This is a genomic window from Enterobacter sp. K510 (assembly GCF_055804875.1).
Window position 1 is genome coordinate 401954 of record NZ_JBNRLQ010000001.1, and the last position, 57671, is coordinate 459624.

General features: G+C 54.0%; 53 protein-coding genes, 1 tRNA gene and 1 riboswitch (2 of these 55 running past the window's edge). Of the genes, 26 read left to right on the forward strand and 28 right to left on the reverse strand.

The annotated features are described in order from the left end of the window. A protein-coding gene (locus ACQUTD_RS01835) for an NAD(P)H-dependent oxidoreductase (RefSeq protein WP_473274581.1) crosses the window boundary here: on the forward strand, positions 1-464 show its 3' portion. It extends 118 nt beyond the left edge of the window; 464 of the gene's 582 nt are visible here — the last part of the coding sequence; its start codon lies beyond the left edge, outside the window; its stop codon occupies positions 462-464. A gap of 31 nt (positions 465-495) precedes the next feature. Next, complete coding sequence (locus tag ACQUTD_RS01840) at positions 496-810, forward strand: putative quinol monooxygenase (RefSeq protein WP_072569751.1); 315 nt, start codon at positions 496-498, stop codon at positions 808-810. Between the two features lie 42 nt (positions 811-852). Here the strand turns inward: ACQUTD_RS01840 and ACQUTD_RS01845 are convergent, their stop codons facing one another. The 3 genes from ACQUTD_RS01845 to ACQUTD_RS01855 form a co-directional block, all read right to left on the reverse strand. Further along, the gene (locus ACQUTD_RS01845; protein WP_318363467.1) at positions 853-2040 is read right to left on the reverse strand and encodes a glycoside hydrolase family 88 protein; all 1188 of its coding nucleotides are present in this window, start codon (positions 2038-2040) and stop codon (positions 853-855) included. A 54-nt stretch (positions 2041-2094) separates the two neighbouring features. Beyond that, positions 2095-3363 carry an oligosaccharide MFS transporter gene (locus tag ACQUTD_RS01850; RefSeq protein ID WP_318363466.1) on the reverse strand — a complete coding sequence of 423 codons (1269 nt, stop codon included), beginning with the start codon at positions 3361-3363 and terminating at the stop codon, positions 2095-2097. A 64-nt stretch (positions 3364-3427) separates the two neighbouring features. After that, positions 3428-5254, reverse strand: coding sequence for a DUF2264 domain-containing protein (locus ACQUTD_RS01855; protein WP_473274578.1), 1827 nt, complete (start codon positions 5252-5254; stop codon positions 3428-3430). A 166-nt stretch (positions 5255-5420) separates the two neighbouring features. Here ACQUTD_RS01855 and ACQUTD_RS01860 point away from each other — a divergent pair, with 166 nt between their 5' ends. Together ACQUTD_RS01860 and ACQUTD_RS01865 are read left to right on the forward strand one after the other, a co-directional pair. Further along, the gene (locus ACQUTD_RS01860; RefSeq protein WP_072569747.1) at positions 5421-6305 is read left to right on the forward strand and encodes a helix-turn-helix transcriptional regulator; all 885 of its coding nucleotides are present in this window, start codon (positions 5421-5423) and stop codon (positions 6303-6305) included. Positions 6306-6474: 169 nt separating this feature from the next. Continuing rightward, complete coding sequence (locus ACQUTD_RS01865) at positions 6475-7326, forward strand: glycosyltransferase (protein ID WP_473274576.1); 852 nt, start codon at positions 6475-6477, stop codon at positions 7324-7326. Positions 7327-7367: 41 nt separating this feature from the next. Here the strand turns inward: ACQUTD_RS01865 and parE are convergent, their stop codons facing one another. The 5 genes from parE to nudF are packed head-to-tail and all read right to left on the reverse strand — an operon-like array spanning position 7368 to position 11780. Further along, entirely contained in the window at positions 7368-9260 is a 1893-nt protein-coding gene (parE, locus tag ACQUTD_RS01870) for a DNA topoisomerase IV subunit B (RefSeq protein ID WP_072569745.1), read from the reverse strand. Between the two features lie 41 nt (positions 9261-9301). Then, positions 9302-9877: an esterase YqiA gene (gene yqiA, locus ACQUTD_RS01875; protein ID WP_072569744.1), complete on the reverse strand. Its 576-nt coding sequence runs from the start codon at positions 9875-9877 to the stop codon at positions 9302-9304. After that, positions 9877-10704, reverse strand: a complete 828-nt coding sequence (gene cpdA, locus ACQUTD_RS01880; protein WP_072569743.1) for a 3',5'-cyclic-AMP phosphodiesterase — start codon at positions 10702-10704, stop codon at positions 9877-9879. Before cpdA ends, yqiA begins: the two co-directional genes overlap by 1 nt. Positions 10705-10728: 24 nt before the next feature. Further along, positions 10729-11151 (reverse strand): DUF1249 family protein, encoded by a 423-nt coding sequence (locus tag ACQUTD_RS01885; RefSeq protein ID WP_072569742.1) that lies wholly within the window; start codon positions 11149-11151, stop codon positions 10729-10731. Then, positions 11148-11780 carry an ADP-ribose diphosphatase gene (nudF, locus tag ACQUTD_RS01890; protein WP_072569741.1) on the reverse strand — a complete coding sequence of 211 codons (633 nt, stop codon included), beginning with the start codon at positions 11778-11780 and terminating at the stop codon, positions 11148-11150. Before nudF ends, ACQUTD_RS01885 begins: the two co-directional genes overlap by 4 nt. A gap of 205 nt (positions 11781-11985) precedes the next feature. On the opposite strand from nudF, the gene tolC reads away from it, so the two are divergent. The 3 genes from tolC (at position 11986) to ACQUTD_RS01905 (ending at position 15455) form a co-directional block, all read left to right on the forward strand. Continuing rightward, on the forward strand, positions 11986-13461 hold the full coding sequence (tolC, locus tag ACQUTD_RS01895; RefSeq protein ID WP_072569740.1) for an outer membrane channel protein TolC: 1476 nt from the start codon (positions 11986-11988) through the stop codon (positions 13459-13461). Positions 13462-13620: 159 nt separating this feature from the next. After that, positions 13621-14289, forward strand: a complete 669-nt coding sequence (locus ACQUTD_RS01900; RefSeq protein ID WP_072569739.1) for a DUF1190 family protein — start codon at positions 13621-13623, stop codon at positions 14287-14289. 5 nt (positions 14290-14294) lie between these two features. Further along, a complete protein-coding gene (locus tag ACQUTD_RS01905; protein WP_318363463.1) occupies positions 14295-15455 on the forward strand; it encodes a glutathionylspermidine synthase family protein in 1161 nt (386 codons plus the stop codon). 38 nt (positions 15456-15493) lie between these two features. On the opposite strand, the gene ygiD is transcribed toward ACQUTD_RS01905, so the two are convergent. Continuing rightward, complete coding sequence (gene ygiD, locus ACQUTD_RS01910; RefSeq protein ID WP_072569737.1) at positions 15494-16282, reverse strand: 4,5-DOPA-extradiol-dioxygenase; 789 nt, start codon at positions 16280-16282, stop codon at positions 15494-15496. Between the two features lie 196 nt (positions 16283-16478). Between ygiD and zupT the strand changes: the two genes are divergently transcribed. Next, complete coding sequence (gene zupT / locus ACQUTD_RS01915) at positions 16479-17255, forward strand: zinc transporter ZupT (RefSeq protein WP_318363462.1); 777 nt, start codon at positions 16479-16481, stop codon at positions 17253-17255. Here zupT and ACQUTD_RS01920 read toward each other — a convergent pair. After that, positions 17252-17452: a hypothetical protein gene (locus ACQUTD_RS01920; RefSeq protein ID WP_473274570.1), complete on the reverse strand. Its 201-nt coding sequence runs from the start codon at positions 17450-17452 to the stop codon at positions 17252-17254. The two genes, zupT and ACQUTD_RS01920, sit on opposite strands and share 4 nt — an antisense overlap. A 351-nt stretch (positions 17453-17803) precedes the next feature. Between ACQUTD_RS01920 and ACQUTD_RS01925 the strand changes: the two genes are divergently transcribed. The 3 genes from ACQUTD_RS01925 to dsbI are packed head-to-tail and all read left to right on the forward strand — an operon-like array spanning position 17804 to position 20984. Then, the gene (locus tag ACQUTD_RS01925; protein ID WP_473274569.1) at positions 17804-19597 is read left to right on the forward strand and encodes an aryl-sulfate sulfotransferase; all 1794 of its coding nucleotides are present in this window, start codon (positions 17804-17806) and stop codon (positions 19595-19597) included. Between the two features lie 35 nt (positions 19598-19632). Then, positions 19633-20301 carry a DsbA family protein gene (locus ACQUTD_RS01930; protein WP_473274567.1) on the forward strand — a complete coding sequence of 223 codons (669 nt, stop codon included), beginning with the start codon at positions 19633-19635 and terminating at the stop codon, positions 20299-20301. A gap of 5 nt (positions 20302-20306) precedes the next feature. Further along, positions 20307-20984 (forward strand): protein-disulfide oxidoreductase DsbI, encoded by a 678-nt coding sequence (gene dsbI, locus ACQUTD_RS01935; RefSeq protein ID WP_318375606.1) that lies wholly within the window; start codon positions 20307-20309, stop codon positions 20982-20984. A gap of 70 nt (positions 20985-21054) precedes the next feature. Here the strand turns inward: dsbI and ribB are convergent, their stop codons facing one another. Next, the gene (gene ribB, locus ACQUTD_RS01940; RefSeq protein ID WP_072569731.1) at positions 21055-21708 is read right to left on the reverse strand and encodes a 3,4-dihydroxy-2-butanone-4-phosphate synthase; all 654 of its coding nucleotides are present in this window, start codon (positions 21706-21708) and stop codon (positions 21055-21057) included. A gap of 104 nt (positions 21709-21812) precedes the next feature. Beyond that, positions 21813-21964: riboswitch (FMN riboswitch) on the reverse strand. 120 nt (positions 21965-22084) lie between these two features. On the opposite strand from ribB, the gene ubiK reads away from it, so the two are divergent. Next, positions 22085-22402, forward strand: coding sequence for a ubiquinone biosynthesis accessory factor UbiK (gene ubiK, locus ACQUTD_RS01945; protein ID WP_072569730.1), 318 nt, complete (start codon positions 22085-22087; stop codon positions 22400-22402). 42 nt (positions 22403-22444) lie between these two features. On the opposite strand, the gene hldE is transcribed toward ubiK, so the two are convergent. Genes hldE through ACQUTD_RS01960 form a run of 3 tightly spaced genes read right to left on the reverse strand, consistent with a single transcriptional unit; the run spans position 22445 to position 28087 of the window. Next, positions 22445-23875 (reverse strand): bifunctional D-glycero-beta-D-manno-heptose-7-phosphate kinase/D-glycero-beta-D-manno-heptose 1-phosphate adenylyltransferase HldE, encoded by a 1431-nt coding sequence (hldE, locus tag ACQUTD_RS01950; RefSeq protein ID WP_473274564.1) that lies wholly within the window; start codon positions 23873-23875, stop codon positions 22445-22447. 54 nt (positions 23876-23929) lie between these two features. After that, positions 23930-26764, reverse strand: coding sequence for a bifunctional [glutamate--ammonia ligase]-adenylyl-L-tyrosine phosphorylase/[glutamate--ammonia-ligase] adenylyltransferase (gene glnE, locus ACQUTD_RS01955; RefSeq protein ID WP_473274562.1), 2835 nt, complete (start codon positions 26762-26764; stop codon positions 23930-23932). Positions 26765-26785: 21 nt separating this feature from the next. Next, on the reverse strand, positions 26786-28087 hold the full coding sequence (locus ACQUTD_RS01960; protein ID WP_473274561.1) for a CYTH domain-containing protein: 1302 nt from the start codon (positions 28085-28087) through the stop codon (positions 26786-26788). A 238-nt stretch (positions 28088-28325) separates the two neighbouring features. Between ACQUTD_RS01960 and ACQUTD_RS01965 the strand changes: the two genes are divergently transcribed. Then, positions 28326-28946: a TIGR04211 family SH3 domain-containing protein gene (locus tag ACQUTD_RS01965; RefSeq protein ID WP_072569727.1), complete on the forward strand. Its 621-nt coding sequence runs from the start codon at positions 28326-28328 to the stop codon at positions 28944-28946. A 65-nt stretch (positions 28947-29011) separates the two neighbouring features. Further along, positions 29012-30259 carry a multifunctional CCA addition/repair protein gene (locus ACQUTD_RS01970; RefSeq protein ID WP_473274558.1) on the forward strand — a complete coding sequence of 416 codons (1248 nt, stop codon included), beginning with the start codon at positions 29012-29014 and terminating at the stop codon, positions 30257-30259. Between the two features lie 43 nt (positions 30260-30302). Here the strand turns inward: ACQUTD_RS01970 and ACQUTD_RS01975 are convergent, their stop codons facing one another. The 3 genes from ACQUTD_RS01975 to folB form a co-directional block, all read right to left on the reverse strand. Beyond that, the gene (locus tag ACQUTD_RS01975) at positions 30303-32420 is read right to left on the reverse strand and encodes a glycosyl hydrolase family 18 protein (RefSeq protein WP_473274557.1); all 2118 of its coding nucleotides are present in this window, start codon (positions 32418-32420) and stop codon (positions 30303-30305) included. 188 nt (positions 32421-32608) lie between these two features. Then, positions 32609-33427, reverse strand: a complete 819-nt coding sequence (gene bacA / locus ACQUTD_RS01980) for an undecaprenyl-diphosphate phosphatase (protein WP_072569724.1) — start codon at positions 33425-33427, stop codon at positions 32609-32611. A gap of 106 nt (positions 33428-33533) precedes the next feature. Continuing rightward, positions 33534-33902 (reverse strand): bifunctional dihydroneopterin aldolase/7,8-dihydroneopterin epimerase, encoded by a 369-nt coding sequence (folB, locus tag ACQUTD_RS01985; RefSeq protein ID WP_318363452.1) that lies wholly within the window; start codon positions 33900-33902, stop codon positions 33534-33536. Between the two features lie 107 nt (positions 33903-34009). Between folB and plsY the strand changes: the two genes are divergently transcribed. Continuing rightward, positions 34010-34633: a glycerol-3-phosphate 1-O-acyltransferase PlsY gene (gene plsY / locus ACQUTD_RS01990; RefSeq protein ID WP_072569722.1), complete on the forward strand. Its 624-nt coding sequence runs from the start codon at positions 34010-34012 to the stop codon at positions 34631-34633. 36 nt (positions 34634-34669) lie between these two features. On the opposite strand, the gene tsaD is transcribed toward plsY, so the two are convergent. Then, positions 34670-35683, reverse strand: coding sequence for a tRNA (adenosine(37)-N6)-threonylcarbamoyltransferase complex transferase subunit TsaD (tsaD, locus tag ACQUTD_RS01995; RefSeq protein WP_318374169.1), 1014 nt, complete (start codon positions 35681-35683; stop codon positions 34670-34672). A gap of 238 nt (positions 35684-35921) precedes the next feature. On the opposite strand from tsaD, the gene rpsU reads away from it, so the two are divergent. The 3 genes from rpsU (at position 35922) to rpoD (ending at position 40019) form a co-directional block, all read left to right on the forward strand. After that, positions 35922-36137 carry a 30S ribosomal protein S21 gene (rpsU, locus tag ACQUTD_RS02000; protein WP_001144069.1) on the forward strand — a complete coding sequence of 72 codons (216 nt, stop codon included), beginning with the start codon at positions 35922-35924 and terminating at the stop codon, positions 36135-36137. Between the two features lie 136 nt (positions 36138-36273). Continuing rightward, on the forward strand, positions 36274-38019 hold the full coding sequence (gene dnaG / locus ACQUTD_RS02005) for a DNA primase (RefSeq protein WP_473274545.1): 1746 nt from the start codon (positions 36274-36276) through the stop codon (positions 38017-38019). Between the two features lie 158 nt (positions 38020-38177). Beyond that, the gene (rpoD, locus tag ACQUTD_RS02010) at positions 38178-40019 is read left to right on the forward strand and encodes an RNA polymerase sigma factor RpoD (protein ID WP_318373824.1); all 1842 of its coding nucleotides are present in this window, start codon (positions 38178-38180) and stop codon (positions 40017-40019) included. A 53-nt stretch (positions 40020-40072) separates the two neighbouring features. Here rpoD and mug read toward each other — a convergent pair whose 3' ends face one another. Beyond that, the gene (gene mug, locus ACQUTD_RS02015) at positions 40073-40579 is read right to left on the reverse strand and encodes a G/U mismatch-specific DNA glycosylase (RefSeq protein ID WP_318373777.1); all 507 of its coding nucleotides are present in this window, start codon (positions 40577-40579) and stop codon (positions 40073-40075) included. Positions 40580-40704: 125 nt separating this feature from the next. Between mug and ACQUTD_RS02020 the strand changes: the two genes are divergently transcribed. From ACQUTD_RS02020 to ACQUTD_RS02035, 4 genes are all read left to right on the forward strand, one after another. Continuing rightward, a tRNA-Ile gene (locus ACQUTD_RS02020) sits at positions 40705-40780 on the forward strand. A 260-nt stretch (positions 40781-41040) separates the two neighbouring features. Then, positions 41041-41346, forward strand: a complete 306-nt coding sequence (locus tag ACQUTD_RS02025) for a PTS sugar transporter subunit IIB (RefSeq protein WP_473274542.1) — start codon at positions 41041-41043, stop codon at positions 41344-41346. A 9-nt stretch (positions 41347-41355) separates the two neighbouring features. Further along, complete coding sequence (locus tag ACQUTD_RS02030; RefSeq protein ID WP_473274541.1) at positions 41356-42759, forward strand: family 1 glycosylhydrolase; 1404 nt, start codon at positions 41356-41358, stop codon at positions 42757-42759. Continuing rightward, positions 42746-44074, forward strand: coding sequence for a PTS transporter subunit EIIC (locus ACQUTD_RS02035; RefSeq protein WP_473274540.1), 1329 nt, complete (start codon positions 42746-42748; stop codon positions 44072-44074). The genes ACQUTD_RS02030 and ACQUTD_RS02035 overlap by 14 nt, the downstream gene beginning before the upstream one ends. Before the next feature lie 39 nt (positions 44075-44113). Here ACQUTD_RS02035 and ACQUTD_RS02040 read toward each other — a convergent pair whose 3' ends face one another. Continuing rightward, entirely contained in the window at positions 44114-45334 is a 1221-nt protein-coding gene (locus ACQUTD_RS02040) for an alanine racemase (protein WP_473274539.1), read from the reverse strand. A gap of 202 nt (positions 45335-45536) precedes the next feature. Here ACQUTD_RS02040 and ACQUTD_RS02045 point away from each other — a divergent pair, with 202 nt between their 5' ends. Next, a complete protein-coding gene (locus tag ACQUTD_RS02045; protein WP_473274538.1) occupies positions 45537-46991 on the forward strand; it encodes an amidohydrolase family protein in 1455 nt (484 codons plus the stop codon). Further along, a complete protein-coding gene (locus ACQUTD_RS02050) occupies positions 46988-47380 on the forward strand; it encodes a Rid family hydrolase (protein WP_473274537.1) in 393 nt (130 codons plus the stop codon). Before ACQUTD_RS02045 ends, ACQUTD_RS02050 begins: the two co-directional genes overlap by 4 nt. 94 nt (positions 47381-47474) lie before the next feature. On the opposite strand, the gene ACQUTD_RS02055 is transcribed toward ACQUTD_RS02050, so the two are convergent. The 8 genes from ACQUTD_RS02055 to ACQUTD_RS02090 form a co-directional block, all read right to left on the reverse strand. Beyond that, positions 47475-48866: a hypothetical protein gene (locus ACQUTD_RS02055; protein WP_473274535.1), complete on the reverse strand. Its 1392-nt coding sequence runs from the start codon at positions 48864-48866 to the stop codon at positions 47475-47477. Beyond that, positions 48859-49437, reverse strand: coding sequence for a fimbrial protein (locus tag ACQUTD_RS02060; RefSeq protein ID WP_473274533.1), 579 nt, complete (start codon positions 49435-49437; stop codon positions 48859-48861). Before ACQUTD_RS02060 ends, ACQUTD_RS02055 begins: the two co-directional genes overlap by 8 nt. A gap of 74 nt (positions 49438-49511) precedes the next feature. Further along, the gene (locus tag ACQUTD_RS02065; RefSeq protein WP_473274531.1) at positions 49512-50138 is read right to left on the reverse strand and encodes a fimbrial protein; all 627 of its coding nucleotides are present in this window, start codon (positions 50136-50138) and stop codon (positions 49512-49514) included. Between the two features lie 12 nt (positions 50139-50150). Then, on the reverse strand, positions 50151-50732 hold the full coding sequence (locus tag ACQUTD_RS02070) for a hypothetical protein (RefSeq protein WP_473274527.1): 582 nt from the start codon (positions 50730-50732) through the stop codon (positions 50151-50153). 23 nt (positions 50733-50755) lie between these two features. Next, a complete protein-coding gene (locus tag ACQUTD_RS02075) occupies positions 50756-53389 on the reverse strand; it encodes a fimbria/pilus outer membrane usher protein (RefSeq protein ID WP_473274525.1) in 2634 nt (877 codons plus the stop codon). 35 nt (positions 53390-53424) lie between these two features. Further along, complete coding sequence (locus tag ACQUTD_RS02080; RefSeq protein WP_072569672.1) at positions 53425-54132, reverse strand: fimbria/pilus periplasmic chaperone; 708 nt, start codon at positions 54130-54132, stop codon at positions 53425-53427. Between the two features lie 66 nt (positions 54133-54198). After that, the gene (locus tag ACQUTD_RS02085) at positions 54199-54792 is read right to left on the reverse strand and encodes a fimbrial protein (protein ID WP_318363430.1); all 594 of its coding nucleotides are present in this window, start codon (positions 54790-54792) and stop codon (positions 54199-54201) included. 604 nt (positions 54793-55396) lie between these two features. Further along, complete coding sequence (locus ACQUTD_RS02090) at positions 55397-56260, reverse strand: MurR/RpiR family transcriptional regulator (RefSeq protein ID WP_318363429.1); 864 nt, start codon at positions 56258-56260, stop codon at positions 55397-55399. A 210-nt stretch (positions 56261-56470) separates the two neighbouring features. On the opposite strand from ACQUTD_RS02090, the gene lysM reads away from it, so the two are divergent. After that, positions 56471-56914, forward strand: coding sequence for a peptidoglycan-binding protein LysM (gene lysM / locus ACQUTD_RS02095; RefSeq protein ID WP_072569669.1), 444 nt, complete (start codon positions 56471-56473; stop codon positions 56912-56914). 187 nt (positions 56915-57101) lie between these two features. Continuing rightward, positions 57102-57671, forward strand: partial view of a DNA repair protein gene (locus ACQUTD_RS02100; protein ID WP_072569668.1) — the 5' end (the start) only. Its footprint extends 600 nt past the window's final position; only the first 570 of its 1170 coding nucleotides appear in the window; the start codon lies at positions 57102-57104; the stop codon falls past the right edge of the window.

The following is a 57671-nucleotide window of genomic DNA, read 5'->3' on the forward strand; positions in this document are numbered from 1 at the left end:
GCGTCGTGCGTGCCGACAGCGATTACGACATCAAAGCCGAAGTGCAGAACTTCCTGTGGGCCGACACCATCATCTGGCAGATGCCAGGCTGGTGGATGGGCGCGCCCTGGACGGTGAAAAAATATATGGACGATGTGTTCACTGAAGGCCACGGTTCCCTGTACGCCAGCGATGGCCGTACCCGCTCTGACGGCGCGAAGAAATACGGTTCCGGCGGTCTGTTGCAGGGTAAAACTTATATGCTGTCGCTGACCTGGAACGCGCCGCTGGAAGCCTTCACCGATAAAGAGCAGTTCTTCCATGGCGTTGGCGTTGACGGCGTTTACCTGCCGTTCCACAAAGCGAATCAGTTCCTGGGCCTCGATCCGCTGCCGACCTTTATCACCAACGACGTGATCAAAATGCCGGACGTGCCGCGCTATATTGCAGAATATCGCAAGCATCTTGCGGAAATTTTTGCTTAACTGTGAGATGGAATTTAGAAGGAGTTAAACCATGTTAACAGTGATTGCTGAGATTCGTACCCGCCCGGGCCAACACCATCGCCAGGCGGTGCTCGACGAATTCGCGAAGATTATCCCGACCGTACTGAAAGAAGAAGGCTGCCACGGCTATGCGCCGATGGTGGATCACGCTGCTGGCGTGAGCTTCCAGAGCACCAACCCGGATTCCATTATGATGGTGGAACTGTGGGAAACCGTCGCACACCTTGAAGCGCATCTGCAAACTCCGCACATGAAGGCGTGGAGCGAGGCGGTGAAAGGCGACGTGCTGGAAACCCATATTCGCATTCTTGAGCAGGGCGTGTAATACCCCGTCACCCTCTCCCGTCGGGAGAGGGTATAAGGCTAATTACCAGTATAGCTTCCAGCTTTGCGTCACGCGCATCAACGCTTCCACGTAGAAATAATCTCCCCAGCTGCTGCACTCATCCACACCTTTATTGCTGGCAAGATGATAGACGGAGTGTTTCAGCAGACCGTTGCACGCCTCGTCGCTGCCCGCCAGATAATGCTTCGTCAGCGATGACATGATCCCTTCCGCCCACTGCTGATAGCGTGCGCGATCCGGATCGGTCACCGGCAGGTGCTTCACCAGTTCCAGCAATCCGCACACGGCAATGGCCGCAGACGACGAATCCCGCAGCGCATCGGTGCCAAGCAGCGCCAGATCCCAGTGACAGACATAATCTTCCGGCAGACGGTTGAGGAAATAGTTCGCCAGCCGTTTGGAAAGCGCGATCATGTCGCGATCGCCGGTATAGATATAGCTGAGCAGGAAACCGTAAATCCCCCACGCCTGACCGCGCGACCAGCACGAATCATCGGCATAGCCCTGCTGGGTGTTGCCGTAGCGCGGCGCGCCGGTTTCCACATCCATATAGTAGGTGTGGTAGGTGGAGGCATCCGGGCGGATCAGGTAAGTCGCCGACTGCTGAACGTGCGCTTTCGCGGCGTCGGCAAAACGCGGATCGCCGGTCTGCTCCGTCGCCCAGTAGAGCAGCGGCAGGTTCATAGTGCAGTCGATGATCATGCGCCCGGCCTGTGCCGGATCTTTCAGATCGCCCCACGCCTGAATAATTTTCGCCCGGACGTGAAAACGCTCCAGCAGCGCCTCCGCCGCCAGCAGCGAGAAACCGCGCGCATCGCGGTTACCCGTCAGCCGCCATGCCGCCACGCAGGAGAGCGTGTAGAGAAAGCCGAGATCGTGGGTATTGGTATCGTGGCGACCGGCAATACGCGCGCCGAACGAGCGGACGTGCTTTTCCGCCAGCTCACGGAAAACCGCGTCGCCGCTCATTTCCCATGCCAGCCACAGCTGCCCGGTCCAGAAACTGGTGGTCCATTCAACGTTTTCCGTCAGCGGATAGCGCCCGTCCACCGCCGCTTCTGCGGGAAATTTATCACCGAACTCGGTTAAATGACGGCGGATCAGCGTCAGAACATGGTTACGGGCGGAAGCCATCTCGTCGCTAAACGCATGGCGATCCAGCGTCTCCGGGAATGCACGTAACGGTTCTTCAACGATATTATTTAACATATTTCGGTTCCTTTTGACTGACTACCGCGGGATAACATCATCCCGCTTCAGGGATTAACGTGAGGCGTTATTTCCGGCCACATCCAGCGGCGCGTTCGGGCGCATTTTGCTCTGGCAGGCGGACAGCGTGAAAGCAGACACAAGGGTAAAGAACAGGGCAATGGAACCCATGATGATATAGGTCTGCTCGAAGCCGATACGGTCGTACATCAGCCCGGCCGGAGACGACACCACCACATTTCCGACATACAGCATCGCCTGATAACCCAGCAGATACATAGTGGCGTTAACGCGTTTATCGAAATGCTCGGCGATATATTTAAATACCGACACCAGCAGCAGACAGATTTCCAGGCCATAAAGCGGTTTAAGCACGGAAATAAGCAGATGCGAGTCGCAGACGCCGGAAATAATCAGCCGTGCGCCCACCAGCAACCCGACGATCAATAAGCCTTTCTTCGCGCCGACATAATTCACAAACAGCGGGATCACCATATACATGATGAATTCCATGCCGGACTGCACGGTCCCCAGATAACCAAAGATGGCGTTGCCCTGGTGCACATCATCAAAGAAGGTGACGAAATAACGGGAGAACTGCTGCTCGGCGATAAACATCATCCAGGCCACGCCCGCCACATACAGGCAGAAGGCCCAGAATTTGCCGCTTTTCAGCAGCGCATACACATCGGACGGGGCGATTTTTTCTTTGGTCAGCACTTCGCTGGCGTGTGCCGTGCGGGTATCCACTTTCAGGCTGAACAGCACCACCAGCATCACGATGGAAGCCACGCTGCCGAGCATAAAGTTATACGCGGGCGAGAGGTTAAACAGCAGGCCGGAGAAAGATGACGCCACCGCCCAGCCCAGCGATCCCCACATGCGGATCTGGCCGAACTCCATACCGTTCAGGCGGCTGTAGCGATCGGTATAGGACTCGCAGGCCGCCACGCCGGCATACCAGGCAAAGCTTAAATAGATCGCCCCGACAATAATGCCCAGCATGGTGTTGGACATTAACAGCGGCTGGTAAACATAAATAAAGAACGGCGCCATTAATGCCGACATCGCCACGACAAAATAGAGCAGATATTTACTCATGCCGATTTTATCGAGAATGTAGCCGTAAATCGGTTTTAAGATCACCGAAAATATGCCGTTTACCGCGAACACAGTACCAATAACGGTGCCGCTTAAATTCGCTTTTTGTCCGAGCCAGATGGCCAGCAGACCAATACTGGCCGACCAGGTAAAGAAATAAAGAAAGATAAAGCTACTGATCTTGTAATATTCAGACCGGTTGGTGGTTAATATTTTAGCCATACTATCCTCGACGAAAGCATGCAGATACAGAGGTTGAGTGTTATTCCGGGCTGACGCCCGGTATTTATACTTTGATGGTAATTGGGTTTCCCGATAGCGGATGACGCACCACAAGGGCGCTGGCATCACGCTGTACGTCCGGAACGGCGCGGGTAAATTCCTCCTGATGCGCGCCTGCGCGAACCGCGCAACACAGCCAGTGTTCACCCGGTGCCAGCTCGCCCGTCAGCACCGGTATAGCGGCACATTCGGCGAACATCACGCTACTGTTCGGCGGCGTAATAATGCAGTCCGCCTGGCGTGACGCACCGGCGGATAAAGACAGGATGGCGCTGGTGCCATTACGGGCCTGTAACAAGCAGCCGTCAGCCAGCAGTTGTGGATCCGCCTTCATCACCGCGAAGCCCCCTTCGGTACTGTTTAAATGGCGTGCGGTGTTGATATGGTGAATGCGCACATGCCAGTCGCCGCAGGGGATAAGCCAGCTGGCGATCTGCACGTTATGCCAGGGTGACCAGCGCGAAAAAATATGATCGTCTCGCACCACCACCTCGTCGCACTCGCGGCGGCCACGCCAGTAGTTATCCCCTTCCGAGAGCAGCAGCATGGAATCGCAGGCGGCGTGCTTAATGCCGTAGCGCCCGCGTTCAATGGTGAAACCAAAGCGGCTGGAGTAGGCGAATTTGGTGTATTTGGCTTCGGTATTCACATAATTGTTCAGCTCCAGTTGCCCGGAGGTGAGCATGTACACATGCTGTGAATTCTCGCTGTGCACGAGGATCTGCTGCGCATGGGGAATGACACGTTTATTGTCCAGCGCGGGCAACGGCTGCTCTTCCGCCAGCCAGAACGGATGCTCCGCGGGCAGCGCAAGGATGAGGAAGACTTTCAGCGCCCAGTACGGCGATCCCGGTGAGTTATAGTCTTCGCAGAAAGCGAGGTTGGGATACGCAAAACCGAGGGTCAGAATGCCGTCGCGGTCAAAAATCGGCTGTTTCAGCCACCAGCGCAGATGGCGCAGGATAATGCCTTTCACCACGCCCGGCGAGAACACGTCCAGCCCGGCAAACGCCACGCCGCTCCAGAATGCCACCATTGCGAAACGGTAGGTCAGGCTGCGGCCAAAGGGCACGGACTCGCCCCCGGCTGCCGACATATAAATAAAATCCTGCGCAAATTTTGCCGCCCGGTCACGCAGGATCTGCGCGCGGTCGGGATCGTCCTCAGCGTTAAGGGTGGCGTAGATCAGGCCGTAAAAGTGAAACGCCATCGAGATGTAATAATCTTTCGGGCGGCCCGGGCCGTCAGAGTACCAGCCGTCGCCCAGATAATAGGCTTCCATCAGCCCAAAACGGTGCTCAATGGCGGCGCGATCCCAGGGCAGGCCGGCGCGTTTGAATCCCAGCTGCACCATGATGGCGAAATAGTTCCAGTTGCTGTCCGGCATTTGCGCGTCGGTGATCTGGTTCAGCCAGCGGTGCAGGTTTTCCCGCTCGCGGGCGGTGAAACTTTCCAGCAGTTTATCCTGCAATAACGAAAGTCCCAGACCGTAGGCCGCCATCTCCACCAGCCGCTGATCGTAAGGCCCGGTGTCGCCCCAGTATCCGGCGCTCTGCGGATCGGTGCCCTGTTTAATCGCCGTGAGATATTTATCGCTGTACGGCACGGGTTCGCCCCCCGCCATCAGCGGAAAAATGCCCCACAGCGCGCGTGACAATCCCTCCATCATGGCAATATCAGCGCTGTAATGGGCGCAGGTATCCCCTAATGGAAAGCCTGAGCTTCCTGCGGGAAACTGCCGATCCAGCGCGCTGAGCATGGTCATTAATGCATCAACCACCTCCGCGCGGGAAGACAATGTATTTGAGGTTTCTGTAGTCGCCGTCAGCATGGTTCTGCCTCTCACAATCAAGTGGCACAAGCATAGTGAATGGGCGACAGCCAGAAATGTTACCTTTGTCACACCCGCAGAACTCTTTTGAACTGGCTGTTGAAAAAATTTAAAAAAAGGGTTTATAAATGCTTTTTGACCGGTAAAAGTTGAGAATTATTGCACCATGTCCGAAAGGTGGCCGTCGGATCGTCTGGAGTTAATTACCCTTAACGATGCCATAGTGTCGTTCAGCCGCTTGTTTGCCAATACGGTGCGTTACCATCACTGGCATCAATGTCTGGAAGTGCTGTACGTCGAGGAGGGCTACGGCATCGCCATCGTCGATAACCGGCAGTACACCATGCGACCGGGGCGGCTGTTTATTTTCCCGCCCTTCACGCTGCATAAGGTGATGGTCGACGAGCAGGCGCAGGACTGTTATCGCCGCACTATCATTCATGTCGATCAGCATGCAGTGCTCAAGATCCTGCGGGATTTCCCGCAAAACCAGCAGCGCCTGCAAAAGCTGTCGACGCGCGGCGGCCCGGCGCTGGTGGTGGATGCTTCTGCCCAGCATGCCCATATTGATAATCTGTTCAGTCTGTATGCCCGTCTTGCCGCCACCGCCCCGCTGAATGCGGAGCAGGTCGCCTGCCTGCTGCTGACGTTGTTCACTATGCTGCCGGACGATAACGCCGCGCCGTCGGATAACCGGCAGAGCCTGGCGACGCAGGTGATGTTCTGGCTGGAGGAGAACTACCGACAGAAATTCAGCCTCGACACCCTGGCGCAGGAGCTGGGGAAATCGCGCAGCTATCTCTCCCGCCGCTTTCATGTGGAGACGGGGGAGCATCTGCATCAGTATCTGAATACCATCCGCCTGCGCAAAGCCTGTGAAGCGCTTTTGCACAGCCCGCTGAGCGTCAGCGAGGTGGCGGCAGTGGTCGGATTTTCCGATGTCACTTACTTTATCAGCGCCTTCCGGAAGGGTATCGGTGAAACCCCGTTGCAGTACCGGAAAAATCATTCGCCTTCAGGTAAATCCGCAGAGAAAGCCTCCGGCAAATAAGCTTTTTCTTATCGTTTATTCCTTCCCGGTATATTTTACTTTTATATACATTCTGAATAGCTGAAAGACGGAACTCCTCACCGAGGACGATGGTCTGAATAAGCGCTGATACGTTTTCTTATTTCTTTTTGATAGCAGGATCCGGACTTTTCTGTTTCGAAGGATGCCTATGAACAAGGTGCCAAAAAAAATTCATCAAATATACACAAAAGGCTGGTATGCATTACCGGAGAGCATCGTTACTTCTATTGAAAAATTAAAACAGAATAATCCGCACTGGACCTATCACTTTTATGACACCAGCATCATTAAGGATTTTATTCGCCAGCACTATGGCGAAGAGATGCTGAATACCTGGCTTATGATCAACCCTGAATACGGCGCGGCACGGGCGGATTTTTTTCGTTATCTGATGCTGTACGTGGAAGGCGGGGTCTATCTGGATATCAAAAGCGCCTGCTCGCGACCGCTGGATGAGGTTATCCCTGACGACTGTCAGCTATTGCTGTGCAGCTGGCAAAGCACGGCCTGCGGGCGTCGGAAACAGACAGGTCGTCACGAGGAGCTCTCTTTTCTGGAAAACGGTGAGTATCAGCAGTGGAACATCACGGTCTGCGCGCGTTCGCCGTGGATCAAAGGGGTGATCGATGAAGTGGTGTCACGCATAAGGTCTTACAAACCCTGGGTGTATGGCATCGGGCGAATGGGCGTGCTGCGTACCACCGGCCCTGTTCCCTTTTCAATCGCCATCGCCAGAATAAACGCCTGCGCGGGGTTTTATCATATCGAGAATTATCAGGAGTGCGGATTTGTTTATACCAGCGTCGATAAAACGGCGTTAAAACAAATAAAGAAGAGTCAGTATGCGCGACTGAAAACGCCGGTGGTGAAGTTAAGTTCGCAGGACCATAAAAAATATGTGCTGTGGCTGTGGTTCGTTTTTCCTTTCCTGCGCTTAAAGAAGAATATTATTAACGAGACCCGCAATCTGATGATAAAGCTCAGGCTGGCGAAAGCATAAAAAAAAGCGGGGCGATAATTCGCCCCGCTGTTATTTGCTGATTAGCCGTCAAGCTCGGCGAGGTCGCCTTTTTCCTGCAACCAGTTACGGCGATCTTCGGAACGCTTTTTCGCCAGCAGCATATCCATCATCGCCGTCGTGCGCTGATCGTCTTCATCGCTGATGGTCAGCTGCACCAGACGGCGCGTGTTGGGATCAAGCGTGGTTTCGCGCAGCTGCATCGGGTTCATTTCGCCGAGGCCTTTAAAGCGCTGGACGTTCGGTTTGCCCTTCTTGCGCTTCAGCTGTTCCAGCACACCGGCTTTTTCCTCTTCGGTCAGCGCGTAGTACACCTCTTTACCGAGATCGATACGATACAGCGGCGGCAGCGCCACATAGACGTGCCCGTGCTTCACCAGCGTGCGGAAGTGCTTCACGAAAAGCGCGCACAGCAGCGTGGCGATGTGCAGGCCATCGGAATCCGCATCCGCGAGGATACAGATCTTGCCGTAGCGCAGCTGGGTTAAATCTTCGCTGTCCGGATCGATACCGATGGCCACCGAAATGTCGTGCACTTCCTGGGACGCCAGCACTTCATCGGAGGAGACTTCCCAGGTGTTAAGGATTTTACCCTTAAGCGGCATGATCGCCTGATATTCACGATCGCGCGCCTGTTTCGCCGAGCCGCCCGCCGAGTCCCCTTCCACGAGGAAGAGTTCGGTACGGTTCAGATCCTGCGCGGTACAGTCCGCCAGCTTGCCGGGCAGTGCGGGGCCGCTGGTCAGCTTTTTACGCACCACTTTCTTGGCGGCGCGCATACGGCGCTGGGCGCTGGAAATCGCCATTTCCGCCAGCATTTCAGCTGACTGGACGTTCTGGTTCAGCCAGAGGGTAAAGGCATCTTTCACCACGCCGGATACGAAGGCCGCGCACTGACGTGAAGAGAGGCGCTCTTTGGTCTGCCCGGCGAACTGCGGATCCTGCATCTTGACCGACAGCACGTAAGCGCAGCGATCCCAGATATCTTCCGCCGACAGCTTCACGCCGCGCGGCAGAATATTGCGGTATTCGCAGAATTCACGCATCGCGTCCAGCAGCCCCTGACGCAGACCGTTAACGTGCGTACCGCCTTGCATGGTAGGGATCAGGTTGACGTAGCTTTCCGTCAGCAGCTCGCCGCCTTCCGGCAGCCACAGCAGCGCCCAGTCCACCGCTTCTACGTCACCGGCAAAGCTGCCGACAAAGGGTTTTTCCGGTAGCGTGGGCAGGCCGTTTACCGCCTCGCCCAGATAGTCGTTCAGCCCGTCGGCATAACACCAGCGCTGTTCGCTGCCGTTCACTTCATCTTTAAAGGTGATTTCCACGCCAGGGCAGAGCACTGCCTTGGCTTTCAGCACGTGCGTCAGACGGGAGACCGAGAAACGCGGGCTGTCGAAGAAGCTTTCATCCGGCCAGAAGTGGACGCTGGTACCGGTGTTGCGTTTCGCGCAGGTGCCGATCACATCCAGCTCTTTAACCTTCTCGCCGTTTTCAAAAGCGATGTTGTAGATTTTGCCATCGCGACGCACGTTCACTTCCACGCGTCGGGACAGGGCGTTAACGACGGAGATCCCCACGCCGTGCAGGCCGCCGGAGAACTGATAGTTTTTGTTGGAGAATTTACCGCCCGCGTGCAGACGGCAGAGGATCAACTCCACCGCCGGAACGCCCTCTTCCGGGTGAATATCCACCGGCATGCCGCGGCCATCATCGATAACTTCCAGCGACTGATCGGCATGCAGAATGACATCCACGCGCTTCGCGTGACCTGCCAGCGCCTCATCCACGCTGTTATCAATAACTTCCTGGCCCAGATGGTTTGGGCGGGTGGTGTCGGTATACATCCCCGGACGGCGGCGAACCGGCTCAAGCCCGGTCAGTACCTCAATGGCATCAGCGTTATAGGATTGCGTCATGGTTTGTTCGTAGATAGTGATCGCATCGTTTCCCGACAGACTTAATGCAGTCCGAGGAAATCGATAATCTGTGTGAAATGATCGTCAAAGCCCACAAAGGCATGGTTTCCGCCTTCGATAACTGTCTGGCGGCATGACGCGTAATACGCGACGGCCTGGCGGTAATCCAGCACTTCATCGCCCGTTTGCTGTAGCAGCCAGAGTAAATCCGACGCTTCCAGCGGGTCAATCTGCATGACTTTAAGATCGTAAATATGGCGTGACTCTAGCACATATTGCTGACCGGTGTAGGGGTTCTCGTTCTGCCCCAGAAAATCCCGCAGTAATTCAAAGGGCCGTACCGCCGGGTTCACCACGACGGCAGGCAGCATAAAACATTGTGACAGCCAGGTGGCGTAATAGCCGCCTAAAGACGAGCCGACGATACCGAGCGGCTCGCCGCCGTGTCTGAGCACCAGCGATTCCAGCAGTTCAGCGGCCTCGCCAGGATAGGGCGGCAGTTGCGGCACCACCATATTGATGTGCGGATGATGCCCGGCAAGCCACTGTTGCATCTGGGTGGCCTTCGCCGAACGCGGCGAACTGTTAAAGCCATGCAAATAAAGAAGCGTAGACATCAGTAACCTTCTGAAGCGGTATCCGGACGAAACTGCGTGCTTTGCAGGCGGCACACTTCCGTATGCAGCGTGCCGTCGGCGCGCAGTTCCAGCCAGCGCCAGCCGGGAGCGGCGGTATCCAGCGTAAAATTAGAACAGTGCGGTTTGAACTGCACGCAGGTTGACGGCGTGGCAAGCAGACGGCGACCGTTCCAGTCCAGATCCTGCTCCTGATGAATATGGCCGCATAACAGATATTTCACCTTTGGGAAGCGCACCAGCACGTTGTCCAGCTCCTGCGCATTGCGCAGACTGTGCTGATCCAGCCAGCCGCAGCCCGCCGGCAGCGGATGATGGTGCAGCAACAGCAGCGTATGGCGATCCGGCGCATCCGCCAGCTTACGCTCCAGCCAGTCGAGCTGAAACTCGCTCAGTTCACCGTGCGGCACGCCGAACACCTGGCTGTCGAGCAGCAAAATTTGCCAGTGTTCGCCCGCAAAAACGCGTTTTGATGGCGAAATACCGGCATCCTGAAGCGTGCTGTACATGGCGGGCTGGAAATCATGGTTTCCCGGCAGCCATACGCAGGGCGCATCAAAGCTTGCGATGCCGTCAGCAAAATGCTGATAGGCCGCAGCCGTGTGATCCTGTGACAGATCGCCCGTCGCGACAATAAGATCGCAGTCGCGCTGTTGCGCGCGGATGGCGTCCAGCACCGCCCGATAGCTCTCCCAGGTGTTCACGCCTAACAGCGTTTCATGCTTCTCAGCAAACAGGTGAGTATCGGTTATTTGTAAGATCCTGATGTTGGCCTCACCAGCCAGCCCCAGATTTAACAGGCTTTCCAAATGGTGTCCTTAGGTTTCACGACGCTAACAAACCGGAATCGCCATTGCTCCATGTGCTAAACAGTATCGCAGCCAGTCGGCTAAAAACTGATTAATTTGATGCTTTTCGTCGCGTTGGTGCAACTTTTTGTTTGGGTAATCATAACGTGCCTTGAAGCGAAAAATCTGCTGGCTTGAACACACTTCAGCGACCATCGCATCATGATACAGACGTACCGTCAGCGACGGCAGGCTCCAGTAGCTTATCGCCGGAACTGTCTGTTCGATTTCCACCAGCGTAGTGTAGCGGGTGGACTCGGTAATGGTTAACCGGTATTGCGCATTTGCCACCTGATAGCTCACTGTTTCGCCGGGTGCGTCGGTACGGGGCAACAGGCGTCGCAACTGCGCGAAGTTGGTTTCGCACAGGCGCATCATCTCAGGGAAGTCAGGTGTGTAACGCTTCATTTTATCCACTCTTTTCTCAATGCTTCATAATGCAGCTGCAGCCATTGCAGGGCGATGACAGACGCTGCGTTGTCGATTTTCCCCTCTTCTACCCACTGGTAAGCCTGTTCCCGGCTCACCACATGAACACGAATATCTTCGTTTTCGTCCACCAGACCATGTATACCTTTGGCCTCTGTGGCATCCACTTCACCAACCAACAGCGATAACCGCTCGCTGGTGCCCCCCGGACTTGCCAGGTAGCTCATAAATTTCTTCACGCGGCCAACCTCAAGGCCCGCCTCTTCTACCGCTTCACGGCGCGCGACGTCCTCAACGGTTTCACCCTCTTCGATAATGCCCGCCACCAGTTCCAGCAGCCAGGGCGTCTCGCTGGTATCATACGCGGCGATACGGATTTGCTCGATCAGTACGATTTCATCGCGCACAGGGTCATAGGGTAGCAACACTGCCGCGTGACCGCGCTCAAAAATTTCACGCCGTACTTCGTTGCTCATTTCCCCGTTGAAAAGGCGATGGCGAAAGCGGTACAAATCGAGCGAAAAAAAACCACTGTACAGTTTTTCCCGTGCAATAATTTCTACATCATTTTTGGTGAAAGTCGTGGCAACCGGTTTGTCTTTATTCATGATTCATCCCGCCCCTAAATAATGATGAAATTGTGGATTTCAAGGCACCAGCACTGCCGTTTACTGTACCTTGTGGTAGATTGGTGCAAATTAACGCCAGATGGCACGTAACGCCAACCTTTTGTCATGCTAGTCTCTGCTAGAATCGGCAATTATTTTTACTCTTTGATCAGCGCTATATCATGCTTCACAACAAGGAATGCAAATGAAGAAATTGCTCCCCATCCTAATCGGCCTGAGCCTTGCAGGTTTCAGCGCCATGAGCCAGGCAGAAAACCTGTTGCAGGTTTATAAGCAGGCGCGTTTAAGCAACCCGGAACTGCGCAGGTCGGCAGCAGACCGTGATGCCGCATTCGAGAAAATCAACGAAGCACGCAGCCCGTTACTGCCACAGCTGGGTTTGGGTGCGGATTACACCTACAGCAATGGCTTCCGCGACAGCAATGGTGTGAACTCCAATGCCACCAGCGCCTCTTTGCAACTTACACAAACCCTGTTTGACATGTCAAAGTGGCGCGCGCTGACGCTGCAGGAAAAAGCCGCTGGTATCCAGGATGTGACCTTCCAGACTGACCAGCAGACGTTGATTCTCAATACCGCCACCGCTTACTTCAACGTGTTGAGCGCCATTGATTCGCTCTCTTACACCGAAGCACAGAAACAGGCGATCTATCGCCAGCTCGATCAGACAACGCAGCGTTTTAACGTTGGCCTGGTTGCCATTACCGACGTGCAGAACGCCCGTTCACAGTACGACACCGTACTGGCGAATGAAGTCACCGCACGCAACAATCTGGATAACGCCGTTGAGCAGCTGCGCCAGGTCACCGGTAACTACTATCCGGAACTGGCTTCCCTGAACGTCGATAACTTCAAAACTGACAAGCCGCAGCCGGTCAATGCCCTGCTGAAAGAAGCGGAAAACCGCAACCTGTCGCTGTTGCAGGCGCGTCTGAATCAGGACCTGGCGCGTGAGCAGATCCGCCAGGCGCAGGACGGCCATTTGCCGACCCTGGATCTCACCGCCTCTACCGGCGTGTCTGATACCTCGTACAGCGGTTCTAAAACCAACAATGCGCAGTTTGATGACAGCAACGTTGGTCAGAACAAAGTAGGCCTGAACTTCTCTCTGCCGATTTTCCAGGGCGGAATGGTTAACTCACAGGTGAAGCAGGCGCAGTACAACTTCGTTGGCGCCAGCGAGCAGCTCGAAACCGCGCACCGCAGCGTGGTACAGAACGTTCGTTCCTCCTTTAACAACGTTAACGCGTCCATCAGCAGCATCAAGGCTTATGAGCAGGCCGTGGTTTCTGCGCAAAGTTCTCTGGATGCGAGCGAAGCGGGTTACTCCGTGGGTACGCGTACCATCGTCGATGTGCTGGACGCCACCACGGCGCTGTATAACGCCAAGCAGCAGCTTTCCAGCGCGCGTTATAACTATCTGATCAACCAGCTGAATATTAAATCCGCCCTCGGTACGCTGAACGAGCAGGATCTGCTGGCGCTGAACAGCACGCTGGGTAAACCGACCTCCACCACGCCTGAAGCCGTGGCGCCGGAAAATCCACAGCAGGATGCGCGCGTGCAGAACATCGCCGCCGACGCACAGTCCGCGACCACCGCTGACGCCCCTGTGGCAACCAACAGTTCACGTAGCGGCGCTAATCCGTTTAGCCGTTAATCTGTTCAATGGGGGCGTCAGCCCCCATTTCAACGTAAGACAACGTAAAGATCCCTCTTCACCACCCGTTCCGGCCCGATCGCGCTTCATTTTCGACCACTCATCCTCTATCCTGAGCATTATTCACCTTGCTGTAACTCTGGGTTCTGGAAGACATCTATGAAACGGACAAAAACGATTAATCATGCGACGTTCCGCAAAAGCTGGAGCGCACGCCACCTGACGCCGGTCGCCTTTGCCGTCACTGCCGTGTTTATGCTGGCAGGCTGCGAACAAAGCGACGAAACGGTATCCATGTATCAAAATGCGGACGACTGCACCAGCGCCAACCCGGGCAAAAGTGCGGAATGTACCACTGCCTTTAATAACGCGAAAAAAGAAGCCGAGCGCACCGCGCCGAAATACGCCACGCGCGAAGATTGCGTGGCTGAATTTGGCGAAGGCCAGTGCCAGCAGGCCCCTGCTCAGGCAGGCATGGCCCCGGAAAACCAGGCGCAAACCCAGCAAAGCGGCAGCTTCTGGATGCCGCTGATGGCGGGTTATATGATGGGTCGTCTGATGGGCGGCGGCGCAGGCTTCGCGCAACAGCCGCTGTTTACCTCACGCAACCCGGCCAGCCCGGCTTATGGCCAGTACACCGATGCCTCCGGTAAAGGCTACGGCGCCGCACAGCCAGGCCGTACCGCTACCGTGCCGAAAACCGCGCTGGCCCCTAAACCGGCCACCACAACCACCGTGACCCGCGGCGGGTTCGGCGAATCAGTCGCTAAACAATCCACCATGCAGCGCAGCGCTGCCGGTACCTCTTCACGCTCAATGGGCGGCTGATACGCATGGAAAGAATCAGTATTGTTGAGCGCCCGGACTGGCGCGAAAAGGCCACCGAGTACGGCTTTAACTTCCACACCATGTACGGCGAGCCGTACTGGTGTGAAGACGCCTACTACAAGCTCACCCTCGCACAGGTTGAGAAGCTGGAAGATGTCACGGCGGAACTGCACCAGATGTGCCTGAAGGTGGTGGAAAAGGTGATTGCCAGCGATGCGCTGATGACCAAATTCCGCATTCCTAAACACACCTGGGGCTTTGTGCGCCAGTCCTGGCAAACGCAGCAACCCTCGCTTTACTCCCGCCTCGATCTGGCATGGGACGGCGTGGGCGATCCTAAACTGCTGGAGAACAACGCCGATACGCCGACCTCGCTGTATGAAGCGGCGTTTTTCCAGTGGCTGTGGCTTGAAGATCAGCTGAATGCCGGCAATCTTCCCGCCGGTAGCGATCAGTTCAACAGCCTGCAGGAAAAGCTGATCGAGCGCTTCGGCGAGCTGCGCGACCAGTATGGTTTTAACCTGCTGCACATGGCCTGCTGCCGGGATACCGTGGAAGATCGCGGCACCGTGCAATATTTGCAGGACTGCGCCGCCGAAGCCGGTATCGCCACCGAATTCCTCTATATGGAAGACATTGGCCTCGGTGAAAAGGGCCAGTTCAGCGATTTGCAGGATCAGGTGATCAGCAATCTGTTCAAGCTTTATCCCTGGGAATACATGCTGCGCGAAATGTTCTCCACCAAGCTGGAAGACGCTGGCGTCCGCTGGCTGGAGCCGGCGTGGAAAAGTATTATTTCCAATAAAGCGCTGTTACCGATGCTGTGGGAGATGTTCCCGGATCATCCAAATCTGCTGCCCGCCTGGTTTGCCGAAGACGAGCATCCGACGCCTGAAAAGTACGTGGTGAAGCCAATTTTCTCCCGCGAAGGCGCAAATGTGTCGATCATTGAAAACGGTCAAACCATTGAGCAGGCGGAAGGCCCGTACGGCGAAGAAGGCATGATTGTGCAGGAGTTCTGTCCGCTGCCGAAATTCGGCGACAGCTATGTGCTGATTGGCAGCTGGCTTATCAACGATCAACCTGCGGGGATCGGCATTCGCGAAGATCGGGCGTTGATCACCCAGGATCTGTCGCGCTTCTATCCGCATATTTTTGTGGAATAATCAAAACCCGGTGGCGTTCTGCTTACCGGGTTTTTTGTTTACCCTATCTGTACCGACAGCATACTGATCGAGCCCATTTCCAGACCTTCCACCGGAATAGTGACCGGCTCCTGGCCGTCCCACGCGCCCAGCACGTAGAGCAGCGGCAGGAAGTGATCCGGCGTCGGGTTCGACAGCGAACCGCCTTCATGATCAAGATAATTCACCAGCGGATGCTGCTCCGTCGGCCCTTTCCAGGTCAGATTATCCTTCACATAATCGTTAAATGAGACGGCCCACGGATAAGGCGTGTTTTCGCCGTGCCAGCGCGCCGTGCGCAGGTTATGCACCACGTTGCCGCTGGCCACCAGCATGATGCCCTGATCGCGCAGCGTGGCGAGCTTGCGCCCCAGTTCGTAATGCCAGGCCGCCGGTTTGGTGCTGTCGAGGCTGAGCTGCACCATCGGAATATCCGCCTGCGGGTACATCTTGATCAGCACGCCCCAGGAGCCGTGGTCAAAACCCCAGGCTTCCTGATCCAGCGTCACCGGGATCGGCGCTAACAGATCCACCAGTTGCTGCGCCAGCGCAGGTGAGCCGGGGGCCGGATAATGGGTGTCATACAGCGCCTGCGGAAAACCGCCAAAATCATGAATGGTCTTTGGCTCCGCCATAGCCGTCACGCCGGTGCCGCGGGTAAACCAGTGTGCAGAGATCACCACGATGGCTTTCGGACGCGGCAGCGTCTCGCCAAGATGCTGCCAGGTACGGGTGTAAATGTTATCTTCAAGAACATTCATTGGACTGCCGTGACCTAAAAATAGTGCTGGCATACGCGGTGCTGACATGGTCATATCCTTACAAAGGCGGGAAATAATATGCCTTTACCTTACGCTGTTTCCGTTGCGGATAAACGCAGATAACCATGATGAAGATCATCAGGAATTTTGAATGTAAGAAATGCGTAAAGGACGAATGACCCGCTCGCGTTGGCGGTAAATCCTCATTAACATAAATGAGAATGATTATCACAAGGAGTTGTTAATGTCAGTTCCCTTGATCCTGACTTTACTGGCTGGCGCGGCCACCTTTATTGGCGCCATTCTCGGCGTGATGGGCCAGAAGCCCTCCAATCGCGTGCTGGCTTTTTCACTGGGTTTTGCCGCGGGCATCATGCTGTTAATTTCTTTGATGGAGATGCTGCCTGCGGCCTTAGCCACGCCGGATATGCCGCCTGTTCTCGGCTACGGCATGTTTATCGTCGGCCTGCTCGGCTACTTTGGCCTCGATCGCCTGCTGCCTCATGCCCATCCGCAGGATCTGCTGCCCGCCACAGAAGGCGAGCCATTGCCGCGTAACCTCAGGCGCACGGCGATCCTGCTGACCCTTGGCATCAGCCTGCACAACTTTCCGGAAGGGATCGCCACCTATGTGACGGCGAGTAACAACCTTGAACTCGGCTTTGGTATCGCGCTGGCCGTGGCGCTGCACAATATTCCTGAAGGGCTGGCGGTGGCCGGGCCGGTTTATGCCGCCACCGGCTCTAAGCGTACCGCCATTTTCTGGGCGGGTATCTCGGGACTGGCGGAGATCCTCGGCGGCGTGCTGGCGTGGCTGATCCTCGGCAGCCTGCTTTCACCGCTACTGATGGCGGCAATCATGGCGGCGGTGGCGGGTATTATGGTCGCTCTGTCGGTGGATGAGCTGATGCCGCTGGCAAAAGAGATCGACCCCAACAACAACCCCAGCTACGGCGTGCTGTGCGGCATGTCGGTGATGGGCCTGAGCCTGGTGCTGCTACAGTTTCTGGGCGTGGGCTAAGCGTCTTTCTCTGCGGCTGCCGGAGGCTGTCCGGCAGCTTTCCCCTCTTTTCCTTTTTTACTCTGGCTGAGCTTTTGCAGCCCTGCCAGCAGGGCGTCTCTGTCCTGCCGGTAGGCGGCGCAGTAGCGTTTTATATGACAGACGTAGCCCAGGATTGCCACGCCGATGATCACCAGCCAGTACCATGGGATAAACATTTATACTCTCCTGATAATCTGCTTTCGCGCGGAGGCTTTCGACGCGCATATTTTCTCATAGTGACAGACTTTTACGCTTATAAACTGATACCGATCATACAAACACCTGCTAACAGCAATAAACATCTTTATATATTCTTAAAAATAAAAGCTATGGAAGCGGCTCACATAATTTTATCAGGATGATTTACCCGCGCACGCACAGGCTTATTATTAATGCGCAGTTCATACATATTATTACTCACCACAGATTCGGTATCGCTATTAATCATGAAAGTATAACTCCGCTCAATAAACGGCAAAATCATATTTATTATGAATGATTAAAGTCGTCAAAAAAGGAATTTTATTATGCTCAAACCCTACCAGAAGCTGTTAATCGCTGGCATGGCATTATCCTTTAGCCTGACAACCGCCAGTTCCCTCGCCGCCGGATTTCAGCCTGCGCCACCGGCAGGAAAATTAGGTTCAGTCATTGTCGACCCCTACGGTAATGCCCCGCTCACCGCGTTAATTTCCCTCGACAGCCATAACATTTCCGATGTGAAAGTTACGGTGCATGGCAAAGGGGAAAAAGGCGTCCCCATCAGCTATGCCGTGGGTGCCGCGTCACTCAGGAATTACGACGGCATTCCAGTTTTTGGCTTATATCAAAAATACAATAATAAGGTCACGGTGGAGTACAAAGAAAACGGTAAACCCGTAAAAGAGGATTACGTTATTACGACATCCGCTATCGTGAACCATTATGTCGATAACCGTTCCTTCAGCGATCTGCAACAAACCAAAGTGATTAAAGTCGCTCCCGGTTTTGAAGATCGCCTTTATATGGTGAATACCCACACCTTTACGCCGCAGGGTTCCGATCTGCACTGGCATGGCGAAAAAGATAAAAATGCGGGGATCCTTGATGCCGGTCCCGCAGGCGGCGCGCTGCCGTTCGATATTGCCCCCTTCACTTTTGTAGTGGACACCCAGGGGGAATACCGCTGGTGGCTGGAGCAGGACGCGCTCTATGACGGCAAAGATGTCGATATTAATAAACGCGGCTATCTGATGGGGATCCGCGAAACGCCGCGCGGCACCTTTACGGCGGTGCAGGGTCAGCACTGGTATGAATTCGATATGCTCGGCCAGGTGCTGGAAGATCATAAATTACCGCGCGGCTTCCTGGACGCCACCCACGAGTCGCTGGAAACGCCTAAAGGCACCGTGTTACTGCGCGTGGGCAAACGCAACTACAAGCGCGATGACGGGCTGCATGTTCACACCATTCGCGATCACATCATCGAAGTGGACAAGTCCGGACGCGTCCTTGACGTCTGGGATCTGAATAAAATCCTCGATCCCCTGCGCGACAGTCTGCTGGGCGCGCTGGACGCCGGGGCGGTATGCGTTAACGTCGACCTGAAACATGCCGGGCAGCAGGCGAAGCTGGAGCCTGATACGCCCTATGGCGATGCGTTAGGCGTGGGGCCGGGCCGCAACTGGGCGCACGTGAACTCCATTGCCTACGATGCCAAAGATGACTCGATTATTCTCTCCTCCCGTCATCAGGGCGTGGTGAAAATCGGGCGGGACAAGCAGGTGAAATGGATCCTCGCGCCGTCAAAAGGCTGGAACGAAAAGCTTGCGCCTAACTTGCTGAAACCCGTGGGGAAAGATGGCAAACCGCTCACCTGCGATGAAAACGGCAAGTGCCAGAATACCGATTTTGATTTCGCTTATACCCAGCATACCGCCTGGTTGTCCAGCAAAGGCACCCTGACGGTCTTTGATAATGGCGATGGCCGTGGTCTGGAGCAACCCGCTCTGCCCACCATGAAATACTCGCGCTTTGTGGAATACAAAATTGACGAGAAAAACATGACGGTGCAGCAAGTGTGGGAATACGGCAAAGATCGGGGATATGATTTTTACAGCCCCATCACCTCGGTCATTGAATATCAGAAAGACCGTGACACTATGTTCGGCTTCAGTGGTTCCATTCACCTGTTTGACGTCGGTCAGCCCACTATCGGTAAGCTGAATGAAATCGACTATAAGACCAAAGAAGTTAAAGTCGAAATTGATGTGTTATCTGACAAACCTAACCAGACTCATTATCGCGCGCTGATGATGCATCCGCAGAATATGTTTAAGTGATGCGCTGCATTTTATCTGTTAATTAAGGAATGATTATGCTGACTAAATATCTTAAGGCTCTGCTGCGTAGCGCAGTGGTGTTATCCGCGCTCATGATGCCCTTTATGGCATCGGCGTTTACGGAAGGCACGGATTATCAGGTGCTGGAAAAACCGATCCCCAATGCCGATAAAACCTTAATTAAGGTTTTCAGCTACGACTGCCCGTTTTGTTATAAATATGACAAAGCCGTCACCGGCCCGGTTTCTGAAAAAGTCGCTGATGTGGCTGCATTTACCCCCTTCCATCTGGAAACCAAAGGGAAATACGGCAAACAGGCCAGCGAATTATTTGCCATTTTGATCCTGAAAGACCAGGCGGCGGGTACGTCGCTGTTAGATGAGAAGTCGCTGTTTAAAAAGGCGAAATTTGCTTACTACCAGGCCTATCACGATAAGAAAGAGCGCTGGGACGGCGGTGCCGATGATTTCCTGAAAACCGGGCTGGATGCGGTAGGCATGACGCGCGCGCAATTTGACGAGGCGGTGAAAACGCCAGAGGTGCAGGCACTGTATGAACGCTGGAAAGCCAGCTATGAGGTGGCCAAAATCCAGGGCGTTCCGGCTTACGTGGTGAACGGTAAATATCTTATCTACACCAAAAATATAAAATCCATCGACTCCATGGCTGAACTCATCAAAGAGCTGGCGGCTAAACAGGGATAGTGCCTATGAATTTCCTTAAGGGATTATGGCGCTCGCTAAAAACCTCGCCGGTGGACACCTTAGTCCGCTGGCAGGAGACGCGCTTTTTATGGCTGTTAATGGTGGCTGCCATGGGTGGGCTGATCGTTCTGGCGCATTCGTTTTTCCAGATCTATCTCTACATGGCTCCCTGCGAGCAGTGCGTTTATATCCGTTTCGCCATGTTCGTGATGGTATTCGGGGGGATAGTCGCGGCCATTAACCCTAAAAACCTTGTGCTGAAGTTAACGGGCTGCGTGGCGGCGTTTTACGGCAGCATCATAGGGATGAAATATGCCATCAAGCTGAACGGCATTCATTACGCGGTGCATAACCCGGATCCGGACGCGCTTTTTGGCGTTCAGGGATGCTCAACGGAACCCACCTTTCCGTTTAATTTGCCGCTGGCGTCCTGGGCGCCGGAGTGGTTTAAACCCACCGGCGACTGCGGTTATGATGCGCCCGTAGTACCGGATGGCGTGACCCTGAGCAGCGTGCAGAAATGGTTTATCGATCTGTATCAGCAGTCGGAAGGCTGGTATCTGATCCCGCCGTGGCATTTCATGAACATGGCGCAGGCCTGCCTGCTGGCGTTTGGTACCTGCTTTATCCTGCTGGTAATTATGAGTGTTGCCTGGGGAATAAAGCTGAGCCGCGCAAAATAGCGGAGCGTTAAAATGCAAAAATCCGAAGCCAGGTGACTGACTTCGGATTTTTTATTTGGCTTCTTAACGCTTAGCTGGCTTTACGCTCATGCTCACGACGGTAGGCCACCAGATCTTCAATGGTGACAACCGCCATGTTGTGCTGCTGCGCAAAGGCAATGCACTCCGGCGCGCGGGCCATGGTGCCATCATCATTGGTCAGTTCACAGAGCACGCCTGCGGGTTTAAACCCGGCCAGCGACACCAGATCGATGGTCGCTTCGGTGTGACCACCACGGGTCAGCACGCCGCCCGGCTGCGCGCGCAGCGGGAATACGTGGCCCGGACGGTTAAGATCGGACGGCTTCGCGCCATCGGCGATAGCAGCGCGAATAGTGGTGATGCGGTCAGCGGCAGAAACGCCGGTGGTCACGCCATGCGCGGCTTCGATGGTCACGGTAAAACCGGTGCCGTAAGCGCTGGTGTTGTTTTCGACCATCATCGGCAGGTCGAGCTGTTTACGGTGCTCGTCGGTCAGGCACAGGCATACGATGCCGCTGCCGTGACGGATAGTCAGCGCCATTTGTTCAACGGTCATGGTTTCGGCGGCGAAAATCATATCGCCTTCGTTTTCACGGTCTTCGTCGTCAAGCACCATTACCCCACGGCCTTCGCGCAGTGCGGTTAACGCGAGTTCAACGCGTTCAGAAGGAGTGCCAAAAGAAGAAAGCAGCGTCTGATTCATGGTAAAAAAACCTCATTAACATTATGGTTACCAGAATCAGGGCAGTCTTAGGAGTACCGCACAGCGGCAAAAAAATAACGTGAACGGGCCTCGCCCGTCTGGATCGTTACTCTCTCCCATCCGGACTCTAACCGTCGGCCCCGGAATTACACCGGATCTGCTGACCTTCAGATTTGCATCTGAAGCGCTCGCGGGCTTTCGGCGTAGCTGCCGATTTACCGCCGGTGGGGAATTTCGCCCCGCCCTGAGAATAAGCGCGATAACTATAACGCTATTGATTATTGGCGGCAATGCCCGCGGCGTAAACAAATCTGGTTTAACCCTGCGCTTAACACGCTACAATGTATGCTATTACCCACACGAACAGGGAACGACTATGATTGACCCGAAGAAAATTGAACAGATTGCCCGTCAGGTTCACGAGTCCATGCCGAAAGGCATTCGCGAGTTTGGCGAAGACGTAGAGAAAAAAATCCGTCAGACGCTGCAATCGCAACTGACGCGTCTCGATCTGGTCAGCCGTGAAGAATTCGATGTGCAGACTCAGGTTCTGCTGCGCACCCGCGAGAAGCTGGCGCTGCTGGAGCAACGCATCAGCGATCTGGAAAATCGCCACACCACAGAAGAAGTGAAGCCGGCTCCGGCCATTCCGCCGGTTGACGTGGTAGATGTCGACACGGACGTGCAGAAATAAAAGACACTGCCCGGCCAGTGTCGCGCTGCCGGGCAATTCGTCTTACTGGCTGTCTTTCTGGATCTTTTTGATGATGTTGGTGGTTGAACACCCATCTTCAAAATTGAGCACCATCACTTCCCCGCCATTCGCCCACACTTCTTCGCTACCGGCGATCTGTTCTGGCTTGTAATCCCCGCCTTTTACCAGCAGGTCCGGCAGAATACCGGCGATCAGGCGCTGCGGCGTATCTTCTTCAAAGGACACCACCCAGTCCACGGCTTCCAGCGCGCCCAGCACGATCATGCGCTGTTCGAGCGGGTTTACCGGCCGCGTTTCCCCTTTCAGACGTTTCGTGGACGCATCGCTGTTTACCGCCACAATCAGGCGATCCCCCAGCTTACGGGCATTCGCCAGATAAGAGACATGGCCCGCGTGGAGAATATCGAACACGCCGTTGGTCATCACCACTTTTTCGCCACGCTTGCGGGCGGCCGCCACGGCCTGTTTCAGCTCTTCTTCGTTCATCACGCCGAAGCCGGTTTCTGAACGACCGCGCACGGCGTTTTCCAGCTCGATAGGGGATACCGTAGAAGTACCCAGTTTCCCCACCACCACACCGGCTGCCGCGTTAGCGAAATAGCAGGCCTCTTCCAGCGTGTTGCCTGCCGCCAGCGTCGCCGCCAGCACGCCAATGACCGTATCACCGGCACCGGTAACGTCGTACACTTCCTGCGCCTGGGTCGGCATATGCAGCGGTGCTTTACCCGGTTGCAGCAGCGTCATGCCCTGCTCGGAGCGCGTGACCAGCAGCGCCGAGAAATCAAAGTCGGCGATGATTTTCATGCCGCGCTCGACGATCTCTTCTTCGCTTTTGCACTTGCCTGCCACCGCTTCAAACTCGGAGAGGTTCGGCGTCAACAGCGTGGCACCGCGGTAGCGCTCAAAATCGGTGCCTTTCGGATCGATGAGTACCGGTACGCCCGCATCGCGCGCCAGTTTGATCATCTGTTGCACCGTCGTCAGCGCGCCTTTGGCGTAATCAGAGAGCACCAGCGCGCCAATGTTGCCAAGCGCCTGGCTGATACGCTCATGCAGCGGCTCAGGATCAACACCTTCAAACCCTTCTTCAAAGTCGAGGCGGATCAGCTGCTGGTTACGCGACAGTACACGCAGTTTGGTGATCGTCGGATGCGTGGGTACAGAAACAAAATCGCATTTGACGTTAACGTCAGCCAGCGTTTTGCTGAGCGCGCGCGCCGCATCGTCGATGCCGGTCAGGCCCACCAGGCGCGAGTTCGCCCCCAGGGACGCGATGTTCATCGCCACGTTCGCCGCGCCGCCTGGACGTTCTTCGATGGTATCCACTTTCACGACGGGCACCGGCGCTTCCGGTGAAATACGGCTGGTTGGGCCGTACCAGTAGCGATCCAACATGACGTCACCGACCACCATGACACCTGCACGTTCAAACTCTGGCAGCGTTACTTTCATTCCAGACTCCAGGCAATTTCAAAAATTTTGCGCGCGATAATACCACACTGGCGGTTAAGCGCACGGTTCCACCAGCCACTTCTGCCAGCTGGCGCTGACCTGCTGACGGGCTTGCATAAAGCATGACCGCGCCACATGACCAGGTTGTTCCTGCAACGCCAGATGATGCAGCTCATCGCGCAGCGTGGTGTAGGCCTGCGTCAGCGCCTGCGCCTCGTCGTCATCCATGATGTCGTTCTGCGCCAGCAGTTCAAGGATGCGCACATTATCGGACCAGCGCGTCAGCTTTGGCTTGTCGCACGCGTGGCGCAGCACCAGATACTGGGTGATAAACTCAATATCGGTAATGCCGCCCTCATCGGTTTTCAGATCAAAACGATCCTTATGCTTATTCCCCAGATGCGCGCGCATTTTCTCGCGCATCTCGCGCACCTCTTTTTGCAGGGTTTCGCCTTCCCGCGGCGTCATCAACACCTCGCGACGAATGGTGTCGAAAGCGGTTTTCAGCAGCGGATCGCCGTACACCACGCGGGCGCGCACCAGCGCCTGATGCTCCCACGTCCAGGCTTCATGCTGCTGATAATCCGCAAAGGCTTCGGCAGTTGTGACCAGCATTCCCGCCGCGCCGGACGGACGCAGACGGGCGTCCACTTCATAGAGAATGCCCGACGAGGTGCGGGTGCTGAACAGGTGCATAATGCGCTGGGCGAGGCGCAGGTAGAACTGGCGGCCATCAATTTCCCGCTCGCCATCGGTCATCACCTCTGCCGGGCAGTCATGCAAAAACACCAGGTCGAGATCGGAACTGTAACCCAGCTCCCAGCCGCCGAGTTTGCCGTAGCCGACCACCGCAAAACCGCGCCCTTCCCGATCCTGAAGATGAGTCGGTTGCCCGTAACGCGCCACCATTTGCGTCCACGCCTGCTGAACAACGGCGTCAATAATCGCCTCCGCCAGCCAGGTTAAGTGATCGCTCACTTTCATCACCGGCAGCGTACCGGCGATGTCACCGGCGGCCACGCGCAGCATTTGCGCCTGCTTAAACTGGCGTAACGCTTCCAGTTGTTGCTCTTCGTCCTCTTCCGGCACGCGCAGCAGATACTGGCGTAGCTCGTCGCGATAGGCGTCCATTGCCGTCGGCTGATACAGCGTGCGGGTATCCAGCAGTTCATCCAGCAGCAGCGGATAACGCGCCAGTTTGCTCGCCACCATCGGCGAGGCGGCGCACAGGGAAATCAGGTGTTTGAGCGCGCCGGGAAATTCGCTCAGCAGTTCCAGATAGGTCGTGCGAGTGACGATGCCGGTCAGCAGCGGCGTCAGGCGTGACAACGGCACCGGCGCGTCATCCCGCGAGCAGACCTCGCACAGCAGGTGCGGCATCAGGTGATCGAGCACCTGGCGACCGCGCGGGCCGATGGTGCGTTTATCAATTTCTTTACGGAAGTCGGCGATCAGCGCCACCACGCGGCGGCGATCGTCGTCAGACAGATGCGCCAGCCCCGGCGTGGTGTCTTCTTCATGCAGCGCGTCCTGCCACAGTTCGCGCCACTGCTCAGACAGCTGTTCATCAGGGGATGCGGATTCATCGTCGCCGATCAGTTCGTTAAACACCCGGCGCACCGCCGCCATGTGCGTCGCCAGGCTTTGGGTCAGCCCATCCCAGTCCGGCGCGTTCATCCCCCACGCCAGCCGCGCGCGGTTGAGATCGTCCCCCGGCAGGGTCTGGGTCTGCTCATCGTTGATGCTTTGCAACAGGTTTTCCAGACGACGCAGATACAGATAGGCAGCACGCAGAGTGTTCGCATCGCCGGGCGGCAACAGATTCAGCTGGTCAATGGCCGCCAGCGTCGGCAGCAGCGCGCGGCATTGCAGCGACGGCTCACGCCCGCCGCGGATCAGCTGGAACACCTGCACGATAAATTCGATTTCGCGGATACCGCCCGCGCCCAGCTTGATGTTGTCCTTCAGGCCACGGCGGCGCACCTCGCGGGCGATCATGCCCTTCATGTTACGCAGCGACTGGATGACGCTGAAGTCGATATAACGACGGAAGATAAAAGGCCGCAGCATGGCGCGCAGTTCGTTGCTATAGGTGCCGTCGTTGTCGCCCATAATGCGCGCTTTGACCATCGCGTAGCGCTCCCAGTCGCGCCCCTGCTCCTGGTAGTAATCCTCCAGCGCGGCAAAGCTCAGCACCAGCGGTCCGCTGTCGCCAAAGGGGCGCAGACGCATATCCACGCGATAGACAAAGCCGTCCTGCGTGGGCTGGTCGAGCACTTTAATAAGCCGCTGCCCCAGCCGGGTGAAGAACTGCGCGTTATCCAGTTCGCGACGTCCGCCGCGGGTCACGCCGTTTTCCGGCCAGGCAAAAATCAGATCGATATCCGAGGAGAAGTTCAGCTCGCCGCCGCCGAGTTTGCCCATCCCAAGGATCAGCATCGGCTGGGGTTGCCCCTCCTGGCTGCACGGCGTGCCCCATTCACGGCAGCAGGCGTCATACAGCCAGTCGCGGGCGGCGACGATGAGCGTCTCCGCCAGCACGCTCAGCTGTTGCAGGATGTCCTCATCCGAAATCTGCGACAGCGCCTGCGCCCAGGCGATGCGCACCATGATACGGCGGCGAAACAGACGCAGCTCGCGCATCAGGGCGGCTTCATCCTGCACCCCGGACAGCGTCGCCTGCAACTGACCGGCATACTCCCGCCACTCATCCGCTCTGACGGGCTCATGTTCAAGCGCCGTCAGCCAGTCAGGATGGGCGATAAGGCTGTCGCACACAAAATCGCTGAAAGTGAGCACCGACTTCGCCTGCGGGCTAAGGGAGGCGTCGGGCAGACGTTCAACTACTGTCTGCCAGTGTTGCTGTAAGGATGAGGAAAGCGGCATCATCGCGGTGATCCTTTGCCTGGGTTAGCGTTTCCCGCTGTGCAGCCAGTACGGTTCCTGCATGTTGGCTTCGTTGCGGAAATGTTCAATTTCAATATGCTGGCCGGTTTTGATGGCGTGCAGCAGCCCCTGCCAGTTCTCAATCCACGCCTTAGCCTGCACCTCATTATAAAAGCCGGACATCAGCAGCACGCTGTCGATGTCACGAGACAGGCGCGGCAGCTGGTCGCGATAACGATCGCCCAGCGGATGCGCAAAGGTGGTTCTCAGCTCGGCGGCGTGGCGGGAAAGATGGGTATCCGCAAAACGCTTGAACGAGTCGCCGATTTTCGCCTCGCCTTTCGCATCCAGGAAAGGACGCCAGCCGCGCGTCAGCAGCCACTCGGTGAGCGCCAGTTTCGCTTTCGCCGTTTCGGGGCTATACACCGCGGTTTCGGCGGATACGGCAGAAGTAATGGTGGCTTCAGTCCGGGTCAGCAGATCACGTAAGTGAGCGCTCGCTTTTCGCGGTACAATGCCGCCGAACAGCGTCAGCGTGTGACGAACCAGCGCGATCGCCTTCATCACTTCCTCTTTCGCTGCGCCCTCGCCGCGCACCCACAGCTCTTCATGGTACTGCCACTGCGCCAGCGCCATTTCGAGGGCGGCTTCAAGCCCCTGCTCAATGGTGGCTTTTGGCACCACCGGCAGAATACCGGTAGGTTTGATCTTGCGCGGGGCATTGCCTGCGGCCAGATGATACCCGCGCGCTGCCTTGCTCAGGCTGCCCTGACGCAGACCGGACTGCGTCACCAGCTGGTGCGCCAGCTTCAGCACGTCGTCACGCTCGCCGCTCAGCAGTTCGAGCTCCAGCTCGCAGATCGGCTCCTGAAACTCGCCGGCTTTGACTTCGCCACGATCAAGGGCGATCTCAATGCGGCTGTCGCCGACATTCACCAGCCACTTTTCCCGCTCAAAATCGGTGCTGAACAGCGGGCTGACGCGGGCGGCTAAATCCTCCGGCAAGCCGCCCTCCGGCCAGACTTCCGCCGGGAAGCGCGCCAGATCAAGCTCCGGACCATCAATGTCGATGTTATATTCCGGGCGCTGATGCAGCCCGCCCACTACACGACCGGCGATTTTCATCGTCATTTCATAGCGATCGCCGACGCCGCGAATGCGCAGCCCCATATCATGCCCACGCAGCCAGTTATCCGGCGTTTCGTAGTAAACATTGAGCAGTTTTGTCGGCGCAACGTGCTCAGTGGTCAGCGTGTGCAGGTGGCTGCGCAGCGTTTCTACGTTCTGTGGATTAACGATAAATTTTAATTCGATTTCTTGAGCCATGGTCTTGTACTTATGGTTATGTCACAACAGTGAAAATTTCGGCGAACTTACCCGTTTGATGTTTGTCAGTAGATAGTATTTTGCGCCAAATTGCCATTCTGTGAGACATTGGCGGCCTGAAAAATTCGCAGAAGTGGCAGGTTTGACCTGGATGATTCTTATTGATGCCGAATACTTTGCCTCGTCAGACTGATGCCACTACTATCGTTCCACTTTTTATGACACTAACGACTGCCTGATGCCAAAATTACGCCTGATAGGACTGACCTTATTCGCACTTAGCGTTACTACTGTGGCTCACGCCGAAGAAAAGCGTTACGTTTCTGATGAACTGAACACCTGGGTACGCAGCGGCCCGGGTGATAATTACCGCCTGCTGGGTACCCTGAACGCCGGTGAAGAAGTTGTCCTGTTACAGACAGACAACAATACCAATTATGCGCAGGTGCGTGACAGCAGTGGCCGCACCGCATGGATCCCGCAAAAAGAACTGAACAGCACTCCCAGCCTGCGCACCCGCGTACCGGATCTGGAAAACCAGGTCAAAACCCTGACCGATAAACTGACTAACATTGACAACACCTGGAATCAGCGCACGGCTGAAATGCAGCAGAAAGTGGCGCAGAGCGACGGCGTGATCAACGGCCTGAAGCAGGAAAACCAGAAGCTTAAAAACGAACTGATTGTGGCGCAGAAGAAAGTGGATGCCGCCAATCTTCAGATCGATGACAAACAGCGTTCGATCATCATGCAGTGGTTTATGTATGGCGGCGGCGTGCTGGGCGCGGGCCTGCTGCTCGGTCTGGTGTTACCGCACATGATCCCAAGCCGGAAACGCAAAGACCGCTGGATGAGCTGACGCCGATTCGCCATCTTCCCCGGAGTTACGTATCATTAACGGGAATGTAACCATGGGGAAGCGGTGTGAAGAGTTATCTGGTCGGTGGTGCGGTTCGGGATGCGTTGTTAAAGCTACCGGTTAAAGATAAAGACTGGGTGGTGGTCGGCGCCACCCCGCAGGAGATGCTTGACGCGGGCTACCAGCAGGTAGGCCGCGATTTTCCGGTATTCCTGCATCCCAAATCTCACGAAGAGTACGCGCTGGCGCGTACCGAGCGAAAATCCGGTTTTGGTTATACCGGCTTTAGCTGCTATGCCGCGCCAGACGTCACGCTGGAGCAGGATCTGCTGCGCCGCGATCTGACGATTAACGCCATGGCGCAGGATGATGACGGCACAATCATTGATCCCTATAACGGCCTCAGCGATCTCAAAATGCGTGTGCTGCGCCACGTTTCCCCGGCTTTTAATGAAGATCCCCTGCGCGTGCTGCGCGTGGCGCGCTTTGCAGCCCGCTACGCCCATTTGAGTTTCCGTATCGCCGATGAAACCCTGGCCTTAATGCGCGACATGACTGCCGCCGGTGAGCTGGAACACCTGACGCCAGAACGCGTGTGGAAGGAAACGGAAAACGCTCTCGGCAGCCGTAATCCGCAGGTCTATTTTATGGTGCTGCGCGAGTGCGGCGCGCTGAAAGTGCTGTTCCCGGAACTCGACATTTTGTTTGGCGTGCCCGCTCCGGCGAAGTGGCACCCGGAAATCGACACCGGTATCCATGTGCTGATGACCTTATCCATGGCGGCGATGCTCAGCCCGGATCTGGATGTGCGTTTCGCCACGCTCTGTCACGACCTGGGCAAAGGTTTAACCCCGAAGCATCTCTGGCCGCGCCATCACGGCCATGGCCCGGCGGGTGTGAGGCTGGTGGAAAACCTTTGCACGCGCTTAAAAGTGCCCAATGAACTGCGCGATCTGGCGAAGCTGGTGGCGGAATATCACGATCTTATCCACACCCTGCCGATCCTAAAGCCGCAGACCATCGTTAAACTCTTTGATGCCATCGACGCCTGGCGCAAGCCGCAGCGCGTGGAGCAGATCGCGCTCACCAGCGAAGCCGATGTGCGCGGCAGAACCACTTTTGAAGCCACGGATTATTACCAGGGGCGTCTGTTGCGCGAGGCCTGGAAAGCGGCGCAACAGGTGACGAATAAAGAAGTGATTGACGCAGGCTTTAGCGGCCCGGCCATTCGTGAAGAGCTGACCCGTCGGCGAATTGCGGCGGTAGAGGCGTGGAAAAAAGCGTCCGGCGATATGCTGCCGGACGCGTCTTAAATCCTGCTTAACGGCCCTTTTCCGGACAGAAAAGGGCCGGTTATCAGTTCGTTTTAGTTACGCCAATGGAAGACACATTGTTATTCATATTCACGGAATTCATATTTGCTATGTTTTGACCGCCCTTCACTTCAATATATTTGCCTCTGTAACCGGTATCGCTATACAGACGTACCGAGTAGCCTTCCGCCACTTTAATGGAAGAGATCATATCGTTGAATTTCACATCACCTGTCAGTGCAGGCATGTCATCTTCAACCGTCAGACTCAGGCCGCTAAAATCAGTGTCTTTAAACGCCAGCGCTTTGACCACTTTTACCGAAGAGGTTTTATCGTTTAACCACGACGGCATTTCCTCTACCGTTTCCGGGATCATGGTTTTAGTGCCCGTATACTCGCAGTTGCTAAAGATCGTAATCCCTAACGAGTCTGCTCCGACGTTGATTGAAGACGTCATATCATTTGCTGAATGATTTGCAGAGTCGTAAACCTTCGTCAGACAAGGAATGTCCTCTTTTACGTCCAGCTTCGCGCCTTTGAACTTCATATCCCTGAACAGCGTTGCTTTTACGCCGTTGCCCGGTACCGGTTGGGTATTGTCCAGAATATCATCGACAATATGGCCTAACTCATGTTCCGGCGTATCACCGCTCAGATCCCAGATGATCGCGCCGCCGAAATTCTGCTGCTGAATATAATTTACTTTATCCTGCACTGACTGCGGATCGTCATAGGTCAGGAATTCGCGTTTGGATGCACTGTAGAGATAAGGGACGTGTGATTCCGTATCCCAGTAACGCTTATATTCGCCGCTCGCCAGTTTTTCTTTCAGCACATACCAGGGGTTAGTGCCGGTAAACTGCCCTGCGTCATCCCAGGCACCTTTCACAGTTGCAGTGCCGCTCACCATAAAGCCCGGTAAACCTTTCACCACTTCGGTTGGCGCAACATTACCCCAGCCACGCCCATAGTAAGGAATGCCCATCATCAGTTTCGCTTTCGGTACTTTCCAGGTATTGGCGTATTCCATCATCGCCGAGGAAGAATTGAGTTTTAAATCGGCATCTTTACTGTTGGCATAAAGCGGCGCGTTGTGTCCGGTAATCGGATCAAAGGCACCGTGCATGTCATAGGCCATCACGTTGACGCTATCCAGTAACGGCACGGTAACTTCCGGGTTAATGTACTTGATATTTTTATGGTTGGTCGTTGTCGCAATCGACAATTGATAATATTTATCATCCTGTAAACCTGCCGCGTCCAGCTTAGTGCGCAGTTTCTGGATGAGCCTCGTAAACTGGGCTTTTTCAGCGTCGCTATCCGGGTATTCCCAGTCAACATCTATACCGTCGAAACGCCAGGTGCGCATATAGGACACCATGCTGTCCGCCAGGGTTTCGGTGCTCGCATCGGTAGCGGTCGCCGCTTCAAATACGCCCTCAGCGGAGTTAGTCCAGCCACCGATGGAGATCATATGCGTGACGCCGGCCATTTCCGTACGCTGATCGAGATCGCGCATGAGATCCGGGCCTTTTTCTTTATCATGGGTGGTAACCCGGCCTTCTTTCACCACTGCAAAGCCGTAGTTCACATGCGTCAGACCGGAATAGTCGATTTTATCCGGGGTAAAGTTCTTATGCGCATCATAAATGCCCCATTCCGGGAAATAACCGATAACTTTACGCTGTGCAGCCACTTTTGCTTTTTCTGTAGCCTGCAAATCTTTTGCTTTCTGGCCGGTATAAGGCGTGAACTGGAATTGCGCATAGATATTAAACTCGGCCTTATCGCCTTTTTTCCATACCGGATCGGTGGAGGGGCTAATCCCCTGATCAACCCACCACTGCGCCGTCCAGTAATAGCCGAGGAAACGTACTTTTTCGCCGCCACGATAGGTTCTGTTTGGATCATAAGGGTGCGAAATAATGGCCAGTTCATCTTTCTGCGCCACCAGTCCCACTACCGTACCCGGGAAGTTATTTTGCTTGCTGTCGGTATAGGCCTGCCAGGAATAGCCATTATCCTTTGAGATCATCATCCAGGCATCCAGCCCGGAAAAACTGTTGGTGTCGTCATTTCCTGTCACGTTTGCAGCACAAGCCAGCGATGGCAGTCCGGCGAAGGACAATATCATCGCTGCGGTTAATTTATTTAATTGCATAGGTACACTTTTCCTTTATCCCTAAAGTTAAAACCATTAGCTTTGCTTAACTATAAGCACGGCTGGTTTAAACCTAATAATTAAGGCTGTAAAGTTAATTACTTTTTTAGCAAAACTAAGGGAAGGGAAAAGCATTATTCAGACAAATAAAAAACCCCGCCAATGGCGGGGCTTGTTAGCGTCTGAAATTACATAAAGACGAGGTATACCGCACCTGCAACGATAAAACGATAAATTGCAAAGGGAATAAACGAAATACGTTTAATAATTTGCAGGAATGTTTTTATCGCCACCAGCGCGACAATAAAGGCCGTAATAAAGCCAACGGCGAACATCGGGAAATCCGCCATCGACAGGAAATGATAGCTTTTATAGAGATCCAGCACGGTGGCGCCCATCATCATCGGCACCGCCAGCAGGAACGAAAACTCAGAAGCTGCGTAACGACTGACGCCCATCAGCATCCCGCCGGAAATCGTCGCCCCGGAACGGGAAAAGCCCGGCCACAGCGCCAGACACTGGAAGCAGCCGATGATAAACGCCTGACGGTAGGTCATATCGTCCAGACCCGCCGCGCGCGGTACTTTTGGCTTCAGACATTCGGCAGCAATCAGCAGCACGCCGCCGACAACCAGCGCATACATCACGTTAATCGGGTTGAATAACGATTTGATGGTATCGTGGAAAATCAGCCCCAGCACCACGGCTGGCACCATACCCAGCAGAATATGGATTAACGTTAAGCGCCCTTTGCCCTCTCCCTCGTGCGGCGGATGCCCAAAGTGAATACCAATAAGACCAAACAGACGTCGCCAGAACATCACCACCACGGCGAGGATAGATCCTAACTGGATCACCACCTCAAAGGTTTTCGCGGTTTCGCCTTCAAATCCAAGCAGATGCCCGACGATGATCATGTGACCGGTACTGGATACCGGCAGAAATTCAGTCAGTCCTTCGACAACACCCAAAATCGCTGCAATCAGCAGGGAGTGCATATCGCTCATCAATTAAACCCCTAAAAAGTAAACAAAACGGTCGGCTCGCCAGCGAAGCCGCGTCAGGCCCTGACATCAGACCGGTATACTGGCATTTGGTTTAATAATTATGAAGTTAATTGTTTTGTTTCGGATTAAGCCCACGTTCGATGATCACGCCGACGTTTGCCGCCCGCGCCACCGCGCCCGGTTTGCTGACTTTGATACGCACCCAGGGCGACGCAAAACGGCTCAGCAGCAGCTCCGCCACTTCCTCGGCCACCCGCTCCACCAGCGCAAAACGCTGACCTTCCACATGGCCGATCACCGTGTCGGCGATATCGGCGTAGCTCAGACAGTCGCTTACGTCATCGCTTTTCGCGGCAGCCTGGTTATCCCACGCCATTTCGATATCGAACATCAGTTTCTGCTCGATCGTTTGTTCCCAGTCGTAAACACCAATGGTGGTGATTACCGAAAGTTGCTCTATAAATACAATGTCCATCACGCCCCGCCTGGTTTTTGGCTAACCTGGATACCACTTTCAAAAAATTATGCGTATTATCCACAGATGCAGAGAATAAAACGACATTTTCAAAACGGAACAGCGTTATGAGTGCAATCGCGCCTGGAATGATCCTCCTCGCGTACCTTTGCGGCTCAATCTCCAGCGCCATTCTGGTCTGCCGCATCGCGGGTCTGCCTGACCCCCGCGAGAGCGGATCCGGGAATCCCGGAGCGACCAACGTCCTGCGAATTGGCGGCAAGGGAGCAGCCGTAACGGTACTGATCTTCGATGTCCTCAAAGGCATGCTGCCTGTCTGGGGCGCGTATGCATTGGGCATCACGCCGTTCTGGCTGGGGCTTATCGCGATTGCCGCCTGTCTGGGCCATATCTGGCCGGTCTTCTTTCATTTCCAGGGCGGTAAAGGCGTCGCCACCGCGTTCGGGGCGATCGCGCCTATTGGCTGGGATTTGACGGGCGTCATGGCGGGTACCTGGCTGCTGACGGTGTTACTTAGCGGCTATTCGTCGCTGGGAGCCATTATCAGCGCGCTGATTGCGCCCTTTTACGTCTGGTGGTTTAAACCGCAGTTTACCTTCCCGGTGGCCATGCTCTCCTGTCTGATCCTGTTGCGGCACCATGACAACATCCAGCGTCTGTGGCGCAGGCAGGAGACAAAAATCTGGACGAAGTTCAGAAAAAAGCGCGAAAGGGATAATACCGAAGAGTAGTTTTTATGCCGGATGAGCTTCATCCGGCATGCATCATCACGCCGCAGGCAGCTCTGCCAGCGGCCAGCGCGGACGAACCGTAACGCCCAGATCCGCCGTCGTTCCGGCTTTCAGCCTGACCATACCCGCATAAGCGATCATCGCGCCGTTATCAGTGCAAAACTCCGGACGCGCATAGAACACCTCGCCGCGGCGCTTTTGCATCATATCGGCCAGCTTCGCGCGCAGCGTGCGGTTCGCGCTTACGCCGCCCGCCATCACCAGACGGCTGAAGCCGGTCTGATCCAGCGCGCGTTTGCATTTGATCATCAGCGTATCCACCACCGCGTCTTCAAAAGCACGGGCGATGTCAGCGCGGGTTTGATCGTCGTTGCCGTTGCTGCGAATGGTGTTGGCCGCGAAGGTCTTCAGGCCCGAGAAGCTGAAATCCAGCCCCGGACGATCGGTCATCGGACGCGGGAAGGTAAAGCGCCCTGCCGTTCCTGCCGCCGCCATTTTTGACAGCATTGGCCCGCCGGGATAATCCAGCCCCAGCAGCTTCGCGGTTTTATCGAAGGCTTCTCCGGCCGCATCATCGATCGACTCGCCGAGCAGTTCATAATGCCCGATGCCCGTCACGCTGATGAGCTGGGTATGACCGCCGGAAACCAGCAGCGCCACAAAGGGGAATTCCGGCGGGTTGTCTTCCAGCATCGGCGCTAACAGGTGACCTTCCATATGATGTACGGCGATGGCCGGCACATCCCAGGCAAAGGCCAGCGAACGGCCAACGGTCGCGCCGACCAGCAACGCCCCTACCAGACCCGGCCCTGCGGTATAGGCTACTGCATCTATCTCCTGCGCGCTGAGGTTCGCTTCTTTCATTGCCGCCTGGATCAGGGGCACGGTTTTGCGCACATGGTCGCGGGATGCCAGTTCCGGCACCACGCCGCCGTAGTCAGCGTGTAATTTCACCTGACTATACAATTGGTTGGCTAAAAGCCCTTTTTCATCGTCATAAATGGCGATGCCGGTTTCATCGCAGGATGTTTCAATACCCAGTACACGCATGGTGGTTTCTACCTCTTTTCAATACCGCGCAGTGTAGGGCGAATGCCCATGCTTGTAAAACTTTGCTCACCCCGTCTTGCCAGTTCGTGTATACTCGTCCCCCTTACAAAAGTCCCTTGCAAAGAAGGGTAGCGGTGCTTTACAAAGCAGCAGCATTTGCAGTAAAATTCCGCACCATTTTGAAATAAGCTGGCGTTGATGCCAGCGGCAAACCGATTTAATCAAAGGTGAGAGGCACATGCCGGTAATTAAAGTACGTGAAAACGAGCCGTTCGACGTAGCTCTGCGTCGCTTCAAGCGTTCCTGTGAGAAAGCAGGTGTTCTGGCGGAAGTTCGTCGTCGTGAGTTCTATGAAAAACCGACTACCGAACGTAAACGCGCTAAAGCTTCCGCAGTGAAACGTCACGCGAAGAAACTGGCTCGCGAAAACGCACGCCGTACTCGTCTGTACTAATGTATTGAGGGCTTAAGCTCTCAATTTTACAGGCTGAGTTGTAGTTGTAAGGCCGTGCTTCCGAAAGGAATGCGCGGCTTATTTTCGTTTATGATCTGACATACCTGAACGCCTGGCGCTGAGGGTAATGGGGCACATGGCTGGACGAATCCCACGAGTATTTATCAATGACCTGCTGGCGCGCACCGACATCGTCGATCTGATCGATGCACGGGTCACGCTTAAAAAGCAGGGCAAGAATTATCACGCGTGTTGTCCGTTCCATAACGAAAAAACCCCCTCTTTCACCGTAAACGGTGAGAAACAGTTTTATCACTGCTTTGGCTGTGGCGCGCACGGTAATGCTATCGACTTTTTAATGAACTACGACAAGCTCGAGTTCGTGGAAAGCGTAGAAGAACTGGCGGCCATGCACAATCTCGACGTGCCTTTTGAAGCAGGCAGCGGGCTGACCCAGATAGAGCGCCATCAGCGGCAAAGCCTCTATCAGTTAATGGACGGCCTGAACACGTTTTATCAACAATCCCTGTTGCAGCCTGTCGCCGAGCGTGCCCGCCAGTATCTGGCCACGCGCGGATTAAGCAACGATGTCATCGCACGATTCGCCATTGGTTTTGCCCCTCCCGGCTGGGACAACGTGTTAAAGCGTTTTGGCGGCAACCAGGATAATCGTCAGTCGTTGACCGATGCCGGCATGCTGGTCACCAACGATAAGGGACGCAGTTACGACCGTTTTCGCGACCGCGTGATGTTCCCGATCCGCGATAAGCGCGGGCGGGTGATCGGTTTTGGCGGTCGTGTGCTTGGCGACGACACGCCCAAATATCTGAACTCCCCGGAAACCGATATTTTCCATAAAGGCCGCCAGCTGTACGGCCTGTATGAAGCCCAGCAGGATAATGCGGAACCGCCCCGCTTGCTGGTTGTCGAAGGCTATATGGATGTGGTTGCCCTGGCGCAGTACGGCATTAATTATGCGGTCGCCTCGCTGGGTACCTCCACAACTGCTGAGCATATTCAGCTGCTGTTTCGCGTTACCAACAGCGTGATTTGCTGTTACGACGGTGACCGGGCAGGCAGAGAAGCCGCCTGGCGCGCGCTGGAAACCGCGCTGCCGTTTATGACCGACGGCCGTCAGTTACGCTTTATGTTTCTGCCGGATGGCGAAGATCCCGATACGCTGGTGCGTAAAGAGGGTAAAGAGGCGTTCGAAGCGCGGATGGAGCAGGCTCAGCCGCTCTCCACGTTTTTGTTTAACAGCCTGATGCCGCAGGTCGATTTGAGTACCCCGGATGGACGCGCGCAGCTCAGCACGCTGGCGCTGCCGCTGATTACGCAGGTACCGGGTGAAACACTTCGTATCTATTTACGGCAAGAATTAGGTAACAAACTGGGCATTCTTGACGATAACCAACTTGAACGTTTAATGCCCAAACAATCCGAAAATGGCGCGGTCCGACCTGTGCCTCAGCTAAAACGCACAACCATGCGTATACTGATAGGATTGCTGGTTCAGAACCCCGAGCTGGCACCGCTTGTGCCGCCGCTGGAAGGTCTGAATCAGGAAAAATTGCCCGGACTTGGCTTATTTGCCGAACTGGTCAACACTTGTTTGTCACAGCCTGGCCTGACCACCGGTCAACTGTTAGAGCAGTATCGCGGCACAAATGAAGCCGCCACCCTTGAAAAGCTGTCCATGTGGGACGATATAGCTGATAAGGACATTGCAGAAAAAACGTTCACCGACTCGCTGAACCACATGTTCGACTCGGTACTTGAGCTTCGGCTCTCAGAATTGATCGCCCGCTCGCGGACCCACGGGTTAACGCCAGCGGAGCGCGAAGAGGTGCGCGTCATTACTGAAGCGCGCGCCCGCAAATGAATTTAACGGCTTAAGTGCCGAGTATCGTTCGGGAAGACCCCGACAGCCGCATTGAAGGGCAGCGGCAAAAATATAAGTAAGCCCTCATTAGCTTATGTTGGCGGCTTAGTTTCGCCGACCGACACCAACCCTCATGAATTAAGTGTGGATACCGTCTTATGGAGCAAAACCCGCAGTCACAGCTGAAACTTCTTGTCCAACGTGGTAAGGAGCAAGGCTATCTGACCTATGCCGAGGTCAATGACCATCTGCCGGAAGATATCGTCGACTCCGATCAGATCGAAGACATCATCCAAATGATCAATGACATGGGCATCCAGGTGATGGAAGAAGCACCGGACGCCGATGATCTGCTGCTTGCTGAAAACTCGAACAACACCGATGAAGATGCGGAAGAGGCTGCCGCACAGGTGCTGTCCAGCGTTGAGTCTGAAATCGGACGTACCACCGACCCGGTGCGCATGTACATGCGTGAAATGGGTACCGTTGAGCTGTTAACCCGCGAAGGCGAAATCGACATCGCCAAACGCATCGAAGACGGCATCAACCAGGTTCAGTGTTCCGTTGCCGAATACCCGGAAGCGATCACCTATCTGCTGGAGCAGTACGATCGCGTGGAAGCGGAAGAAGCACGTCTGTCTGACCTGATCACCGGCTTTGTTGATCCGAACGCAGAAGAAGATCTGGCCCCTACCGCGACGCATGTCGGTTCTGAATTGTCCACCGAAGAGATGGCGGACGACGATGAAGACGAAGATGAAGAAGAAGACGACAGCGACGACGATAACAGCATCGATCCAGAACTGGCGCGTGAGAAGTTCGCCGAGCTGCGTACGCAGTATATGGTCACCCGCGACACCATCAAAGCCAAAGGCCGCACGCACGCCAGCGCTCAGGAAGAGATCCTGAAGCTGTCTGAAGTATTCAAGCAGTTCCGCCTGGTGCCGAAACAGTTCGACTACCTGGTTAACAGCATGCGCGTCATGATGGATCGCGTGCGTACCCAGGAACGCCTGATCATGAAGCTGTGCGTTGAGCAGTGCAAAATGCCGAAGAAAAACTTCATCACTCTGTTCACCGGCAATGAAACCAGCGAAACCTGGTTCAACGCGGCTATCGCGATGAACAAGCCGTGGTCTGAAAAACTGCATGAAGTTGCAGAAGACGTGCAGCGCGGCCTGCAAAAACTGCAGCAGATTGAAGAAGAGACCGGCCTGACCATCGAGCAGGTAAAAGACATCAACCGTCGTATGTCCATCGGCGAAGCGAAAGCGCGTCGTGCGAAGAAAGAGATGGTGGAAGCGAACTTACGTCTGGTTATTTCTATCGCCAAGAAATACACCAACCGCGGTCTGCAGTTCCTCGATCTGATTCAGGAAGGCAACATCGGCCTGATGAAAGCGGTTGATAAGTTCGAATACCGTCGTGGTTACAAGTTCTCCACCTACGCAACCTGGTGGATCCGTCAGGCGATCACCCGTTCCATCGCGGATCAGGCGCGCACCATCCGTATTCCGGTGCATATGATTGAGACTATCAACAAGCTCAACCGTATCTCCCGCCAGATGCTGCAGGAAATGGGCCGCGAGCCGACGCCGGAAGAGCTGGCCGAGCGCATGCTGATGCCGGAAGACAAAATCCGTAAAGTGCTCAAAATCGCCAAAGAGCCGATCTCCATGGAAACGCCAATCGGCGACGATGAAGATTCGCATCTGGGTGATTTCATCGAGGATACCACCCTCGAGCTGCCGCTGGATTCTGCCACCACCGAGAGCCTGCGTGCCGCCACCCATGACGTACTGGCTGGCCTGACTGCCCGTGAAGCGAAAGTTCTGCGTATGCGTTTCGGTATCGATATGAACACCGACCACACGCTGGAAGAAGTGGGTAAACAGTTCGACGTTACCCGTGAGCGTATCCGTCAGATCGAAGCGAAGGCGCTGCGTAAACTGCGCCATCCGAGCCGTTCTGAAGTGCTGCGCAGCTTCCTGGACGATTAATCGCCCGCAAGCCGCCTGTAAAAAGCCCTCTCCGGAGGGTTTTTTTATGGGCGCTATAAACCACGCACGATCAGCGCTTCATCTAATTCCCGGTACGCTTCCACCAGCTTATCCAGCGTCGCCCGGTTCAGGCCGCTTGGATTCGGCAACACCCATACCTCGGTCGCGCCAATGGTGATCTTCTGCTTACCCCAGTTCACACCGCGCTGGCTGAATGCCTGCTCATAGGCTTTTTTGCCCAGCACCGCCAGCGCATGAGGCTGATAGTCCTCTATCTTCTTGACCAGCTCACGGCCGCCGGTACGCAGCTCATGCAGGTCTACTTCGCTGGCCTGCACCGTAGGCCGCTCTACCAGCATGGTGATGCCGCAGCGGGTATCCAGTAGCCGCATCTCCTCCTCCGGCTTCAGCAGCTCGTCGGTAAAGCCCGCCTGATGGATCACCTTCCAGAAACGGTTACCCGGATGCGCAAAATGAAAGCCCGTATGCGCCGACGATTTACCAGGGTTAATGCCGCAGAACACCACCCGCAGGCCAGGCGCGAGAATATCGTTGATCATCTAAAGCTCCAGTTATGGGATCATCCATAAAGTATAAAGGATTGATTATAGGTTGTTTATAAAAACGGCAGGCACACGCTTATGGCTGGATTGAAGCGGGAAGTTACATTATAATCCCCCGCCACGGCCCCTTAGCTCAGTGGTTAGAGCAGGCGACTCATAATCGCTTGGTCGCTGGTTCAAGTCCAGCAGGGGCCACCAGGTTAAACAAGGAGTTAGATGAAAATCATCTGACTCCTTTTTGTTTTCAGACGATAAAGTTTTACCGTTCATATAAGTAACACCCCTACCTCCCTGATTTTAAACGGCTATCCCCCCAAACCCACCCTAATCCCCCAAAAAGTATCAGACTATAACTCCTGATTTGTGTCCCCCCTCACTTGTGGGTTTTTTGGTCACTACCCAGAATACCTTCCACCGCGCGTCGCGCATTCTGGCGTTTATTCACTGAGGGAAAAGCAATGAAAAAGATCTTCTTATGCTGTGCTGCCGGTATGTCTACCAGCATGTTAGTGGAAAGAATGAAACAGTCTGCCAGCAGCCGTGACGTAGCGGTGGAAATCACCGCGGTCCCTGTTTCTGATTTTGAACAGATTGTCACGGAAGCCGACGTGATTTTGCTGGGGCCGCAGGTGAAGTTCCAGTTGCAGAGTTTACGGGCTGCCGCCGCACCGCACGGCGTGCCGGTGGATGCTATCGATATGATGCAATATGGATCGATGCAGGGGGATAAAGTCCTCGATCACGCCCTGTCACTGGTAAAATAAGGATCGCCCATGAAATACCGCTTTCCTGATAAATTCTGGTGGGGCACGGCGACCAGCGCCACCCAGTCCGAAGGGCGCATACCCGGCGACGGCAAAGGCGACAATATCTGGGATTATGCCTCGCATTACTATAACGAGCGTTTTTATAACGGCGTCACCGCCGACGATACCTCCGGGTTTTATCAGCACTGGCGGGACGATATTCAGCGCGCGAAAGATATTGGCCTCAACTCCTTTCGTACCTCCATTTCCTGGTCACGATTAATAGCTGACGGGGATGGCGATATTAATCCTCTTGCGGTTGAGTTCTATAACAAGGTTATTAATGAACTCATTGCTCAGGGTATTGAGCCCTTTATTAATCTGTATCACTTCGATATGCCGATGGCATTGCAGGAAAAAGGCGGTTTTGAAAATCGCGACGTGGTGGAGGCTTTTGCCCGTTACGCCGACATCTGTTATCAGTTGTTTGGCGATCGGGTGCGCTACTGGTTTACCTTTAATGAGCCCCTTATTCCGGCGGAAGCGGGTTATCTTCATCCCCGTCATTATCCTTATGTCAGCGATTTTCGTCGCGCAGCCCAGGTGCTGCACCATATCGTTATTGCCCACTGCAAAGCGGTGGCGGCGTGGCGTAAACGGCATCTGCCGGGAAAAATCGGCATTATTATGGATGTTATTCCGGTATATCCCCGCAGCGACAGCCCGGACGATCGGCAGGCGGCGGCGATGGCGGATCTGTTTTATACCCGTAGTATTAACGAGCCGATATTACTGGGCCGCTATCCGGCGGAATTAATCGCCATCCTCAACGAACACAATCAGCTCCCCGTGGCCTTACCGGGTGATAGCGAATTAATTGCAGCGACGCGTATCGATCTGCTGGGAATTAATTATTATCGCCCGCGGCGGGTAAAAGCCCGCGAAACGCCTCTTGTCGAAGCGCAGGATTTTATCCCTGAACGCTTCTTTGAGGAGTACATCATGCCAGGCCGCCGGATGAATACTTCCCGCGGCATCGAAATCTATCCGCCCGCACTGTATGACATCGCGATGCTGATAAAGGATCGCTACGGCAATATTCCGTGGTTCGTCTCGGAAAATGGAATCGGCATCATGGACGAAGAGCAGTTTATGGTGGACGGCGAAGTACAGGACGATTACCGCATTGCCTTTCTTGAGGAACATCTTACCTGGCTGCATAAGGCGATTGCCGACGGCAGCCGGTGTCTCGGCTATCACATGTGGACCTTTATCGACTGCTGGTCCTGGCAGAATGCCTATAAAAACCGCTACGGGTTTTATCGTCTGGATTTAGCCAGCGGGCAGCGCTCGCTGAAAAAGTCAGGCCGCTGGTTCCGCACGGTGATAGAAAATAATGGCTTTGAGGAGAGTGACCATGTCGGCTTTTGATACTCTGGCAGAAAAGTTATTACCGCTGGCGAACGCCATTGGTAATCAGCGGCATATGCAGGCGATCCGCAACGGGCTTATTTCCATTCTGCCGCTGACCATTGTCGGCTCATTCTTTGTGATTTTGCTGAATATCCCCATCAAGGGTTATATGGATTTTGTCGCGCCCTGGCGCGACATGCTGGATATTCCCTTTCGCTTTACCGTCGGGCTGATGTCGCTCTATGCCGCCTTTACCATCGGCTCTTTTCTCGGCAAAAGTTATAAGCTCAACGATATTACCAGCGGCCTGCTGGCGATGCTCGCCACCATCCTGATGATCGTGCCGGTCAATATTAAACAGGGGATCACGGTTGCCGGTGACGCCGTGACCGGGCGGTATATTCCGCTCAGTTCGCTCAGTTCACAAGGGCTGTTCGGGGCGATTATCTCGTCACTGATCGCCATTGAGATTTACCGTTTTATCAAAGTGCGCAATATCGAAATCAAAATGCCCGCCGGGGTGCCGCCGGTGGTGGCGAGTTCATTCTCTGCACTATTCCCGACGCTTGCCGTGGTGCTGGTGTTCTGGAGCCCACGGCACTTTTTTAATATCGATATTAACGCCATCATCAGCTACCTCATTATGCCGCTGAAAGGCTTTATGACCGGCACGAATCTGTTTGGCGGCATCGTCACGCAGTTTATGATCGATCTGTTCTGGGTGCTGGGTATTCATGGTCATGCGGTGATGGGGCCGCTGATCCGCCCGCTGTGGGATCAGGCGATTGTGCAGAATATGGAGCTGTTCCAGTCCGGCGTCAGTGCTTATGACCTGCCGAATATTTTTACCGAGCAGTTCTTCCAGTGGTATGCACAGATGGGCGGTACGGGTTCAACGCTGGCGCTGGTGGTGTTATTTATCCGCTCGCGGGTGATTTACCTCAAACAGCTGGGAAAAATTTCGTTTATTCCCGGCCTGTTTAATATCAATGAGCCGATGATTTTTGGCGCGCCCATTGTGATGAACCCTCTGCTGGCGATTCCCTTTATCCTGGCGCCGATGGCAAACACGCTGGTGGTCTATCTCTGTACCATCAGCGGTCTGATCCCGCGCATGATGGTCAAACCGCCCTTTACCGTTCCGGCCCCGCTCGGGGCGCTGATCACCACGAACTGGAATTTAATCGCCTGCGGGCTGGTGTTTGTCTGCTTCTTTATCTCCCTTGCCATCTATTACCCGTTCTTTAAGGTATATGAGAAAAAGATGCTGGAAACCGAGCGCCAGCAACAGGCGGAAGAAAAAGCCAGAGAAGCGGCGCAGGCCAGCAGCTAAGCGCATTTCCCCTCTCCCGGACGGGAGAGGGGACGCCTGTCAGAATTCGGTATCCAGTTCTTCCAGCACGTTGTACTCATCGTCCACCAGCAGCAGCGTTTTCCATTTATCGAACGTCAGGCACGGGTGCGAGGTACTGAACAGCAGAATATCCCCCACCTGCACCTCTGCGCCGGGCCGGAGTGTCAGCATGGCGTGCTGATCCATTATGCCGGTGGTTTCGATCAATGCTGAAGGATCAGCCAGCGCTTTACCCTGCCGGTAATGGGCGATCGGCTGCGGCAGTCCGGCGTCAAAGGCGCTGTCGCGCTTGCCGAAGTTGACGATAGCCCGCCCTGCTTCCGGTACCGACTGCACCATGGCCGCCAGCTCCATCGCACAGGTCAGATCGCCGCCCAGATCGCAGGCAACGCAGTCGCGCGCCATCAGCGCATGCTGCGCCTCGTGATAAATTCCACCGTCGTGGGTGATATAACAGCCTGGACGAATGGCGATGCGGCAGTCCGCCGGTTTTTTTGCCGCCAGCCAGACGTTACAGACCACGTCGTACCACACCGAACCCGCGCCGGTCAGCAGAAACTCGCCGTCGACATAACGCTCCAGCTGGCAGGCCAGCGCCGCCGCCTCGCGCAGGAAAGCTTCCACCTGCGGCTGTGGATTATCGCCGTGCACCACGCCTTCATACAGCTCCAGCCCGCGCAAGCGCAGCCCCGGCAGATCCGCCACCGTAGCGGCCAACGCCAGCGCTTCATCCGCGGTACGGCAGCCGCAGCGGCCCCCCGGCACGCCCAGCTCAATCAGTACGTCCAGCGTCTGCTGCTGCGCGCTGAAAAACGCGGAAAGCACCTGCGCATTGGCCGCGCTGTCCACACAACACAGATAGTCCACATCCGGATAGGTGTTCTTCAACTGTGAGATCAGCGTCATGTTCGCCTTCCCCACCAATTGATTCACCATCAGCACGCGCCTGATGCCGCTCGCCATGGCGATGCTGGCCTGCCACGCACTGCCGACGCCAATCGCCCAGGCGCCCGCCTGTTGTTGCCGCTGAAAGATCCACGGCGTCATGGTGGTTTTACCGTGAGGCGCAAGAGAAACGCCGCGCGCGTCGGCGTAATCCTGCATCCACTGAATATTGTTCTCCAGGGCGGTTTTTTTGATCAGCGCTGCGGGCAGGCAGACATCCTCATTCAGGACGTTGGCCGGGGTAAACATCAGGGCGGCTTTATGGGGTACGAGGTGTTCATTCTGGTATTTCATAACAACGCTCCTCAGGGGAATCAGTATCTTTCAGATCGGGTATCTTTTATAACTTACTGTAATTTAAATAAGTATTCATTTAAAACCATCGATAGTGAATAAAAGTATCATAAATTCATATGCGTTTTGTGTCATTTTCCACTGTTTTTATCCCTTGTAAATGGTTAACTTCAGCGCAGACCAAAAGGGGGGTGAGGATCACATGAAGTTCGACTATCTGTTCATGAATGTCACGGTTATCGATGGATCAGGCGGCGCAGAATACCGGGCGGATGTGGCGATCAAGGGCGATCGCATCGCAGAGATTGCGCCGGCTATCGAAGGCCACGCCGTGCGGGAAATCGACGGCAGTGGGCGCGTGCTGGCGCCGGGATTTATCGATGTCCACACCCATGACGACATCAATGTTATCCGCATGCCTGCTTATTTACCGAAAATCAGCCAGGGCGTGACCACGGTGATCGTCGGCAACTGCGGGATCAGCGCCGCCTGCGCAAGGATGCACGGCGCGGTGCCCGATCCGATGAACCTGCTCGGCGAGGCGCAGCAGTTTGTCTACCCGACGGTGGACACCTACGCGCAGGCGATTGCGCAGGCGCGCCCGGCGATTAACGTCGGCACGCTGATTGGCCACACCGCCCTGCGCAATAACCATATGGACGATCTGTTCCGCGCGGCCACGGCGGAGGAAATCGCCGGTATGCGCGCGCAGCTCAAAGAGGCGCTGTCGCAGGGCGCGCTGGGCCTCAGCACCGGGCTGGCCTACGCCAGCGCCTTCCAGTCCACTACTGAAGAAGTGATGGCGCTGGCGGAGGAGCTGGCGGCGGAAAACGGTATCTATACCACCCATCTGCGCTCGGAATTTGAACCCATTCTGGAGGCGCTGGACGAGGCGTTTCGCATTGGTCGCCACGGCAGGGTGCCGGTGGTGGTGTCGCACCATAAATGCGCCGGGGCGAAAAACTGGGGGCGCACTGTGGAGACGCTGAAGCTGTTCGACACCGTGCGCCAGCAGCAGGAGGTTGCCTGTGACTGCTACCCCTACTCCGCCTCCTCGTCCACGCTGGACATGAAGCAGATCACCGACGAGTTCGACATCATCATCACCTGGTCCGAACCGCATCCGGAAGTGGCCGGGCAGTCGCTTCAGCAGATCGCCGAAAGCTGGTCGATGTCGCTGCATGACGCGGGCAAATTACTGATGCCTGCCGGGGCCATTTACTACAACATGGACGAGCAGGATGTGCGCCGCGTGCTGCGCTATCCGGTGACCATGATAGGCTCTGACGGTCTGCCGAACGATCCGATGCCGCATCCGCGTTTATGGGGCGCCTTCCCCCGCGTGCTCGGCCATTACAGCCGCGACGAAAAGCTGTTCCCGCTCACCGTGGCGGTGCACAAGATGACTGGCCTGTCGGCGGCCCGTTTCCGGCTGCCCGGGCGTGGGCTGGTCAAACGCGGCTATTATGCGGATCTGGTATTGTTCGATCCGGCCACTGTACGGGATGTGGCCAGTTTCAGCGATCCCAAACAGCCCGCCGCCGGTATTGAAGCGGTGATGGTGAATGGGGTAATGAGTTATGGTCAGGACCAGCAGGTCACTGGCCGCGCAGGGCGTTTTCTGTGCCGGGAAAAACCAAATAAGGAGCAAAAATGAGTATTAAACGTTATGGCGTCGGTGGCAGCACCGGCACGGGCGGGCAGCATTTGCCATTTGCCAAAGCCGTGGAAGCGGCGGGCTGGCTGTATGTTTCCGGGCAGACGCCGATGAAAGACGGCGAAGTGGTGGAAGGCGGCATCATTGAGCAGTCCCGTCTGGCGATCCAGAACTGCGTGGACATCATGACCGAAGCCGGTTACACCCTGGCCGACGTGGTGCATGTGAAGGTTTTCCTGACGGATGCCCGCTACTTCCAGTCATTTAACAAAGTGTTCCGCGAATTCTTCGGCGAATACCCGCCCGCCCGCGTGTGCTGCGTGGCGGATCTGGTGGTGGACTGTAAAGTCGAAGTGGATGTGACCTGCTACCGGGCTGACCGGGGCTAAAGGTTCTGCTCCGTTGCAGGTCTTTTTTAGATTAATCCGGAGCAGATCCCTTCATAAACGTCAGCCCCGGCTGGAGCCGGGACTGACTGCGCTATCAAGGCATCTCAAAGGTCATCGTAGCCGATGCTTCATAGCCTCCTGCACCTGTTGGATTGACCCCTGTCCGGGCAGGGGTGGGATAAGAATAAAATGTCACCGTAGCCATATCGTTGTTAATTGTCGCCCTCAGGGGGGAGACACCATCCAGTTTCACCAGAGACTGGCCTGCGGCATCCTGAGTAATTTTAACGCCCAGGTCGTTAATGATGGTCCCCACCCCCTTCGCCAGCAAAATGCCCTTCGATGCGAGGTCAGCGTCAAAACTGTACCCTGCCCCCATCATTGTCGCCTGCACAATACCCGCCCCATCAGGAAAAGAATTATTGATATTGCCAGAACACTTCATTGACACCTTTGTTTCTTTAGGCGCATACCCTTCGGGTAAAGCACCTTGTGCTTTGCCCGCCAGCTTAGCTTCGGTAATATCCGCTAACACAACGTTCTTAGTGGTTTCAGTCACTTTACAGGTGTTTCTGAATATTAATGAACCATTCAGATAAAATCTGGATACGACGGCTTTTTTGGAATTCATTGTACAATTATTGGCCGCTATAAAAGCAGCGCTTTCGTCTCCACCAGTAGCAACCATACATACGCGACTAAAACTGACAGAACCTACGAAAATATTGTCAAAATTAATGGGATATAACGGGGTTTTGGGCATGTAAAAATACATTTTCACATCGCGGTTCGCATACTGCGAGCTTAATTCATACCACAAATCTCGAGTGCAAGTAAGAGTAACACTGTAGTTTCCCTGCGGGTTATTACATCCAGTAAGATAACTATTCTGGAAAATGGTATTAAAAAAGAAAGAGCCCCGATGTTGTCTTGATTGATTCTCTACGTCCTTCAGATCGACATAAGAATAAGCGTTCTTTACAGGCAAGAAGACTTTCTGTTCAAGCCGTACGTAAACAGGAAATCTCTCGCTGTCAGCCATTCTTAATTTATAATAAGTTTTACCATCAACAGTCCTGGTTTGAGTGGTATCAACATTGTTACTGTCATAAGATGCAGTCAAAAGTGGGGAACTGCTTGCCCAGCGCCAGGTTCCATTACCGCGGTCACCCCATAAAGAGCGTTGATTATATTCAATTCCCGTGGTAGGAGGAGGAAGTTGTTTCTCCTGCATAACTTTCACCCCCCCGCCCATATTCGGGATGGAAGCGCTATCGACATTGAACGTTGCCGCTATTGATAAATCGGATTGACCAGCAAAAGAGGCATCCATTATATATGTCGTCTGCAAAGCAGCCAGACAATGCCCGGTAAACAGATAAAGTAAAACAGGTAAAAACCATTTGAGTTTCATTTTCATCTTAGCCATTAGAATAAATATGATGTGCTTTTTTAGGCCGTTATTGTCATAAATTTGACTAGTCATAAAATGCACTCACTAACAATGTTGCAGAGATCTGCCCAGCGGTGACATCGGCCCCGGATTGTATATATTTAATGTAAAAATCACGCGGAATATCCAGCGGAGCGCTACTATTAACCGGATAGTTTAACACTCTGCTTTCTCCCGAAACCGTTAATACATTTTGATTATCACGCTGGTCATAGACCGCAAACCCAATGCCTTTGGCCCCACCCGGAAGTTGATTACTAAACGCTCCGGGGGCAACACGGCCCTGACCATCGAGGGTACTAAAGGAAAGTCGTATATCACTGACAACGGTAGGTGACAGATTGCAATTATTAATGATGAGCTGAAAATTTTGCTTATAGGCTGAGGTCATTCCGGGCTGCGTAAATTTATCGATCCCCACGGCCTCCATTATTAGCGTATCCTTGGGAAACGTTACTGTACAGGAAGTGTTAATTAGCTCCCCACTAAACTGCAGCCCCATACTGGCTGCATCAACCTTATCATCCGCCATGACTGAATGAGGAAAACCGCACATGCTTATTCCACAAATCAACAAGTATAATAATGATGCATTTTTTGTCATGGGTTCCTCCATCAACTTATAAGCTGTCCATGCTATCAATACGCGGAGCTGTAAACAGGCTCCGCGTATCTTAATTACAGATAGTCGATATTTATTGCGCCATCCGTTTTCAGCGTGGTGCCAGCATACCCAGAAATGGCCGCTGACGTCAGCTTAGCACTATCAATTGCCACTAATCCTGCGTAGGTTGTCCATACATAACCGTTGGTGGCATCGCCCGTCGTGTTACCAGAGAAAGCCAAACTCACGGTCGAGCCATTGGTTGGCAGGGTATTAGTTTCCGAGCTGTCTTGATTAGTTTTAAAGAAGGCCACGCCTAACCCGGTTGCGGCTGGGGTCGCCGCAGTAGTGAACATCTTAAGCGACTTGTTCTTATAAGACGTACCGTCACTGTTATTTTTAGCGGATGACAGACCCACAACAAACTTACTTGATGCACCACATGCGGTAAATTTCACTTTAACGGGTTTAAATGCTGTGCCGGGTACCAGATAACCCGATCGACTTGCCGAAGCCAGGACGTCACTACTTTTTACGTTGCCAAAGTCAACGTTAAAGCTGGTCGCATTAGTATCAAACTTCGCTGTACAGGTTGGTGAACTTAACGTTCCGGTAAAATTAAGTGTCAGGCTAGCGTCATCAAGAGCATGGGCGGCAAATGGTGCCAAAAAAATTAAAGGTACCAGTACTTTTTTCATCATAATCATCCTTAATTATAAAAAGTCCATGTTAAGCGTTGCTGTTGAGTCCAGTGATCCAGAACCAATTGTCATAATATCAGCCACTGCAGGGATCAGCGTGGCTTTAATATACAGGTTACCCGTTTTACCTTGTCCAAATGGCTCGAAATTGCCACCCAATCTGATTGATGGTGCCCCAACATAGAGCGGAACATAGTTACCACCCTCGGTTTTAACTTCCGTTTTATATGCTACCTTCACCGCCACATTAGCTGGGCGGAGGTAGTCATGTGTGGTATCGCCATTGATTTTAACTTTATTTGATGACGACAGGGAAATGTTCATTCCCGACGTTCCCACACAATCTGAGATGACAATTTTCTTTTCAACTGATTTATTTTGCGCTTCAATCTCTGCTGGTGTGACGGTATTAAAGGCAAAAGGAACGCTCGTGGCGGACTGATTATCCACTTTAAACGTACAGGTACCTTTTTCAATATATGCCTGAGCAGTTACATCCAGCGTACTCGTTGCGGCCATCGCCTGATGTCCGAACCCCATAACTCCAGCCATAACAGTAAGCACCCTTACTGTCTGTTTATTGTTTAAAAACATATAGCTCTCCTTTTCTATAATAACTAATCACAATTAATATTATCGACTGATAACGTATCTGTTCGTAACTTAATATCGTCCCTGGTAGGTAACTGGTAATTAAAAGAACACTGTTCACTCATATCTTCACCCCATTTGACAGTTAAACGCCCTTTTTCAGCAATGCCACGGGTGAATATTCGACTGTTTTGTCCAGCGATACCTAACTGATTATTCGAATCATCAACCACCTCTGCCCCCAGCGGAATATTTTTGCCATTTTTCAACTTCAGGTGGAAAAATACCGAGCGACGATCGTCCGTGGCAAAGGGGACATAAATAATTGCTCCGGCACGCGGCACCACCCGGGTGGACGTCTCTTTAAATTCCGTATCCTGTTCCATTTTCGAGGGATCGATACTCACATCATTAAAACGATAGGGCGACAGGTTAGAGACATAGGCATAGCCAGCACTATTAATTCGCGACGCGTTATCCCCCATTGCACGCGCGCCCTTCGCACCTTTCGCCTCGATTAATGCAACAGGCGTGTCACCATTGATGGTGCGCCCGAGGGTTATTCCTCCCTTGTGGAGTAAAACGCCACCGCTGCCGCTCACCGACATCTGGCGGCTGTTCTCTGTATCGGCAGAAAGACTGGCCCCCCAGCTACCATAACGGGTATCCCACGAAGCATTCGCCCCGATATTCTCAATCTTATTCCCGTCATAGCCGTTCTGACGATAATTCGCATTGACGCCGTAGTTCAGACCCGCGTCCTGGTTATAACCTGAAGTCGAAGCCGATAAATTGCGGTCTCCCTTACTGCTACGGGTATAACTGGTGTTCAGATAATCAAACAGCGGCGATTTATCCTCGGCGCGATCGCCGAGCGGTACAGATAACGACAGATAGAGCTGATCGTCCTTCTCGTTATCGCCGGTGTAATAGCGGTTAACGGAAACGCTATAGCTGACCCGGCCCAGGGAGTTGCTGTATCCCAGTTGATAGCTTTTCTCTTTACGCCCTGAACGCCAGTACTCCGATAACATTGCTGAAGAATAAAACGAGCCCCATCCCGCTTCGAGGGTCTGGCTAACGTTAATCTGCACCTGTGATTTAAGCCGATCGTCCATGTCCTGCCAGTCGGTATTCGACAGATAATCTGCCGCCTCACCCAGCGTGAAGAAATCTTTTGTCGAATAACGATAAGCCGCGATATTAAAACTGGTATTCGTCGGAGTAATATAGCTGTTGTATTTAATCCCCAGACTCTGCCCTTTCCGGCTGCCGTCTTCTGCTGACAAATGCGACTGAGTCAAATCTAAAGAAACTGCGCCAACCGGCGTATTCAGCGCCACCCCGCCAATAACGGAGTAGTAGTCCGACATATATTCAGCACCGGTATACAATGACAGATAGTTATTCAGACCGTATTGCCAGGTACCCTGGCCGACCATCGGTTTATCACTAATGGTCGCGCCGTCATATTCCCCCACTGCCAGGGTGTACAGGCTGACGCCCGGGTAAAGCAATTGCCCACCGCCGTTGTATGGGATAATCAGCTGACGCGTCCGGCCATCCGCTTCCTGGATCGTGACGTCAAGCTGTTCGCTGGAGCTGATCGGATTATAGTTATCGATCGAAAACGCCCCGGGCGGCACAGTAGTTTCTAATATTTTAGTGCCTGCCTGACTGACGATAATTTTCGCATTCGACTCCGCGACCCCACGAATAACCGGGCGGAAGCTGTTCAGAGAGTCGGGCAACATGCGCGTGTCGCTGCTCAGCGTCACGCCGCGTAATGGAAACGCATCAAAAAATGTGCTGCTGCTGTATATCTCACCTACCCGCAACTGGGATTTAAGCGGTGCAACATCATGCTCCGCGTACAGGTTTGAGCTGTCAAAGGTGGTGCCACTCTCTTTTGCGTAGTTCGCATCGCCACGGATCCGTACACGCCACCCCAGTAAATTCAGACCGCCATCCAGGCCCATCCAACCGCTGTCGGACTCAACGCCGCTATAGCTCGAGCGATAATAACTGGTGTTATAGCTGACAAAGGCCGCGTTGATGCCATCGTCCCAGAGCGTATCCGGCACTTCATCAGGGCGGGTTGCCCGTTCCATCGCTTGTGGAATAGTCAGAATAAAACGCTGATCGTTAATATCCATTTTCCAGCTGGCTTGTGGTATCAGCGTCTTCAGCGAAACGCAGTTTTCTTCTTCCATGCCAGAGACATTAATTGCGCCAATATCAATGCCAAGCTTAGCCAGTTCTTTCAGGCGAAAGCAGGGCAGCGCTCTTAACGGATCTTGCGGGTTATCATCAAATTGAATTTCAAATTTCCCCATTTCCCGCTCGTTAAGTACAACCGAAACATTATACTTCCCGGCAGTGACAGGGTTTCCTTTGGAAAAACGGCTTACATCAATTGGGGAATTTGATAAAAAGATGTTATTGAATTCCACCTCTTCATCTTCAGTTCCCGCTATTTCACTTTCTTTACTTTCACCCTCTTGCTGCGCATTCGAATTTTCTACTGATGATGCAGGTGAGAGACTATTTTGCTCAACTGTTTCCGTTTCCGCAGCGAAAACTCCTCCGGCAACATTCATTAAAATGAATGCGCCAGCAATACGTGATAAACGAAAACGTTCGCTAACTAACATATCCATAGAAAAAACCTGAACAATCCATTGTAATTGAAATATTATTTGATAACAGCAGTACCCTCTACATCATTACCATAATCAGAAATATAGCTATAGGCCAGGCTGGCTCCCGCAGAAGGTTTAAACGCTTTGTTATCAAACTCGAATTTTTCCGTTGCAAAAGGCGCAACCATTCCTGACTTCGCCATATTATTACCGACTTTCATCATGTTGAACGTCACATAATAAGGAGAGTTGTTTTTTGCAATTAACGCACCATTTTCAGCACGCCATTCAACTTTCGCCGCCGCGTCTTGCGGTTTGACGGTTAACGCCTCTGGACGATAGAACATCTTAATACGGGTACGGAATGCCAGCTGTAATTTGTTGCTCGCTTGTGCCTCGCCTTTTGCTTTTGGCGGAACTTCCAGCACGTTTAAATAGTAGATGCTTTCACGATCTTTGGGAAAATTGGCGGCCATTTTGGAAATACGTAACGTCTGCCCTTTTTTCGCATCAATGCGTGAGACCGGCGGTGTGATCATAAAAGGCAGATCAATATTTTCCGGCGATTCGGTCGCACGGCCATCATCCAGCCATGACTGCACCAGTAGCGGACGCGTGCCCTCGTTAGTCAGGCGAACGTTAACTTCTTTGGCCGCTTCTTTATAGACCACTCGAGTGGTATTAATGACAACATCTGCCCATGCTGATGCGCTCACGGCCAGCATCGCTGCCACAATTGTAGCTAAATATTTAACTGACATTTAATTTATTGCTCTCTGAAAAAACAAGGCGGCAATAAGACTTACCGCCTTAGATTTAGTAAATAATTACAAATAAACGACGCTGAAAGTGGCTACCGTTTCGATATCACCGGCGGTGACATCTTCTACTTTAGCAGCCGTCTGAACGTAGCGAGTTTCGAAACTGTAGGTCTGCGCACCTGAATTGGTGTCTTTATAGTCTGCAGTCTCATCCAGACCATTCAAATCCATCATCAGATCGCTGCCATTAATCTTAGTGAAACCGATCTGGACGCCTTTCGCGGCAACATCCATGGTATTCACAGAATTCAGCAGGCTATTTGTATAGGTGCTGGTGCCCGCATCCGCATAGCCAGTAGAATCAAAACTGACCGCAACTTTAGTTTTACCCTGAGGCAGGACGCAGCTTTCCAGAGTAATATTTACGGTACGCATATCACGAGATGCTTTATAAGTCGTGCCTTTAGCGGACTTAACATCTTTATTCAGATCGACGGCAGCAACCGGATCGATATTCAACAATGTAGAAGACGGCGCGCCGTTGATTGCTACTGTGCAAGTTTTATTAATGACTTCACCGGTAATACGAATTTGGCCATCAGCAGCCATCGCATTTACTGTCCCCAAACCACCAGCAACCAGCACAGCAATCTGAGCCATCTTAATAACTGAATGTCGCATAATTCATAACTCCATTATATGTTAGTTCACATACACTTCCGTGCATTATGTCGGGTATACAAAAGCACAACGCTTCACTGCACTGATAAAATGAGATGCTTATTGTGCCTGGAGGGGATTATTAGATGAAGCTATCGTTATTGCAATATTAGAAATGATGATTGCTCGATAGGACGAGTGATATTATTTATATGATATAGTTTATTCTAGTTCAGATCAACACAAGCAATGGCCGCAAAAATGCTGGAAAAACAACATATTAAAAAAAAAGATTAGAAAAATTGATGAAATTAAAAGTTCTCTACAAAAAGCGCCAGCCGCGTGTTTTTAGGAATATATTTAGGTAATCATTACTTCCGTTAATATATTCATAAAACAAATACCATCGCTGTATTTATTATCCTGATAGTTAATATTCATTTGCATTAGTTATTAATTGCATTATTTATTTTGGCGTTCTGCCACAACCCGTTTTATACAGGAAAGTAATAGTCCAGTGACGATCAGGCCTTTCAGGAAGACTGCTGCACCGCATCAATGTCCCACCATTACTTGGTGGAATATTACACAATCGGCTGGTGGGTTAATCCCCCAGCGGTTGCCGATCCGCGCCGCCGCGATGGCTGTCCAGCGCCAGCTTAATTCTGCGCAAGCGGTCTTTCGCCTGGCTTTTGTTAGCCATCGCTAATTCTGTCGCCAGCACGTCGATCATCGCCAGCATGGCGTAGCGCGATGTGCTCGGCTTAAAGATGTAGTCGTTTTCACGCACAATCAGCGGCAGCACCAGGTCCGCCAGCTCCGCCAGCGGCGTATCTTCCGGTGTGATGGCGATTACCTTCGCGCCATACTGTCTGGCGATGCCCGCGCTTTCCACCACCTCCGGCGTAAAGCCGCCCAGCGACAGCGCGATCACCACGTCACCAGGCGACACCGAGGCCGCCATCATGCGCACCAGCAGCCCGTCATTCTGACTCACCACCGGCAGGCCAAGGCGAAACAGACGGAACTGGAGTTCCTGCGCGCAGATGGTGGAGCCGCCCCCCATACCGAATGCCAGGATCTGCCGCGCCCCGCTCAGCCAGCCCACCGCTTTATTCAGCGAGGCCGCATCCAGCGCGCGACGGTTCATCTCCAGCACGTTAATGATGGTGCCGTAAATTCCCTGCACACCTTCGAGATCCGGCACGTCGATAATAAATCGCTGCCCGACCGCCAGCGACTGCGCCAGTTTGACCTTCAGTTCACGCACATCTTTGCAGCCAATGGCACGGGCAAAACGGGTGATCGACGCCTGGCTGGTACTGGTCAGACGCGCCATCTCCGCGATCGGCAGCGTGGCGGCAGACTGTACGTCATCCAGAATAAACTGCGCGATACGCTTTTCGGTGGCGGTGAGTTCCACGAAGCGGTCGGTGATACAAGAGATGATGTCGATGGAATAACCCATAGCGTGTTCCTGAATATGAGCCATCGGGACAGACGCCGCCATCCGTTCTGGTACTTGCACATAAAATGATGGGTACTTTGTATCATAGCCGCACGACGGCGCACTATTTTTTAGCGCGCCCCAGGTCGCAAGTCTGCTTTCTTTAACCAAAACTGGCACTTTTTGCCGCCTTTGCCAGGATTAAAGGGTCTTTTGAACTGGAGAGAAACCATGGGTTTATTTGATTTTGTGAAAGATGCAGGCGAAAAGTTATGGGATTCACTGAAAGGCAACGACAGCGATCACGGCACTAAGCTTGAAGAGCATCTCAAAAAAACAGGTGTTCCCGGGGCCGATAAAGTCAGCGTCAAGGTGGAAAACGGCAAGGCCGTGGTCACCGGTGATGGCCTGACCCAGGAGCAAAAAGAAAAAATCCAGGTCGCCGTCGGTAACGTGGCGGGTATTGGCAGCGTGGAGAATAACGTCTCAGTGACCGACTCCGCCGCCGAAGCCACCTACTACACCGTGAAATCCGGCGACACCCTGAGCGCCATTTCGAAACAGGTGTATGGCGATCCTAACAAGTACAACCAAATCTTCGAAGCGAACAAACCGATGCTGAGCCATCCGGACAAAATTTATCCGGGCCAGGTGCTCATTATTCCGAAGCAATAAGGGTTGTCAGCAAAACCCACTGCGGTGGGTTTTGTTTTCTGTGGGAAAATTCCCCGTCAGGCCTGTCACCCGCCGCAAACCCGCCTAATGCCCCTCGCACCATTTATCAGACCTGTGTATGATTTCCGGTAGCTCTGCTGATAACTAACCTTAACTCAAATACTTAAGCGCTAAAGCGAAAGGCATCATGAGCACACCCATCAAACGACTTGAAATCATCAAAAATGCCATAGAACTGGAAGATGACGACATCATTGTCAGTCAGCTCGCACGGCTGAAAAATGAAGCGTTCAATGATGAGCTGCTAGCGATTGTCGCGGCGCTTGAGGAAAAGAATTACACCGCCGCCATGACGGCGATCACCGCCTGGTTGCAAAGCCAGCGCGCCGTGACCCAGTGGCGGGATCCGCAGGTGGCGGCCAGCAAGCTGGAACTCAAAGCGCTGGAGGAGCGGCTGCGCGATCTGATCGACCGCCGCAATGCCCGCGTTCAGCAGTTAGATGAGTTTAATGACCTTTACCTGAACCGTCTCGGGCCGCTGATGACGCAGATCCTTCAGCTGCGTAAAAATCTGGCGGAACTGAACCTGCGCCGCCAGCTGGCGGAGCGGCAGCGTCGGGAAGAGGACTATCGCCGCTGCCAGCAGTATATGGCGCAGGCGCTGGACGTGCTGGCGATGCTCACAAAACGCTGGCGCGAGCTGCCCGCCGATTCGGTGCAGTCTGTCGAGGCGCGCAAACAGCTCCAGCAGCAAAGC

Excerpts from the sequence above, each read along its gene's own strand:
- ACQUTD_RS01840 (WP_072569751.1), top strand. The coding sequence starts at position 496 with ATGTTAACAGTGATTGCTGAGATTCGTACCCGCCCGGGCCAACACCAT.
- ACQUTD_RS01845 (WP_318363467.1), bottom strand. The coding sequence starts at position 2,040 with ATGTTAAATAATATCGTTGAAGAACCGTTACGTGCATTCCCGGAGACG.
- ACQUTD_RS01850 (WP_318363466.1), bottom strand. The coding sequence starts at position 3,363 with ATGGCTAAAATATTAACCACCAACCGGTCTGAATATTACAAGATCAGT.
- ACQUTD_RS01855 (WP_473274578.1), bottom strand. The coding sequence starts at position 5,254 with ATGCTGACGGCGACTACAGAAACCTCAAATACATTGTCTTCCCGCGCG.
- ACQUTD_RS01860 (WP_072569747.1), top strand. The coding sequence starts at position 5,421 with ATGTCCGAAAGGTGGCCGTCGGATCGTCTGGAGTTAATTACCCTTAAC.
- ACQUTD_RS01865 (WP_473274576.1), top strand. The coding sequence starts at position 6,475 with ATGAACAAGGTGCCAAAAAAAATTCATCAAATATACACAAAAGGCTGG.
- parE (WP_072569745.1), bottom strand. The coding sequence starts at position 9,260 with ATGACGCAATCCTATAACGCTGATGCCATTGAGGTACTGACCGGGCTT.
- yqiA (WP_072569744.1), bottom strand. The coding sequence starts at position 9,877 with ATGTCTACGCTTCTTTATTTGCATGGCTTTAACAGTTCGCCGCGTTCG.
- ACQUTD_RS01885 (WP_072569742.1), bottom strand. The coding sequence starts at position 11,151 with ATGAAGCGTTACACACCTGACTTCCCTGAGATGATGCGCCTGTGCGAA.
- nudF (WP_072569741.1), bottom strand. The coding sequence starts at position 11,780 with ATGAATAAAGACAAACCGGTTGCCACGACTTTCACCAAAAATGATGTA.
- tolC (WP_072569740.1), top strand. The coding sequence starts at position 11,986 with ATGAAGAAATTGCTCCCCATCCTAATCGGCCTGAGCCTTGCAGGTTTC.
- ACQUTD_RS01900 (WP_072569739.1), top strand. The coding sequence starts at position 13,621 with ATGAAACGGACAAAAACGATTAATCATGCGACGTTCCGCAAAAGCTGG.
- ACQUTD_RS01905 (WP_318363463.1), top strand. The coding sequence starts at position 14,295 with ATGGAAAGAATCAGTATTGTTGAGCGCCCGGACTGGCGCGAAAAGGCC.
- ygiD (WP_072569737.1), bottom strand. The coding sequence starts at position 16,282 with ATGTCAGCACCGCGTATGCCAGCACTATTTTTAGGTCACGGCAGTCCA.
- zupT (WP_318363462.1), top strand. The coding sequence starts at position 16,479 with ATGTCAGTTCCCTTGATCCTGACTTTACTGGCTGGCGCGGCCACCTTT.
- ACQUTD_RS01920 (WP_473274570.1), bottom strand. The coding sequence starts at position 17,452 with ATGTTTATCCCATGGTACTGGCTGGTGATCATCGGCGTGGCAATCCTG.
- ACQUTD_RS01925 (WP_473274569.1), top strand. The coding sequence starts at position 17,804 with ATGCTCAAACCCTACCAGAAGCTGTTAATCGCTGGCATGGCATTATCC.
- ACQUTD_RS01930 (WP_473274567.1), top strand. The coding sequence starts at position 19,633 with ATGCTGACTAAATATCTTAAGGCTCTGCTGCGTAGCGCAGTGGTGTTA.
- dsbI (WP_318375606.1), top strand. The coding sequence starts at position 20,307 with ATGAATTTCCTTAAGGGATTATGGCGCTCGCTAAAAACCTCGCCGGTG.
- ribB (WP_072569731.1), bottom strand. The coding sequence starts at position 21,708 with ATGAATCAGACGCTGCTTTCTTCTTTTGGCACTCCTTCTGAACGCGTT.
- ubiK (WP_072569730.1), top strand. The coding sequence starts at position 22,085 with ATGATTGACCCGAAGAAAATTGAACAGATTGCCCGTCAGGTTCACGAG.
- hldE (WP_473274564.1), bottom strand. The coding sequence starts at position 23,875 with ATGAAAGTAACGCTGCCAGAGTTTGAACGTGCAGGTGTCATGGTGGTC.
- glnE (WP_473274562.1), bottom strand. The coding sequence starts at position 26,764 with ATGATGCCGCTTTCCTCATCCTTACAGCAACACTGGCAGACAGTAGTT.
- ACQUTD_RS01960 (WP_473274561.1), bottom strand. The coding sequence starts at position 28,087 with ATGGCTCAAGAAATCGAATTAAAATTTATCGTTAATCCACAGAACGTA.
- ACQUTD_RS01965 (WP_072569727.1), top strand. The coding sequence starts at position 28,326 with ATGCCAAAATTACGCCTGATAGGACTGACCTTATTCGCACTTAGCGTT.
- ACQUTD_RS01975 (WP_473274557.1), bottom strand. The coding sequence starts at position 32,420 with ATGCAATTAAATAAATTAACCGCAGCGATGATATTGTCCTTCGCCGGA.
- bacA (WP_072569724.1), bottom strand. The coding sequence starts at position 33,427 with ATGAGCGATATGCACTCCCTGCTGATTGCAGCGATTTTGGGTGTTGTC.
- folB (WP_318363452.1), bottom strand. The coding sequence starts at position 33,902 with ATGGACATTGTATTTATAGAGCAACTTTCGGTAATCACCACCATTGGT.
- plsY (WP_072569722.1), top strand. The coding sequence starts at position 34,010 with ATGAGTGCAATCGCGCCTGGAATGATCCTCCTCGCGTACCTTTGCGGC.
- tsaD (WP_318374169.1), bottom strand. The coding sequence starts at position 35,683 with ATGCGTGTACTGGGTATTGAAACATCCTGCGATGAAACCGGCATCGCC.
- rpsU (WP_001144069.1), top strand. The coding sequence starts at position 35,922 with ATGCCGGTAATTAAAGTACGTGAAAACGAGCCGTTCGACGTAGCTCTG.
- dnaG (WP_473274545.1), top strand. The coding sequence starts at position 36,274 with ATGGCTGGACGAATCCCACGAGTATTTATCAATGACCTGCTGGCGCGC.
- rpoD (WP_318373824.1), top strand. The coding sequence starts at position 38,178 with ATGGAGCAAAACCCGCAGTCACAGCTGAAACTTCTTGTCCAACGTGGT.
- mug (WP_318373777.1), bottom strand. The coding sequence starts at position 40,579 with ATGATCAACGATATTCTCGCGCCTGGCCTGCGGGTGGTGTTCTGCGGC.
- ACQUTD_RS02025 (WP_473274542.1), top strand. The coding sequence starts at position 41,041 with ATGAAAAAGATCTTCTTATGCTGTGCTGCCGGTATGTCTACCAGCATG.
- ACQUTD_RS02030 (WP_473274541.1), top strand. The coding sequence starts at position 41,356 with ATGAAATACCGCTTTCCTGATAAATTCTGGTGGGGCACGGCGACCAGC.
- ACQUTD_RS02035 (WP_473274540.1), top strand. The coding sequence starts at position 42,746 with ATGTCGGCTTTTGATACTCTGGCAGAAAAGTTATTACCGCTGGCGAAC.
- ACQUTD_RS02040 (WP_473274539.1), bottom strand. The coding sequence starts at position 45,334 with ATGAAATACCAGAATGAACACCTCGTACCCCATAAAGCCGCCCTGATG.
- ACQUTD_RS02045 (WP_473274538.1), top strand. The coding sequence starts at position 45,537 with ATGAAGTTCGACTATCTGTTCATGAATGTCACGGTTATCGATGGATCA.
- ACQUTD_RS02050 (WP_473274537.1), top strand. The coding sequence starts at position 46,988 with ATGAGTATTAAACGTTATGGCGTCGGTGGCAGCACCGGCACGGGCGGG.
- ACQUTD_RS02055 (WP_473274535.1), bottom strand. The coding sequence starts at position 48,866 with ATGACTAGTCAAATTTATGACAATAACGGCCTAAAAAAGCACATCATA.
- ACQUTD_RS02060 (WP_473274533.1), bottom strand. The coding sequence starts at position 49,437 with ATGACAAAAAATGCATCATTATTATACTTGTTGATTTGTGGAATAAGC.
- ACQUTD_RS02065 (WP_473274531.1), bottom strand. The coding sequence starts at position 50,138 with ATGATGAAAAAAGTACTGGTACCTTTAATTTTTTTGGCACCATTTGCC.
- ACQUTD_RS02070 (WP_473274527.1), bottom strand. The coding sequence starts at position 50,732 with ATGTTTTTAAACAATAAACAGACAGTAAGGGTGCTTACTGTTATGGCT.
- ACQUTD_RS02075 (WP_473274525.1), bottom strand. The coding sequence starts at position 53,389 with ATGGATATGTTAGTTAGCGAACGTTTTCGTTTATCACGTATTGCTGGC.
- ACQUTD_RS02080 (WP_072569672.1), bottom strand. The coding sequence starts at position 54,132 with ATGTCAGTTAAATATTTAGCTACAATTGTGGCAGCGATGCTGGCCGTG.
- ACQUTD_RS02085 (WP_318363430.1), bottom strand. The coding sequence starts at position 54,792 with ATGGCTCAGATTGCTGTGCTGGTTGCTGGTGGTTTGGGGACAGTAAAT.
- ACQUTD_RS02090 (WP_318363429.1), bottom strand. The coding sequence starts at position 56,260 with ATGGGTTATTCCATCGACATCATCTCTTGTATCACCGACCGCTTCGTG.
- lysM (WP_072569669.1), top strand. The coding sequence starts at position 56,471 with ATGGGTTTATTTGATTTTGTGAAAGATGCAGGCGAAAAGTTATGGGAT.